Source organism: Bradyrhizobium sp. 139, assembly GCF_023074175.1.
Lineage (GTDB): Bacteria > Pseudomonadota > Alphaproteobacteria > Rhizobiales > Xanthobacteraceae > Bradyrhizobium.
The window spans coordinates 57,672-115,342 of record NZ_JADPKS010000173.1 but is presented as its reverse complement, the minus strand read 5'-3'; the positions used below and the strand labels follow the sequence as shown (position 1 = coordinate 115,342).

The following is a 57,671-nucleotide window of genomic DNA, read 5'->3' as shown; positions in this document are numbered from 1 at the left end:
CCTTCTCCACCAGCACGTTGGCGCCGAGCAGGAACGAGAACACCATGCTCAGCGTGGTGATGACGGGGAGCATCGCGTTGCGGAAGGCATAGGTAACGATGACCGTTGCCGGCGACAGGCCGCTGGCGCGCGCGGTGCGGACGAACTCCGACGACAGCACCGCCAGCATCGCGGCCCGCGTCATGCGCGCGATCGGCGCCAGCGAGAAGATCGCCAGCGTCGTCGCCGGCAGGATGAGCTGGCTCAGCGCCGAGCGAAACGCCTCGAAGTCGCGCGCGAGCAAGGTGTCGATCAGGTAGAAGCCGGTCACGGTCGGCGGGGTGCTGTAGAACACGTCGAGCCGCCCGAGCGGCGCCGGCGACCAGCCGAGCCGGAAATAGAAGACATAGACCAGCACGAGACCGGTGAAGAACACCGGCAGCGAGACGCCGGCCGTCGTCGTCACCCGGCAGAGATGGTCGACCCATGATCCCGGCCGCGTCGCCGCCAGCACGCCGAGCGGAATGGCGATCACGATGGAAACGATGAGGCCGAGCAGCGTCAGCTCGGCGGAAGCCGGCAGGCGATTGCGGATCTCGGCCGCGACCGGCTGTCCCGTTGTCAGCGAGTTGCCGAAATCGCCATGGGCGAGATCGTTGGTGTAACGGAAGAACTGCTCGACCAGCGGCCTGTCGAGGCCGAGCTTCTTGCGGATCTGCTCGACGGCTTCCTTCGTCGCGGCGGGACCTGCGAAGTAAGCGGCGGGGTCACCGGGCAGTGCGCGGGTGAGCAGGAAGGTGACGATGACGACGCCGATCAGCGACGGGATCGCGAACATCAGGCGCTTGCCGATCATGGTCAGCATGAGGCGTTCCTTCTGCGCTGCGCTTGTGAGCACGCTCGCGCCGCTTGCTCGGCTGCGCCCCCTCTCCCCTTGTGGGAGAGGGCTGGGGTGAGGGGTCGCCGCAAGCGAGGTCGGAGTTCGTGGCTACCCCTCACCCTGCCCTCGAGAGCGAGCTTCGCTCGCCTCGGATCCCACAAGGGGAGAGGGAATGAGAGAGCCGTGCTCACCTCACTCGGGAAGATGGCTAGAGACGCGGACACCTCACTCGCGCCGATCATGGTGAGCATGCCCCCTCACCCCTTCGCCATCGCGCGATAATCGAGACGACGGTGGAACCAGTATTGGTAGCCGCTGATGTTCTTCTGCATCGCGACGTTGACGAAGGGCTGGTACAGCGGGATGCGCGGGATGTCGCTGTAGGCGAGATCGACAAAGCCCTTCACGTCGGTGTCGTAGGTCGCCATGTCGCCGGTGGCGGCCGCAACGCGCGCGCCGTCGATCAGCCTGTCCATCTCCGCCGACTTGTAGCTCATGGTGTTGAAGACGGAATTATTGCCGTGATAGCACCAGTAGAAGAAGTATTCGGGGTAATCGAGCCAGCCCGAGAACACGTTGGTGAAGAGCGGCATCTCCTTCTTGTTCAATTCGGTGCGCCAGTTGGCGCCGGGCACCTTGTTGATGGTGGTCTTGATGCCGATCTGGGCGAGGCTCTCCTGCACCAGCACACAGAGCGGCTCGTTGACGCCGGCGAAATTCAGGTCGAACGAAATCGTGGTCTCGAAACCGTTGGCGTAGCCGGCCTCGGCCATCAGCGCCTTCGCCTTCTCCATGTCGGTGTTGTATTTGTGCGGCTGCGGCCAGGCGACTTCGGTCGGCTTGTCCTTTGCCGCACCGAACATCGGGTTCGCCAGCCCGAACATCACCGCGTCCATGATCTTCTGATACGGAATCGCGTAGGCCACTGCCTGACGTACTTTGGGATTGTCGAACGGCGGCTTGGTCACGTTCATGCCGATGTACTGGATGCCGTTGGAGAACGGCAGCGACACCACGTTGAGCTTGCCGTTCGCCTTCATCTCCTGGAAATCCTTGTTCGGCAGCTCGTAGGAGATGTCGGCATCGCCGCGCTCGAGCAGCGCCCGGCGGTTGCCGGCCTGCGGCACCATGCGCCAGATCACGCGCTTGATCTTCGGCAGGGGGCCGCCGACCCAGTCGTCGTTGCGCTCCATGATGACTTCGGTGCCGGCGGTCCACTTCGTCACCTTGTAGGCGCCGGAGCCCGCGGTCTGCTGCTTGGTGAATTCGAGACCCCAGGGATCCTTCTCGCTGGCGTTCTTCTTCACCAGCTCGGAGTTGACGATGCAGGGCACGATCACGGCGAGATCGGGGATCGTCAGCTTGTCCTTCTTCAGGAAGTCGACACGCACCGTGTAGTCGTCGATCACGACGAACTGCTCGGGCTTTGTCAGCGAGCCCGCGCTCATCTGGAAGGTCGGGAAGCCGCCGACGCTGACGGCGCGGTCGAGCGACCATTTGACGTCTCTGGCGGCGACAGGCGCGCCGTCGTGGAATTTGGCGTTCTTCTTCAGCTTGAAGGTGACCGACATGTCGTCGATCTTCATGTCCTCGGCGAGCTCGCCCTTGAACTTGTCGCGGTCGTAATAGGGAACGCCGCCGGGACCGGTCTTCATCTCGTGGCTGATCAGGCGGTCGTAGCAATTCCAGGACACCTCATAGCCGGGCACGTTGGTGCCGACGCCGTGGATGTCGAGATTGTTGGGGCCACCTTCCGAGACGATCAGCAGCGTCTCCGAGCGCGCATCGGCCTGGGCGGACGAGATCACGGACGGCACGGCCGGAAGCGCCGCGCCTGCGGCCAATCCGGAAACGGACTTGAGGAAATCGCGGCGCTTCATGGAATGGCTCCAACACAAAAGCTTCTGGTTGGAACTGGATTCGCAAGGTTCGTGCCAAGGCTTAACGAGGCGTTAGCCGTGGGTTAATCGACTGAAGTGCAAGCGATTTTCTATTTTCCGCCCGATCCGGCAGAGCGTGGTGATCCTTCGATCTGCATACAATTAATAGAAATTGCTCAAGAATTGGGCTTAGAAGAGCGGAGGCCCATCTGGGAGGCAACGGCAGAAGTCCTCGCGCAGATGATTGGGCGCCAGTGCCGTAGCGGCGAGGCGCGGTCGTCATTCCGGGGCGATGCGCAGCATCGAGCCCGGAATCCATCGGGCCGCAGAACGCGCGGGAAGATGGATTCCGGGCTCGCCGCTCCGCAGGCCCCGGAATGACAGAGAGAGAGGTGGGGCGGGAGCGCTCACCCCGGCCAGATCAGATCCTGAAGCGCGACGAGATCGTTTGCCCTCTCCTGCCAGCCCTCGATGCAGATGTGGCTGTTGAGGTCGCTGGCACGATGCAGCAGCATCAGGGCCATCAGCCGCCGCTTCAGCGCGAAGTCGAGCTTCTCGTGGCCAAAGCCTTCGAGCAGGCTGCGCACGCGGTCCGGCCGGCCCGCCGCCATGAAGGCGCTGGGGCCGAGCAGGTCGTAGTCCCGCCATCCCGTCAGCACGTCGCCGAAATCGAACAGGCCGGCGAGCGACCATTGATCGTCATGGCAGGCGAGCAAGAAGTTCTCCGGAATGTATTCGCCGATCAGGATCACCGGCGGCGCATCCATCGGGATCAGCGCAGCTGCGTCGCGCAGCAGATCGTCGAGACCGGCGAGGAATTTTGGCGCAAGGCAAAGGCGCGTGTGCCGCGCCTTGCAGCCCTGCATCTGGGCGCGCATGAAGTCGTCCCAGCGCGGCTGGATCTGCGCGAGCGTTCCGAGCGGCGCGCGCTGCACGGCGGCAATCGTCTCGCCGATCTGGCGCAGCACGCGCTCCTTCTGCGCTTCCGGCAATGACGGCCACACCTCCGAGCCGAGCGTGCCGGCAAGGCGCGTGACGACGAGATAGGGCCAGCCGTTGCGCATCCCTTCCGCGACGATTTCGGGGATCGGCAAATGAACACGGCCGGCAAGCTGGGTCAGCGATCCGCGCTCGGAGACGAATTGCGCGTGCAGCAGCGGCGGGAAGATTTTCAGGATCAGCGTCTCACCGAGGCCTATGACGAGGTTGGTGCCGGTCGCAAACACATGAGGGGAGCTGATATCGAGACCGTGGCTACGGGCGATGTCGAGCGCGATCGGCAGCCATCGCGCGGAAGCGGAGCGCCAGGCGCGAAAGCTTTCCGCGTTCGTGAATTGAGGTAGTTTCATCCACATCGCAACCTTGATTACATTTCAAAGCAGTTCACCCGCGGCCCATCCTTCGAGACGCCCGCTTTGGCGGGCTCCTCAGGATGAGGGCGGAGTGCGTAGCAGCCATTTCAACGGGCACCGTTGCCGCTTAAGCCTCATCCTGAGGAGACCGCAGAGCGGTCGTCTCGAAGGACGAGGCGCACGCTCAGGCCGTTGCTACCGGTCCGGGCTGGCGCGCTCGAACTGGCGCAGCAGCTTGTTGCCACGCTCGACTGCGGAATCGAGCGCAGCCTGCGCGCCCTTCTGGCCATTAAAGGCCTGCTCCAGTTCGTCCTCGATGGCGCCGCGGATCAGGATGAAAGAACCAAGCCGGATGCCCTTTGAGTTCTCCGTCGGCGGATGCAGCGTGATCTCCTCGAACGAGATCGCGGAACCCGGATTGCGGTCGTAAAAACCTTGTGCGCGCGTCAGCTCATAGGCGGCGCGGGTGATCGGCAAATAGCCGGTGCTCTGGTGCCAGGCCGCCTGCACGCCGGGCTGCGACAGATAGGCGAAGAACCGCGCCACGCCCTTGTATTCCTCGCGCGGGCGGTCGCGCAGCACCCACAGCGTGGCGCCGCCGATGATCGAATTCTGCGGCGCCCCCTTCACGTCGGGCCAGTACGGCATCATGCCGTAGCCGATCTCGAATTTCGAATTCGCCTTGATGTCGGCCCGCGTCGCCGAGGAGCCGATGAAGATGCCGCATTCGCCGTTCTGGAAGCGCGGCTCGGCCGACTGCCCGCGGCCGCTGTAGTCGAATACCTTGCCCTTCTGCCATTCGGCGAGCTGGGCGACATGCTTCACGACGACGGGGTTGCTGATGGTCAGCTCCGCATCCAGTCCCGCAAAGCCATTCGCGCGGGTCGCGAGCGGCAGATTGTGGAAAGCGGAGAGATTCTCGATATGGATCCAGGACGGCCAGGACGTGGTGAAGCCGCACACCGCGCCGCGGTCGCGCAGGCGTTTTGCAGCAAGCCCAAGCTCGGGCCAGGTCTTCGGCGGCTTCTCCGGATCGAGGCCCGCGTCGCGGAACATGGTCTTGTTATAGTACAGGATCGGCGTCGACGAATTGAACGGGAACGACAACAGGTTGCCGGCCGCATCGGTGTAAGAGCCGGAGACCGCGGGAAGGTAATTGGTGAGCGAGAACGGCTCGTTCATGTCCCGCATCATGCTGAACACGGGATAGATCGCGCCCTTGGCCGCGGTCATGGTGGCGGTGGCAACCTCGTTGACCTGGACGATCGCCGGCTGGCTGCGCGAGCGGAAGGCGAAGATCGCTGCCGTCACGGTCTCGGTGTAGTTGCCCTTGTAGCTCGGCACGATCCGGTAATCGGATTGCGAGGCGTTGAAGTCGGAGGCGAGCTTCTCCAGCTGCCGCCCGAGCTCGCCGGACATGGCGTGCCACCATGCGATCTCGGTGGCGGCACGCGCCTGAGGGGGCAATGTGAGGATGATGAAGGCGGCGACGATCTGCAAAAGACGCGATGCTGAAATCACGATGGCTCTTCCCGCGTCGCACGGCAAAAAGGCGACCATACCTGCATAAGGCGCGGCTTTTCCGGTTTCAACCAGCAATAAGGATCGCTCGCGCCGCACAATCGCCCCCGGCGAGCCCGGCGGGACAGCCCTCCCCCGACCATCTGCTAGATTGCATTGAACCTTTTCTTCCCGCCATAGACTCCCATACCAAGGGGTTGAGTGTGCCAGTGTTGAACCGTGCCGAACTCTCGCGGACCGGGATGGTGTTCGTTGCGCTTCTGTTCGCCGAATGCGCGATGGCCATCTGCGCGACGGGCGCCGTTGCGCGCGAGTTCCGCGCTGCCGACACCCAGACCGAGGATTACCCGACTGTGCAGGCGCTGCGCTACATGGGCGCCCTGATCGCCGATCGCACCTGCGGCCGGCACGAGATCAAGGTGTTTCACTCCCGCCAGCTCGGCGAGGAGAAGGAAACGCGCCCTGAGGTGCTGGTGATCTCGCTCAAGGCCTGGCAGAGCCTCTCAGTGGACGACCAGCCGATTTTCCGCGAGGCCGCGGCTCGCTCCAGCCGGTTCATGCGCGAGAAATGGCGCGACCTCGAGGAGCAGTCGCAGCTTAAAGCGCGGGCCGCCGGGCGCAATCCCGCCGCGACCGCGTTGATCGAACGCATTCGCAAGGTGGAGTGAGTTTAGTTGGCCGCGCCTGGACACAGCGAGCACGCAGACAGGCCGCCCGGCCCGATCGGGCGGCTGCGCGCGCGCGTCGTCGGCGCGCTCCGCGCCGTGCCGATCCGCTGGCGCATCCTGTCGATCGCAGCGCTGAACTCCGCCGTCGTGGTGGTGCTGGTGGGAATGATCTGGAACGGCTCGCAGGTGCTGGGCTCGGCCTGGGACGACGTGCGCCAGGTGCGCGAGTCCGACAGGATCCTGGCGCTGCTCGAAAGCGAAACCGGGCGCCTGCACAATCTGATCCACCGCTACATCAACCAGCCGAGCCCGGATCTGTTTGCCGAGATCCTGCTGCTGCGCGAGGCCGTGCTGGGCACGCTGACCGACCGCGCCGCCAAGGACCCGATGCTGTCAGGCTCGGTCGAGGAGCTGGAACGCACCACCGACCGCTTCCTCAACGGTTTCGGCGAGCTGCGCGGCGTGCAGGCGACCATTGCCAAGACCTATGAGGAGCAGGTGCAGGGCCCGGCCAGGGATATGGCCGGCCTCTATTCCATCATCGAGGGCGCCACCGGCCATCGCGACGCGCTGATCTGGCCCTCGCTCGGCAAGTCCCGCGAGGCCTTCACCGCGATGCTGGTGGCTGCCAATTCCTACTATCTCTCGCTCTCGCCGGCGGCCGCCGACGACGCGCGGCGCAACACCGAGACGATCGAGTCCACCGTTCCGGTGATGCTGGATCTCGCCGACAACGACCTCCAGCGCATGGCGCTGCAAAAGCTCGCGACCCGCACCGCCGCGCTGCGCGAGGGCTTTGCAAGACTCTCCGAGCAGCTGATGAACCGCACCGAATTGCTGCGCAACGCCATCGACGCCAGCCAGGCCGAGGCGATCGGCGCCATCGACGACCTCTCGACCAAGATGCGCCAGCGCGAGCAGAAGGCGCAGGAGACGTTTGACCGCACGCTGGCGGACATTTCTCGTCGTGTCCTCTCCATTGCGGTGATCTTCCTCGGCACCATCCTCACCGCCGGCGTCCTGATCGCGCTGTCGATCCGGCTGCCGCTCCAGCAGATCATGGCGGCGATGCGCGCGATCACGCTCGGGGAGCTCGACCGCGAGGTGCAGGGCACCAAGGCGCGTGACGAAGTCGGGGCCATGGCGCGCGCGGTGGAAGTGTTCCGCGAAAACGCGATCGCCAAGCGTGAGACCGAGGACGAGCTGCGCGCGTCGAAAGAGAGAGCCGAGAGCGCGCTGCTCGAGCTCAACACCGCGCAGCAGAATTTGATCGACGCCGAGCGGCTCGCGGCGCTCGGCGGCCTCGTCGCCGGCGTCGCCCACGAGGTCAACAATCCCATCGGCATCAGCCTGACCGTCGCCTCCAGCTTCGCCCGGCGCACCGAGATCTTCGAGGCCCAGCTCAAGGGCGACGGCGGTCTGCGCCGCTCGCAGCTGGAAGAATTCGTGCAGTCCTCGCGCGACGCCTCGCAGCAGCTCGTCGCCAACCTCCAGCGCGCCGGCGAGCTGATCCAGTCGTTCAAGCAGGTCGCGGTCGACCGCTCGCATGCCGAGCGGCGGCAGTTCTCGCTCAGCGAAGCCACCGACCAGATCATCGCCAGCCTGCGTCCGGTGCTGAAGCGCTCGCCGATCACGCTCCAGGTCGACGTGCCCGAGGGGCTCTTGCTCGACGGCTATCCGGGCTCCTACGGCCAGATCCTGACCAACCTCTTCCTTAACGCCGCCAACCACGCCTTTGCCGACGGCCGCGCCGGCACGATCTCGATCTCGGCGCGACCGCGCGGGACCGACGACATCGAGATCATCTTCGCCGATGACGGGGCCGGCATGAGCCCCGACGTGCAGCGCCAGGCCTTTGACCCATTCTTTACCACCCGGCGCAATGAAGGTGGTACGGGACTTGGCCTGCATATCGTCTATAACCTTGTCACCCAGCAGCTCGGCGGGCGCATGATGCTGGAATCCAAGCTGGGACAAGGCACTACTTTTCGCATTATCATGCCCCGCCTCGCCAGGGGCGGCACGCAAAGCACAGAGACTGACGGGACTTCTCAATGGCCGAACCGGACGATGTCCTCCACCTGATCGACGACACCGGTACCGCGCCGGAGGACCAGAACGCCCGGAGGTGGAAGATCGCCGTCATCGACGACGATCCGGCCGTGCATGACGGCACGCGTTTTGCGCTCTCGGACTACAATCTCAACGGCCAGGGCCTCGAGATCCTCTGCGCCCATTCCGCGGCGGAAGGTCGCAAGCTGATGGCCGCGCATAGCGACATCGCCGCGGTGCTGCTCGACGTCATCATGGAGACCGATGTGGCCGGCCTCGAGCTGGTTGAGTACATCCGCAGCGAGCTCAAGAACGAGACCGTGCGCATCATCCTGCGCACGGGACAGCCCGGTCAGGCGCCGGAGCGGCGCGTGATCGTGCAGTACGACATCAACGACTACAAGGCCAAGACCGAGCTCACCGCCGACAAGCTGTTCACCTCGCTGACCGCGGCACTGCGCTCCTATCAGCAGCTCGAACGCATGGTGCAGACGCGGCGCGGGCTCGAGATCATCATCGACGCCGCCTCGACGCTGTACGATTTCAAGTCGATGCAGCGGCTGGCCGAGGGCGTGCTGACCCAGCTCGCCTCGCTGCTCAATGTCGATTGCGCCGGTATACTGGTCTTGCGCGACAATGGCGGCGTGGACCCCGAACTCTCCGTGCTCGCCGGCAGCGGCTGCTACAGCCGCTTCATCGGCACGACCTCGTCGAAGGCGCTCGACCCCGATCTGCGTGCGATGGTGGAAGCCGCGTTCCAGGGCCGCAAGAATGAATTTGCCGACCACCGCAGCGTGATTTACTTGCGGACCGGCTCCGGCCGCGAAGTGGTGGTGCTGCTCCAGGCCGAGCGCGAGCTGTCCGAGACCGATCGCTCGCTGGTCGAGATCTTCTCCAGCCGGCTCTCGATCGCATTCGACAACGTGATCCTCTATCAGCAGCTCCAGGACGCCAACGCCCAGCTCGAGGATCGCGTCGCCCAGCGCACCCGCGCACTGATGCAGGCCAACCGCCGGCTCTCGGCGCAGTGGCTGCGGCTGCAGCGCGCCAACGGCTTCAAGAACGAGATTCTGGGCACCGTCGCGCATGATCTCAAGAACCCGCTCGGCGTCATCCTCGGCCGCACCGAGATGCTGAAGGAGCTGATCTCGACCGGCGCGTCGGCGAGCGGCGTGGGTGCCCAGGTCGATCACATTCGCGATGCGACGAAGCGCCTGACCACGATGGTCGATCATCTGATCTCGGACGCGATGGCCGATGCCTTCGACATCACCATCCGCCGCGAGCCGGTCGACGTCGCGGCGCTGGTGAAAGAGGTGGCCGATGCCAACCAGCCGCTCGCCGTCAACAAGCAGCAGGCGATCAGCGTCACCGCGCCGCCCAACGTCGTCACCATGTGCGACACCGACCGCATCCGCGAGGCGATCGACAACCTCATCAGCAACGCCATCAAGTACAGCCCGATCGGCGGCAAGATCATCGTCGCGGTCACCCACGAGGCCACCGACACCATCGTCCGTGTCAGCGACGAGGGCGCCGGCCTGTCGCCGGAGGATCTCGGCCGCCTGTTCGGCCGGTTCCAGCGGCTCTCGGCAAAACCGACCGCGGGCGAGAGCTCGACGGGGCTTGGGCTTTCCATCGTCAAGCGTATTATCGACATGCATGGCGGCGAGGTGACGGCCGAGAGCGACGGTCCCGGCAAGGGATCGACCTTCACCATCACCCTGCCCGCGACCGCGTTGCCGTGATTTGAGTACCGAGACTGAGTGACATGACGCAAAGCCAGCACATCATGATCGTCGACGACGAGGCGCCGGCCCGCGAGATGGTCGGCGATTACCTCAAGATGCACGGCTTCACCGTGACGCTGTGCGACGGCGGCAAGAGCTTGCGCGCCGCGATCGACAGCAGCATGCCTGACCTCGTCGTGCTCGACCTCAACATGCCCGAGGAAGACGGCCTCTCGATCATCCGCGACCTCAAGAGCCGGATCAACGTGCCGGTGATCATGCTGACGGCGACCGCGAGCCCGATCGACCGCGTCGTCGGCCTCGAGCTCGGCGCCGACGATTACGTGGCCAAGCCCTGCGAGCTGCGCGAGCTGATGGCGCGCATCCGCTCGGTGCTGCGCCGGAGCACACCGGTGAAGGCTGCTGCTGCCGGGGCGGCGGCTGCGAAATCGGACAAGGACCAGCTGGTTCGCTTCGGCACCAAATGGCTCGACCTGGAAGCGCAGGCCTTGCGCGACGACGAAGGCAACGAGCATCCGCTCACCGCGTCCGAGTTCGGGCTGCTCAAGGTGTTCGCGGCCAATCCGAAGCGCGTGCTGTCGCGCGAGCGCCTGCTCGAATTGGCCAACGCGCGCGATGCCGAAGCCTTCGACCGCGCCGTGGATCTGCGCATCATGCGCATCCGCCGCAAGATCGAGCCCGACCCAGCCAAGCCCGCCGTGATCCGCACCATCCGCGGCGGCGGCTATCTGTTCTCGCCCGCGGGCGAGAAGGCGTAGGGGCGCGCGGCTAGCCAAGCAAAGGTGTCGTCCCGGACAAGCGAACGACGTGAGCGCTGATCCGGGACGACGGCGGAGTATGCGGCGCGACCGAACGCAAAGGCCGGAAATACGTTCCCGGCTGCTCACGACGTCGCCAAACCGCCCGCCCCGTATTTTCCGTATATTGAAATTCCACGCCTTTCTGCCCCGAATGTTTCATCGCGCCCTGTCCGACGAAACAATTTGGCGGCGCACGAAACCATTTTCCCCTTTTCGTGCAGACGTCCCGAAACGTTGGCTCATTAACACTTTGGTCCAAGGAAACGCCGCTCGGTTGCGGCGCTACGGGGAGCTAAGTCAATGCCGAACGTCATCGCCATCAACGCCCAGGCCAGCCAGAGCATCATTGCCGCTCAGGCGACCTCGGACGACATGCTTCTGGAGAGCATTGCCGACGGCAACCGGACGTCGATGCACATCCTTTATTGCCGGCACAATGTGCGCGTCTACCGCTTCATCCTGCGCATCGTGCGCGATGCGACCACGGCGGAAGACCTCGTCAGCCAGGTGTTTCTGGACGTGTGGCGGACCGCCGGCCAATTCCAGGGCCGCTCGCAGGTCTCGACCTGGCTGCTCTCGATCGCCCGCTTCAAGGCGCTGACCGCGATGCGCCAGCGCCGCTTCGAGGACATCGACCAGGACGACGTGCGCCAGATCCCTGACGATGCCGAGACGCCGGAGAGCTCGCTCGACCGCAACGACACCAGCGCCATCTTGCGCGCCTGCGTGCAAAAACTGTCGCCGGCACATCGCGAGATCATCACCCTGGTCTACTACCATGAGAAGTCGGTGGAGGAGGTCGGTCAGATCATCGGCATCCCGCAGAGCACGGTGAAGACCCGGATGTTCTATGCCCGCAAGCAACTGGCCAGTTTGCTTAAGGGCGCCGGCGTCGACCGCTTCGCTGCCTAAGGCGAAGGATTTCAATGGGATAGGGCCAGGCCTTCGGTCCTTTCCCCGGACACGGAAGTGTTACCGCCGACGAAACAATTGAAACAAAGCACAACATCAGGCGGAAAAACTTCCCCCCTATAACGTCCACATACGGTTTTGCTTAAACCTCCCAAGAACCTCCAACGACCCGGACGATGCCCCCGTCCGGGTCGTTTTGTGCTTGGGGGGTACAAGCGGGAGAGGGAGCGCACCGTCGGTGCGGCCACGGCCCTCCCCGTCACGAAGGCGTGACACTGCGTAACGACCGAGACATCCGGCCCGAAACAACCTCGTGACCCTCCTTCACGAGTGGCCCGATGCTCGAACTTCTCTTCGCCGTCCTTGCCGGAATCCTCACCATCGCCGCGCCCTGCACGCTGCCGATGCTGCCGATCTTGCTCGGCGCCTCGATCGGGCGTGCGGGGCACTTAAGGCCCGCGATGATCGCGCTCGGCTTCGTCGTCTCGTTCTCGGCGACGGCGCTGCTGTTAGGTGCGATCACACGGCTGTTCGATTTCGATCCGAACGTGCTGCGCGAGACGGCGTCAATCCTGTTGCTCGGCTTCGGCCTGTTGATGCTGTGGCCGGCGCCGTTCGAATGGCTGTCGATCCGGCTCAATGGCTGGCTCGATCTCGGCAACTCCAGCGCCGTGCAGCGCGAGGGCGCGTTCGGCGGGCTCGTCCTCGGCACCACGCTCGGCCTGGTCTGGACGCCCTGCGCCGGCCCCGTGCTCGGCTCGATCTTGACGCTGGTCGCGACCCAGAAGAATGCCGCCTGGGCCGGCACGCTGCTGGTCGCCTATGCGATCGGCGCGGCCATCCCGATGCTGGCGATCGCCTATGGCGGCCAGGCCGCGACCACGCGCGTGCGCAGGCTCGCGCGGATCTCGCCGCGGTTGCAGCAGGGCTTTGGCGTCGTCGTGATCGCCTTCGCGGTCGCCGCCTATTTCCAATATGACACGCTGATCGTGGCGTGGCTCACCGGCTTCTATCCCACCGGCCAGATCGGCCTGTGATCATCCCTCAGCTTCACCGGAGGACGTTTCCATGACTTTCAAACTGCTCGCCGTCTCAGCCGCACTGATCGGCTTCACTGTTACCGGCGCCGTCATCCCCGGCATCTGCGACGAAGCCGCGCGCGCCACACCTGTCGTCACCGCTGCCGCAAGCCAGCAGACCGCACCAGACTTCGCCGGCATCAGCAGCTGGTTCAACTCGAAGCCGCTGAATATCGCCGAACTGCGCGGCAAGGTCGTGCTGGTCGACTTCTGGACCTATGGCTGCGTCAACTGCGTCAACACGCTGCCGCACGTCACCGACCTCTACGCCAAGTACAAGGACAAGGGCCTCGTCGTGGTCGGCGTGCACACGCCGGAATTCCCGTTCGAGCGCTCGGCCTCCAACGTGCAGGCCGCCCTAAAGCGCCACGGCATCACCTATCCGGTGGCGCAGGACAATGAGTCCAAAACCTGGAACGCCTACCGCAACCGATATTGGCCGGCGCAGTACATCATCGACCAGAACGGCAAGATCGTGTTCCAGCACGAAGGCGAGGGAAGCTACGACGAGACCGACCGCACCGTTGGCCGGCTGTTGAACGCCAATAGCTGATGCCGCATGCGGTGGCTTACGTTGTCGCTTGACTCCACGGACCCGTCCGTGGAGTTTCGAAAGCAACGCAATCAGCCGCCCGCAATGGACGACGCGACCACCAATAGCGACATTCGCCTCCGTGAAGGCGCCTCGATCGCGCAGCGGCTGGTCATGTCCGGCTTTGCGGCCGCCGTTGCGCTGTGCTTCACGCCGGGCCTGTTCACGCACGACACTTTGGAAATGATCATCTCCGTGGTCGCGCTCCTCATGGGAGCAGCGTTCGTCGGCGTCATCATGCTGGCGCCGGCGGTGGTGTGGATCATCACGCCGACCGAGATTTTGATCGGGCAACAGCGCCCGTTCGGAAAACTCCGGACGCGGATCGTTGCCAAAGACGCCATCAGCGGATTGCAGGTTCCCGGCAGCAAGAGGGCGAGAGCCCGCTTCCAGCTGGCGTTCACGCTGGCCTCCGGAGAACGCCTGACGTCGCCGCCGATCGCCGATGTCACGCATGTGCGCGACACGGTGGCGCGGATCGCCGCGCAGTTCGACGTTCCCGACGTCGAGTCTCCGGTCAATCCGCTCGATGCCAGCAATCCCGAGATGCGTCTCGGCGACCCCCTCGAGCCGTTTTCCACGCGGGACATCCGGATTGTCGCACTGATCGTCGTCGCATTGTGCGCCGTTCCCTACGCCTACAAGCTCTGGCGTGGCCTGTCGCCCGGCCCGGTCGACAACGTGCTGCTGCCGGTTGGCGCGCTCGCCGCGTTCGCCGTGCACAGATATGCCAACGTTGTGACCGGCGCTTTCTGGATCATCCGCCAAGGCGATATCCGCGTTGAACGCCTGTGGGGCGACGGCACGTTGCGCGCCGACCATATCGCGGGGCGCGACGTGAACGCGATCACGGTCGAGCGCCGCGGCCGGTCCGAGGACGAGCACTGCATCGTCGTGATCCGGTTGCAGTCCGGACAACGATTTCGCAGCCCCCGCATCGGCTCTCGGCTCGAGGCCCGGGCCGTGGGGGCCGAAATCGTCCGGCGGCTCGGGATTGCGGCTGAGAGCAACCAGATCTAGCTGGCATCCAGTGCGAATTGGCAAAGTTGATCTCACCGCTAGTTCGGTCTGAGCCTCTCCCGCTTGCGGGAGAGGCCGCCGCGTAGCGGCGGGTGAGGGCTCTCTCCCCATCGGGAGTGTCCCATTGCGGAGACACCCTCTCCCCGACCCTCCCCCGCAAGCGGGGGAGGGAGCGCACCACCACCGCGGCAGCAATCTGAGCTTTTCGCGCCATCCCCCATTTGTGGCATTGCGAGAGGCCTGTCAAAAAACCAAAGCATTCTCGTGACATACCAGCCGGGCGCGCCATCAACTTGCCACGAAGCTGCCCCTGAGTTCAGATGGTTCCGAATGATTTGCGCTGTGGCAGCGGGGAGAGCTTGAAAATGACGGATTTTCGTCGCCTGACGGGGGTGTTTATGGCTGCGGTGGGGCTGATCCTGTCCGCGCCGCATGCCTCCGCCCAGCAGCCCGACCGCGGCGACGAGCCGGGCCTGGTCGCCGACGATGGCTATGAGCTCGATCCGGAATGGCAGAAGCAGGTCGTTTACTTCCGCACGACCGAAGTACCGGGCACCATCATCATCTCCACCGCGGAGCGCCATCTCTATCTGGTGCAGCCGGGCGGACGCGCGATCCGCTACGGCATCGGGGTCGGACGTGACGGCTTTCAGTGGCAGGGCCTACTGAACATCGCCAACAAGAAGGAATGGCCGGACTGGACGCCGCCGCCGGAGATGATCCAGCGCCAACCCTATCTGCCGCGCTTCATGGCCGGCGGCCCCGGCAATCCGCTCGGCGCCCGCGCCATGTATCTCGGCACCACCGTCTATCGGATCCACGGCACCAACCGGCCGGACACGATCGGCACAAAGGTCTCCTCGGGCTGCTTCCGGCTGGTCAACCGCGACGTCGCCGATCTCTACGATCGCGTCCCGGTCGGCACCAAGGTGGTGGTGCGGCAGAAGCCTGAGCTCTGATCTTCCCACCTTCTTCAAAATTCCTTTTCCCGATATTTTCGAGAGAGCAACATGATGCGCACTTTTCGAGGCGGCCTGCTGATCGGGCTCGCGGTCGCCGTGCTGGTCGGCGTCCTGGCGGTGATCTACGAGTTTTACGACACCCGCACGCTGAAGCGCACCGTGCGCCGCGGCGAGGTGCTGTGCGGCGTCAACAAGGGCCTGCCGGGCTTCTCGATCCCGGACGACAAGGGCAACTGGACCGGCTTCGACGTGGATTTCTGCCGCGCGGTGGCCTCGGCGATCTTCAACGATCCGGGCAAGGCGAAGTTCGTCCCGCTCGACGCCAGCGAGCGCTTCAAGGAATTGCAGAGCCGCAAGGTCGACATCCTCTCGCGCAACTCGACCTGGAGCATGGCGCGTGAGCTCGACTATGATCTCTATTTCCCGGCGGTCGCCTATTACGACGGCGCAGGCTTCATGCTGCCGCGTTCGCGCAACAAGGAGACGTCGCTGGACCTGACCGGCAGCAAGATCTGCGTCCAGGCTGGAACCACGACGGCACTCAACGTCGCGGATTACTTCCGTGCCAACAACATGAAGTATGAAGAGGTGAAGTTCGACAAGCTGGACGAGGTCGTGAAAGCCTACGATACCGCCAAGTGCGACACGCTGAGCGCCGACGTCTCCCAGCTCTACGCGCTGCGGCTGAACCTGTCCAAGCCCGGCGACCAGATGATCCTGCCGGACATGATCTCCAAGGAGCCGCTCGCCCCCGTCGTGCGCCAGCGCGACGACGACTGGATGATGATCGTAAAGTGGACGCTCTATGCGATGATCAACGCCGAAGAGCTAGGGGTCACCTCGGAGAACATCGACGAGGCCCTGAAGTCGAAGAAGCCGGAAGTGATGCGCCTGGTCGGCACCGAGGGTAATTACGGCGAGCAGCTCGGCCTCACCAAGGACTGGGTCGTCCGCATCATCCGTCACGTCGGCAATTACGGCGAGATGTACGAGCGCAACATCGGCGAGAAGTCCAAGCTGAAGATCCCGCGCGGGATGAACCAGCTGTGGAATGCCGGCGGTGTGCAGTACGCGCCGCCGGTGCGGTAGGCAGTCTCTCGGCCGACATTGCGAAGCGACCTGTCCGCCGAAGCTCCAAGAGCGAAGGCAGAAGTGAAGCGCCACATCCTCAGTCGTCATGCCCGGGCTTGTCCCGGGCATCCACGTTTTGAGGCACATTAAGAACGTAGATGGCCGGGACAAGCCCGGGCATGACGAGGTGAGAGCTCAATACCCCCGCGCTCGCGCCAGCTGCTCGGTGTGGTAATTCGCATCGCCGAACAGTTCCTCGCACACCCGCGCGCGTTTCATGAAGAAGCCGATGTCGAACTGGTCGGTCATGCCCATCCCGCCATGCATCTGCACGCCTTCCTGCACCGCGCGCGTGGCGGTGGTGCCGGCGCGGGCTTTTGCCACGGCGACGGCTGAGCCGGCCTTGGCGACGTCCACATCCAGCGCCTGGAGCGCCTTCATCGTGGCGGCGCGGGTGATCTCGATATCGACATAGAGCTCGGCGGCACGGTGCTGGAGCGCCTGGAATTCGCCGATCAACTTGCCGAACTGCTTGCGGCTCTTGAGGTACTCGACGGTGCGATTGAACACCTCCTCGCTGAGACCCACCATCTCGGAGGCCACCGCAGCGCGGCCGATGTCGAGCACGCCATCGAGCAGGGAAGCGCCCTGATCGACCTCGCCGAGCACGCCGTCGGCATTGACTTCGACATCGGCAAGCTCGATCCGCGCCGCATTATGCGCATCGACCATGATCGTGCGCTCGATCGCGACGCCCCTGGCCTTGGGGTTGACCAGGAACAGCGTCAAGCCGTCACGCTCGCCGGCGGCACCGGCGGTGCGCGCGGCAACGATGAGAAGATCGGCGACATGGCCGTCAACGACCAGCGCCTTGGCACCGCTGAGCCTGAAACCGTTGCCGGCGCGCACCGCCTGAAGGCTGGTCTGGAGCGGGCGATGTTTTGCGCCTTCGTCGATCGCCAGCGTCGCGAGCAGCGAGCCGCTGGAAATTTTTGGTAGATATTCCGACTTCTGCGCGGCATTGCCGCCGCGGCTCAGCGCCGAGGCCGCGACCACGCTGGTGGCGAGGAACGGCGACGGCATCAAGGTGCGGCCGATCTCTTCCATGACGACGCCGGCCTCGACGAAGCCGAGACCGCTGCCGCCGAACTCCTCCGGCACCAGCAGGCCGGCAAAGCCCATCTCGGCGAAGGAATGCCAAAACTCCCTGGAGAAGCCGGTCGGATCCCTGGAGTCGCGCAAGTGCCGCAGATGCGACACCGGCGCCTTGTCGCTGATCAGCCCGCGCGCGCTGTCACGGAGCATCGATTGTTCTTCGGTGAGGACGAGGGCCATGACGGGCTCCAAAAAAGTGCTGTTCGACTGGATTCAGTGTTGACCCTCATGGTGAGGAGGCGCGTGCGCCGTCTCGAACCATGCAGGCCCGACTCATCCTTCGAGACGCGGCCTGACGGCCGCTCCTCAGGATGAGGCTCTTTCCTAGGCCCCCGGCAGATCGAGGATGCGCTTGGCGACGATGCCGAGCATCACCTCGCTGGTGCCGCCCTCGATCGAGTTGGCCTTGGTGCGCAGCCAGGCGCGCGGACGGGCGCCCAGTTTCGAACGTTCGCTCTCCCATTCCAGCGCGTCGACACCGCCGGCCGACATCAGGATCTCGTAGCGACGCTTGTTGAGCTCGGTGCCGTAATATTTCATCGCGGAGGAGAACGCCGGATGCGCCTGACCCGCCTTGGCGAGATCGACCGCGCGCTCGGCGCAGGCCGCGAGTGCGGCTTCGTCGACGTCGAAGCTGGCGATCCGGCCGCGCAGCATTGAATCATCGAGCCGCCCCAGCGCATCGGTACCGACCGAATCCGCCGCGATCTGGCCGAGCGGACGGCCGACGCCGCGCTCGCCCATGCCGGAGATCATCGCGCGCTCGTGCTGGAGCAGATATTTCGCGACGTCCCAGCCGCGGTTGACGGTGCCGACGACGTGCGATTTCGGCACGCGGACATTGTCGAAGAAGGTCTCGCAGAACGGCGAATAGCCGGAGATCAAGAGGATCGGCTTGGTCGTCACGCCCTTCGAGGTCATGTCGAACAGGATGAAGCTGATGCCGTCGTGCTTCTTCGCAGCGGGGTCGGTGCGGACGAGGCAGAAGATCCAGTCGGCGTAGTTGGCGTAGGATGTCCAGATCTTCTGGCCGGTGATGACGAAATCGTCGCCGTCGCTCTCGGCGCGCGTCTGGAGCGAGGCAAGATCTGAGCCGGCGTTCGGCTCGGAATAGCCCTGGCACCAGCGGATCAGGCCCGCCGCGATTTTCGGCAGGTGCTCCTGCTTCTGCGCTTCGTTGCCGTATTTGAGCAGCGCCGGCCCGAGCATCCAGATGCCGAAGCTCGACAGCGGCGGACGCGCGCCGATTCTTCCCATCTCCGTTCGCAGCACCTTGTGCTCGGCGGCGCTGAGGCCGCCGCCGCCATATTCCCTAGGCCAGTCCGGCACGGTCCAGCCCTTGTCGCGCATGCGCTCGAACCAGATGCGCTGCGGCTCGGACGCGAATTTCGCGTTGCGTCCACCCCAGAACACGTCGACGTCGGATGTCGCGGGCTTGCGCATCTCCGGCGGGCAATTGGCTTCCAGCCAGGCGCGCGTCTCGCTGCGGAATTGTTCGAGATCAGCGGTCTCAGAATCTGTCATGGCTCGTTTCCATCAACTAAAATAGACTTGTTGGACGTGACTCTGGGCCATCGCATCGCGGAATTCAACCACTTCTGCAGCCATCGGCTACTCACCCTCGTCGTCGTCAGGCTATAGTCGCCGCCACGGCGACGCCTAAAAACAAAGAGGAAACAACGATGCGCCTTAAACTCCTTTCGCCTGGCGAAATGAACGAGAGCCAGCGGCAGACCTATGACGAGTCGATTGCCGGCAAGCGCGGCAAGCCGCCGGCGCCGATGATGGCCTGGCTGAACAGCCCCGAGATGGCCCGTCACGCGACGCGGCTCGGCGAGGTCCTGCGCTTCGACACGATATTCCCCGCAAAGCTTTCTGAGATCGCGATCCTGGTGACGGCGCGGCACTGGACCGCGCAGTACGAATGGTACGCGCACAAACGCCTGGCGCTTGCCGGCGGCATGGATCCGAAAATCATCGACGCGATCCGCGACCGCCGCACGCCGGCGTTCGACGATCCCAAGGCCAAGATGATCTACGACGTGGCGAAGTCGTTGCATGAAGGCCATAGTATCGAGAAGGGCCTCTACGATGCGGCCGTTGCGTTGCTCGGCGAGCGCGGCGTGGTCGAGGTGATCGGGCTGTGCGGCTATTACACGCTGGTGTCGATGACGCTGAACACGTTCGAGTTCGAGCTGCCCGAGGGCGAGGTGCCGGAGCTCGCTTGATTGCCCAACCGGGTGCGCAGTCAGTCTCGCATCCGGAAACGCTGGGTTTCCGGACAGTCCCGTAGCACTGTCCCGGGGCCCGGCCTATGTGGAGTACAACAACGGAGCATTCACATGTCGCAAAGCCCCGCCGTCGCCGCCGGCACCAGGATCGGCCACGTCCATCTCAAGGTCGCCGATCTCGATCGCGCCCTCGGCTTCTATTGCGGCGTGCTCGGATTCGAGCTGATGCAGCGCATGGGCTCGGGCGCGGCCTTCATCTCGGCCGGCGGCTATCATCACCACATCGGGCTCAACACCTGGGAGAGCAAGGGCGGCTCGCCGCCGCCGCCGGGGACGACAGGACTCTATCACACCGTCATCCTCTATCCGACGCGCCCCGCGCTGGCGGATGCGCTGCACCGCGTGCTGTCGGCCGGCATTGCGCTGGATGGGGCGAGCGACCATGGCGTGTCCGAAGCGCTGTATTTGCGCGATCCCGACGAGAACGGTGTGGAGCTCTATTGGGACAGGCCGAGGGAGCAATGGCCGTTTGGAGCGGACGGCAAGCTCGCGATGTTCACCAAGCGGCTGGATGTCGAGGAGTTGCTGAGGCAGCGGGAAGCGTGATGCCGTAGGGTGGGCAAAGCGAAGCGTGCCCACCAATTTTTACAGCACGAGCGGAGAGCAGGTGGTGGGCACGGCGCTTTGCGCCTTTGCCCACCCTACGAAGTTCTCGCCCGCGGCGTCCCCCGCACCATGATCAGCGCCGCGGCCGCCACCTCCAGTGCGATGCAGAGGTAGAACGGCAGCGAATAGCCACCGGACCAATCGCGCAGGAAGCCGACGACGCCGGGGCCGAACGCGTAGGTCACTTGGTTGATCGCGGTGTTGAGGCTGATCAGCACGCCGAACGAGGCGGAATCGAATTCCTGCTGCACGATCAGCGACGGCAGCGTGATGAGATTGCCGACCGAGAAACCGAACAATGCGCAGGCCGCGATCAGCACATAATCGTTGTGCAGGTTGATGACGACGAGAAGCGCCGCGGCCTGGCTGAGGAATGACAGCGCGGAGGCAAGGCGCTGGTTGAGGCGGTCGATCACCATCGAGAACAGCACCCGGCCGATCACCGCCATCGCGGTCAGCACCGCGACGGCCACCGCGGCACGCTCGCGCCCGATCACGGGATCGAGGAAGGAGATCAGGTGCACGATGAAGCCGACCTGCGCGAACAGCACCAGCGCGAACGCAATCGTCACCGTGAGAAAGCCGACATCACGCAGCGCATGTTTGCGGATCTCCGTCGACGATTGCGGCTTCGCTTTCGTCGCCGCACGCCAACCGTGGAGATCCGGCGGCCGGCCGACGACGATCAGGATCACCGGCACGAGCAGCGCCAGCATGGCGGCGGCGACGGTGAACATCGCACTGGCGAACCCGATATGACCGATCAAGGTCACCAGCAGCGGCACGCCGACGATGCCGCCAAAACTCGCGCCGTTCAGCGCCAGGCTGATCGCCATGCCGCGTTTCTGGTCGAACCACAGGCTGATCGTGTTGGTGATCATGGCCAGACTCGTGCCGGCCCAGCCGAAGGCGAGCACGGCGTCGGCGAGATAAAGCTGCCAGGGCTCGCGCACCGCGCCAATGGCGACGGCGGCGGCCGACATCGCCAGCGTGCCGGCGATCAAGCCGAGTCGCGGGCCATATTTGTTGACGGCTTCGCCGACGAAGACGACGAGCAGCGCGCCGAACAGATAGAAGAACGTCGTGCCTGAGGAGATCAGCGAAGCCGACCAGCCGTGCGCGCGCTGAAGCTCGGCGACATAGACGCTCTGGCCGTAGAAGCCGAGCCCCCAGCCGAAAGTCGCGAGCAGGAAGCAGACCGCAACGATGCGCCAGCCTTCGTAGCGGAGAGAGGATTCGTCGATCGTGGCGTGTTGAGGATTGTCGAGCATGCCGCCTACTCCGTCATGCCCGGGCTTGTCCCGGGCATCCACGTTCTTCGATCCGCCCTAATTCGATCCGCCCTAAGACGTGGATGGCCGGGACATTTTGCGTCAAGACGCGCTTCACGCTTTAGCCCGGCCATGACGCAACATCTAATAACTCGCCCCCGAAAATCACTTCGATAGCGATCGAACGATCAACGCTGCTGACAACCTCCCGCCAATTCAGATCGCGTCCGGGAACTCTCCCATGGCCGCATCCAGCCGCGCCCTGCGGCGGCGCGCCCAGGACGCCAGCGAGAGCACGGCAAGCCCGAGCAGCACCGGCGGGAACACAACCATGTTCACGGCGGACCAGCCGTAATTAGCAAGCAGTTGCCCGGACGAGAACGAGCCGATCGCCATCATGCCGAACACCAGAAAATCATTGAAGGCCTGCACCTTGTTGCGCTCCTGCGGACGGTGCGTCTCCAGCACCAACGCAGAGGCTCCGATGAACGAGAAATTCCAGCCCACACCGAGCACGATCAGCGTCGCCCAGAAGTGCATCGCGGTGAGGCCGGAGAGACCGATGCCGGCGGCGCCGGCCTCGAGCAGCAGGCCGGCTGCGACGATAACAGGCGCCCCGAAGCGCGCGATCAGCGCGCCGGTAAAGAAGCTCGGCCCGTACATCGCGACGATGTGCCACTGAATGCCGAAATTGGAATCGCTGAGGCTGAGGCCGCACATCCTCATTGCGAGCGGCGCCGAGGTCATCACCAGATTCATCATGGGATAGGAGATGACACCGCACAGAGCGGCCGCGATGAAGCGTGGTTGGCTTACGATCGTGAGCAGCGGCCGCCCGCCATGCAGATCGGCCGGAGCCGGCTTCGGCATGTCGACGCCGGCAACGATGCCCATCGCGACCAGCGCGACCGCGGCCTGCACCAGGAAGCTGAAGGCAAACAGATAGGGCGACCAGACGTCCATCGTCCATTGCACGAGTTGCGGACCGAGCACGCCGGCGAACACGCCGCCGGCCATGACCCATGACACCGCCTTGGGCCGGTAGGCGGCGCTGGCGCCGTCGGCGGCGGCGAAGCGATAGGACTGCGCCACCGCGCCGTAGAGGCCACCGAGGAAGGTCGCAACGCAAAACAGCGCGAACGAGGCGTGCAGGATCGCGAACGAGCCGAGCACGCCGGTAAGCACACCGCAGCCGGTACCGACGACGAAGGCCCAGCGGCGGCCGAAGCGGCGCGAGATCGCACCGGTCGGCAGCGTGCCGGCGGCGAGCCCGACGACGTACATCGACAGCGGCACTGTCGCGAGCGACATGTCTGGCGCGAGCGTGGCGCCGACGATCGAGCCGGTGGCGAAGATCACCGCCGAGTTGGCGCCGGTCAGCGCTTGCGCTGCGGCAAGGCGCACCACATTGGCGCGCACGCGGGCATCGGCGCCGATCTGATCGGCTGCAGTCACATCAAGCATCGGCATTTCCGCCCAAGGGCCTTTAAAGGTGCTTTGTTGATTCCCGGCACTATGGAGGAGCGCGGGAGGGCGGGCAACCGGCGCAACCGGGCGCGGGCCATGCCTCCGACGCAATCGAAAGGATGATAGCGGGCTGCGCTCTTGACGGCTTGCGTTCGATCAAATCCTATCCGCCGCGACTTCCGGAGTTTCATTCATGTCCATCGATGACAGGCCTACGCTCAGCGCTCCCGACGACGATCCCTGGCTTTGGCTGGAGGAGATCGAAGGCGCGCAGGCGCTCGATTTCGTCGCGCGGCAGAATCGGCTGACGCTCGACGCGTTTGGTGGAAAGGACTTCGAGCGCGACCGTGACATCCTCGCCACGATCTACGATCGTCCCGACAACATCCCCTATGTCAGCCGGCGCGGCGCCGATCTGCACAATCACTGGAAGGATGCCACCAACCCGCGCGGCCTGTGGCGGCGAACCACGCTGGCGGAGTTTCGAAAGGTGAGCCCGGCGTGGGAGATCGTGCTGGATATCGACCAGCTTGCGGCGAGCGAAGGCGAGGACTGGCTGCTGAGCTCGATCAGCTCGTTGCCGGGACATTCGCGAGTCATCCTGAGCCTGTCGCGCGGCGGCAGCGACGCTGTCACCTTGCGGGAATTCGATCTGAATACGAAGAGCTTCGTTGCGGACGGCTTTACGCTGCAGGAAGCCAAAGGCGGCGTCGATTGGGTCGATGCCGATACGCTGCTGCTGTCCAGCGCCCATGGCGAGGGCATGGCCACGAGTTCCGGATATGCGAGGACCGTTCGGCTGTGGCGGCGCGGCCAGCGCGTGGATCAGGCGCAAGTGATCATCGAGACCACGGCCGATCATATGGTGATCTATGGCGGCGCCGACGACACCGGAGCGAAGCCGCGCGCGTGGATCACCGACCAGATCGACTTCTTCAATTACGGCATCTGGCTGCGCGACGAAACCGGCACCACGACCAAGCTCGACCTGCCGACCGGCATCTGGATGCAGGCGCATGGCGACTGGTTCGCGATGAAGCTGCGCGAGCCCTGGTCGATCGAAGGACGAACCTACGCCGCTGACGCCATGCTGGGCATTTCGCTCTCGGCGTTTGTGGCCGGCAGCCGCGACTTCACGCTCCTGTTCGAGCCCGGACCGCGGCGAGCACTACAGGGCTTCTTCTGGAGCGCAGGCAGACTGGTGCTGTCGATCCTCGACGAGCTCAAGCCGCAGTTCGAGATCTGCACGCCATCTGCTTCAGGTTGGACCCGCGAGACGCTCGGCGGCCTCCCGCAAATCGGCGTCGTCGACATCTGGCCGCTCGATCGCCATCCGTCCGAAAGCAATGGCGACCTGCTCGCCAATGTGCAGGATCCGCTCACGCCGCCGTCGCTGCTGTTGATTGAGCGCGGCGTTGCAAGCCCGACCGTGCTGAAGCAGGCGCCGAAGACGTTCACCGCCGACGGCCTCGTGGTGACGCAGCACGAGGCGATCTCGGTCGACGGCGAGCGCATTCCCTATGTCCAGACCGGCCCCGCGACCGAGACCGGCGATGCGCCGGTCTATATGAGCGCCTATGGCGGCTTCGCCCATTCGGTGAAGCCGTATTACAACCCGTCGCTCGGCAAGCTGTGGCTGGAGCGCGGCGGCACGATGGTGCAGGCGAATTTGCGCGGCGGCGGCGAGTTCGGCACGCGCTGGCACGATGCCGGCCGGCTCGCCGGCAAGAAGCTGTCGCACGATGATTTTGCAGCCGTTGCCGCCGATCTGGTACGCCGCGGCGTGACGAAAGCAAAGCGGATCGCCGCGCAGGGCGGATCGAACGGCGGCATCCTCATCACCAACATGCTGGTGCGCTACCCCGAGCGTTTCGGCGCGCTGTTCTGCACCATTCCGCTGATCGACATGCGCCGCTATACAAAGCTGCTCGCGGGCGCGAGCTGGATCGCGGAATATGGCGACCCCGACAAGCCCGAAGAGTGGGACTGGCTGAAGACCTACTCGGCCTATCACAACGCGAAACCCGGACAGACTTACCCGCCGATCCTGATCGCGACGACACGGCGCGACGACCGCGTCCATCCCGGCCACGCGCGCAAGATGGCCGCAAAGCTCCAGGCGATGGGCTATGAGGCCTGGTTCTACGAGCCGGAGGCGGGCGGCCACGGCTACGGCAAGGACAACAAGGAGCGCGCCGGCTTCGAGGTGCTCGGCTATCGATTCCTGAAGGACAAGATCGGCTGGCGGGACGGCGAGGTCTGAGGTTGATTCGATCGGTGCAGACCAAGCGCACCGCTTACCTCTCCCGCTTGCGGGAGAGGTCGGCGCGAAGCGCCGGGTGAGGGCTATATCCTCTTCGGGATTCTTGGCTGCGGAAGCACCCTCTCCCCAGCCCTTCCCCGCAAGCGGGGGAGGGAGCGCGCCTTCTTCGTGGCTAACGCGAAAACACCAGCGTGAGATTGTTCGCCGGCATGTCGATCGTATCGACGAGGCGAAGACCTACTCCGCGCGCGAGCGTCTCGACATCGCCGATGTCGCGCACGCCCCAATCGGGATTGCCTTCGCGCAAGGAGGTGTCGAACACGGCATTGCTGAGCGCGGTGTGCTTGCCGCCGCGCTTGAACGGGCCGTAGAGGAACAGCTTGCCGTCGGCCCGCAAATAGCGGCTGCAGCCTGCGAACAGGCCCTCGGCCACACTCCATGGTGCGATGTGGATGACATTGGCGCAGAACACGGCGGCAAGACTCGTCGGCGCCTGCCCGCCCTTCATCTCCGGGCACCAGCCGGGATCCGTGAGATCAATCCGCAGCGGGCTGCGGACGTTTTGCAGGCCCGAATGCACGCGCCAGGCCTCGATGCTCTTCACGTGCCGCTGGTTGAGGTCGCTGGGCCACCAGACCAGGCCGGGCGTGTGGCGAGCGAAATGGACCACGTGCTGCCCGGTTCCGCTGCCGACCTCGACCACGTCGCCGGTGCTCCCGGCGAGATGCTTTTCCAGCGCCGCCAAGAGCGGCTCGTGATTGCGGTGAAAGGCAGGCGCATCGAGGCGGCCGTCGGACTCGACCCGACCACCGTCCCTGCCAAATTCGACGACATATTCAGCCAATTGAAGTCCCCGGAAATGAGAAAGCAGACGAAAACGCGACGAGGGCCAAACACCCTGGAATAATTTGCCAGTCCAAACCGGCCTGACGGGCGATCTATCTCTTCAGTTGCAATGCGGAAGATATTAACGCCATTTTGCAGCCTGCATAGTCTCGATTGTCAGGACATGGCCTTTGTGCTTTTGAACACTATCTTTTGGTATGTTGCATAACGCTCCGGGACGACGCCTTGACCGCCTTTCCTTGCAAGCCCGCCCTGCTTCTCGCGCTGGCCGCCCTCACCGGCTTTGCCGCGGGCACGGCGCTGGCGCAATCCGCCGTGACTGACGGCCAAAAGCTCGCCTTTGACCGCGGCAAGGGCAATTGCCTGACCTGCCACGTCATCAAGGGGGGCGACCTGCCGGGAACGATCGGGCCGGAGCTGAAGGACATCAAGGCGAAATACCCTGATCGCAACGAGCTGGCCGCGATCATCTTCGACGAGACCAAGCGCAATCCGCAGACCATGATGCCGCCGTTCGGCCGGAACCGGATTTTGACCGAACAGGAGATCAGCGCGATCGTTGATTTCCTCCAGACCTTGTGACCGCCGGCACGCCAGGAGACCTCTGATGACGACACGTACCGGCCCTCATCCGACGCGGCGCCTGATCCTTCAGGGCGCCGCCTCGGTCGCGCTGCTCGGCCTCGGCAATTTGCCGTTCGGCGCCGCTCCCGCACGCGCCGCGGCCAACGACAAATATCCGGAAGAAGCCTTCAAGCAGAAGCGCGAGGCGGATGCGATCAAGTCGCTCTATGGCAGGACCGCCGAGCCGTCCGACAAGGTCAAGCTCGACGCGCCCGAGATCGCGGAGAACGGCGGCGTCGTGCCGATCTCGGTGACGACGACGCTCGACAAGGTGACGTCGATCTCGTTCTTCGTGGCCGAGAACCCGAATGCGCTCGCGGCAAGCTACAGGATTCCAGACGGCACGATCCCGAGCGTCGCCAACCGCCTGAAGATGGCCAAGACCACCAACGTGACCGCGATCGTGGAAGCCGACGGCAAGCTCTACAGGGCGACCAAGGAAGTGAAAGTCACCGTCGGCGGCTGCGGCGGCTAACGGCGAAGGAAGAAACAGATGGCATCCAGCATTCGCGTACGCGCCACCGCCAACGGCGACATCACCGAGGTGCAGACGCTAATCCAACACCCCATGGACACCGGCTTCGTCAAGGATGCCAAGGGCGAGCTGATCCCCGCGCATTTCATCCAGGAACTGAAGTTCGAATATAACGGCAAGGACGTCTTCGTTGCCGATTGGGGCACTGCGGTCTCGAAGGACCCCTATGTCAAGTTCAGCTTCAAGGGGGCCAAGAAGGGCGACGACCTCAAGGTCTCCTGGACCGATAACAAGGGTAAGTCGGACACGACCACCGCGAAGATCTCGTGATGAAGTTCCGGTCTGCCCTCCTGCTTGGTTCGGTGTGCGCCGCGCTCGTCGCGTTCGCCCTCACCTCTGCGCGCGTGATCGCGGCCGACAAGGTCGATCCCGTGGCCGACGCCAAAGCGTTCCAGAACTTCTTCTTCCAGAAGTTTCCGACCGTGAAGCACGAGGATTTCGTCAACGGTCCTTATTCCATGAACGAGGACATGAAGCGGCAGTGGCAGGAGAAGGAGGAATTCCCGCCCTACGAGTTCGCGCTCGACGCCGGCAAGGAAATGTTCGCGACCCCGTTCAAGAACGGGAAAACCTATGCCGACTGCTTCCCCAACGGCGGCATCGGCATCCGCCAGAACTATCCTTACTTCGACGAGAAGGAAGGCAAGGTCGTCACGCTGGAGCTCGCGCTCAACCGCTGCCGCGAGGCCAATGGCGAGGCGCCCTATTCCTACGTCAAGGACGAGATGGCCTCGCTGACCGCCTATATGGCCTTCACCTCGCGCGGCAAGCCGATGGACATCAAGGTCCCCGACGATCCCCGCGCACTCGCGGCGTTCGAGAACGGCAAGCGCTATTTCTACACCCGGCGCGGCCAGATGAATTTCTCCTGCGCGAGCTGCCATGTGCAGAGCCCCGGCGAGCGCATCCGCGCCGAGGTCCTGGCGCCGGCGCTCGGTATCCTGAACGCGATGCCAATCTACCGGTCCGAATGGAGCGGCATGGGCACCACCAGCCGCCGCTTCGTCACCTGCAACAGCCAGACCCGCGCGGTTCCGCTGGAGCCGCAGGCGGACGAATATCGCGACGTCGAATATTTCCTCTCCTACGTCGCCAACGGCCTGCCAATATCGGGCCCGGGAGCGCGGCCATGAAGCGGTCACTTCCCCTCGCCATGCTGCTTGCCCTGAGCCTCGCGCCAGCGGCGCGCGCAGCAAATGAGGCGGATTACAAGGCGGCCTATGCCGCCGCCGAAGCCGCCTCCAAGGAGGCGGCCGGCATGCGCAACCAGTGGACCGTGACTGTCTCGGCGCTGGCGGCAGCGAAGAAGGCGGCTGACGGCGGCGATTTCGACCGCGCGGTGACCGCCGCGAAAGAGGCCGAGGCGCTGGCGAAAGCATCGATCTTCCAGGCCACGTCCGAAAAAGAGGCCTGGAAGACGATGGAAATCCGCTAGACTGCTCGCTGGTGCAACAGCCTTGCGACCACTAGAGGGCGCGGAGAATTTCTGGATGGCGATCCGCCGCCGCGATTTCCTGAAGAGTGCCGGCGTTGCCGCCGCATCGCTCAGCCTGCCGCGGCTCGCGCGCGGCGCTGAAGCGGCGGGCATTTACGACCTTGAACGGTTCGGCAATGCGCGGATCCTGCACATCACCGACACGCATGCGCAGCTCAACCCGGTCTATTTCCGCGAGCCCAGCGTCAATATCGGCATCGGCGAGATGGCGGGACGGCCGCCGCACCTGGTCGGCCGCGCGTTTCTCGATCATTTCGGCATCCGGTCCGACAGCGCGGATGCCTACGCCTTCAGCTGCTTCGAGTTCGAGAAGTCCGCCGCCCGCTTCGGCAAGCTCGGCGGCTTTGCCCATCTGAAGACGCTGGTCGACCGTCTGCGCAACGACGTTGGCGAAAAACACTCCATGCTGCTCGACGGCGGCGATCTCTGGCAGGGCACCGGGCTTGCCAATGTTATGCAAGGCCGCGACATGGTGGAGGTCGCCAACCTGCTCGGCATCGAAGCGATGACCGGGCATTGGGAGTTCACTTATGGCGAGCAGGCGCTGCGCGACAATCTCGAGCGCTTCAAGGGCGAGTTTCTGGCGCAGAACGTCTTCCTGACCGAAGAGGCCGCCTTCAACGACGCCAGCGCCTTCGACAGGGCGAGCGGGCGCGTGTTCAAGCCCTCTGTTATCAAGGAGCTCGGCGGCCATCGCGTCGCCATCGTCGGTCAGGCCTTCCCTTACGTGCCGATCGCACATCCCAAACGGTTCACACCGGACTGGACTTTTGGCATCCGCGAGGAAGAGCTGCAGAAACACGTCGATGCCGTGCGCGGCCACGACAAGGTCGATGCCGTCATTCTGCTGTCGCACAACGGCATGGACGTCGACCTCAAGCTCGCAAGCCGCGTCACCGGTATCGACGTCATCCTCGGCGGCCACACCCATGATGCGATCCCGCAGCCCATCGCGGTGAAGAACGCCAACGGTACGACGCTCGTCACCAATGCCGGCTCCAACGGAAAATTTTTGGCGGTGCTCGACCTCGCGCTGGACAAGGGCAAGGTCGGTGACATCAGGTATCATTTGCTGCCGGTCTATTCCGAGCTGCTGAAGCCCGATCCCGCCATGGCTGAGCTGATCGGCCGGCTGCGCGCGCCGCATGTGACCGACTGGTCGGAGAAGATCTCAACGCCAGACCGCCTGCTGTATCGCCGCGACAATTTCGCCGGTCCCGTCGACGAGCTGATCTGCACTGCACTCCGCGCCGAACTCGACGCCGAGATCGCGGTGTCGCCGGGCTTCCGCTGGGGCGTCACGGCGCTGGCCGGCCAAGCCCTGACCATGGAGGATTTGCTCGCGGAAACCGCGATCACCTATCCCGAGACCTATGTGCAGGAGATGACCGGCGCAGAGATCAAGGACGTGCTGGAAGACATCTGCGACAACCTCTTCAACGCCGATCCCTATTATCAGCAGGGCGGCGACATGGTGCGCGCCGGCGGGCTCAGCTACACCTGCACGCCGATGGCCACGGTCGGCAGCCGCATCTCCGAGCTGAAGCTCAATAGCGGCAAGGCGCTCAGTGCGAGCCACCGCTACAAGATCGCGGGCTGGGCCTCGGTCAATGGCCAGCAGGGCGCACCGGTGTGGGACGTCGTCGCCAAATATCTGCGCTCGGGCCGCATGATGCCGGAGCGTCTCGGCTCCGGCGTCACGCTGAAAGGCGTCGATGGCAATCCAGGCATTGCAGGGCAGGGATGATACGGTCGCAAATCTTATCCGCGATGCTGCTGGCGATGTTCGCCTTCGCCGCCATGCCCCTGACTTTGAGCCAGAAGGTTTGGGCGCAGCAAGTGCCGCTCCAGGACAAGCCGTTCGCGGAGCACAAGGTCGTGCTCCAGCTCTCCGACGGCGATGTGAAGAAGCAGGCGCTGGTGCTGAGCGTCGCCAACAATCTCCTGAAGGCCTATGATCCCGACAAGGTCGCGATCGAGGTGGTGGCGTTCGGCCCCGGCATCGACCTGCTGCTTGCCGGCAGCGAGCGCCGCAAGCAGGTCGAAAGCCTGATCGCGCAGGGCGTGCGCTTCGATATCTGCCTCAACACCGTCGACACGATCGAGCGGGAGACGGGCAAGCGGCCGGAGTTCATCCCCGCCGCCACGCCGGTGCAGGTTGGGGTCGGACAGATCCTGTTCCTGGCGGAGAATGGGTACACGGTGGTGAGGCCGTAGGCGCCGGCCTGCGCATGCGGGCCTTCATGGTTCGAGATGCGCCGTAAGGCGGCGCTCCTCACCACGAGGATTTAAGACTTCCCACGAAGACGCCCTCATCCTGAGGGCCCGCCAAAGGCGGGCGTCTCGAAGGATTGCCCCAGCGAGGCGGTCACGACAGTTACGTAAAATAATATTCCCTAGTTCGCTCCCTATACAGTGACTTGCTTCTCTTTTCAGCCCGTGGCGTAGTAGGAAGTGGAATCAGTCCACGCCGGGTTCCTGCCATGATCTTCCGCCAGCTCTTCGACAGCGTTTCGGGCACCTACAGCTATGTCCTGGCGAGCCGCCCCGGCGGCGAGGCGCTGATCCTTGATCCTGTGCTGGAGAAGGTCGACCGCTATTGCCAGCTGCTGCGCGAGCTCGACCTCAAGCTGGTCAAGGCGGTGGACACTCATCTGCATGCCGACCATGTCACCGGGCTCGGCGAGCTGCGCGACCGCACTCATTGCATGACGGTGATGGGCGACCAGACCAAGGCCGACGTGGTGGCGATGCGGGTCGCCGACGGCGACAAGGTGACGATCGAGGGCCTGTCGCTCGACGTGATGTACACGCCCGGCCATACCGACGATTCCTATTCCTATTTGATGGGCGACCGCGTCTTCACCGGAGATACGCTTCTGATTCGCGGCACCGGGCGCACCGATTTTCAGAACGGCTCCTCGCGCGCGCAGTACGAGTCGATCTTCAACCGCCTGCTCAAGCTGCCGGACGAGACGATGGTCTTCCCGGCGCATGACTACAAAGGCGACACCGTCTCCACCATCGGCGAGGAGAAGCGCTACAATCCGCGGCTCCAGGTGCGCTCGGTCGACGAATATATCGAGCTGATGGCGAACCTGAAGCTGCCCAATCCGAAGATGATGGACGTCGCCGTGCCCGCCAACATGCATGTGGGCCTGCATCAGGAGGAGCTGGAGAAAGAGGGCCGCGCAGTCAGCGCCGGCGAGGCGATCCGCTCGCTCGGCCGTCCCGATATCCTGCTGGTCGATCTGCGCGAGACCAATGAGCGGATGAAGCACGGCATGCTCGAAGGCGCGCTGCACACACCCTATCCGTCCGTTGAACACAGCCTCAAGCCCGGCGGCATGCTGCGCGAGGTCGCGGCCTCGACCGGCCGCCGCATCGTGTTTTTCTGCGCCTTCGGCGAACGCTCGGCAATGGCCGTGGCTGCCGCCAAGGAGGCCGGGCTCACCAACACCGCCCACATCGCCGGCGGCATCGACGCCTGGAAGAAGGCGGGCGGGCCGGTGGTCCGCGGCTGACGTCATCGTCGCGGGCTTGGGATAGGTCAGGAACCGCCCATATTTTCGGGCTAGAAGCGGATGACGCATCACCATCCGGGAACAGCCATGGCCAAGATCGCCAAGCCGAGCGAGCCGCCCAAGAAGCCGGACGACAAGGCGAAGAAGCCCTCGCCTCCGCGCGACACCGAGGACGATCACGAAGACGGCGATATCGCCACGCCGAAGCGTGACCGCTACGGCCCGGATGATGAGCCGTTGTGAGGAGTTACCCCACCCTCCCATGTCGTCCCTGGAACGCCGGGACGACGGATAGATCCCACCCGCGCTACCTGCCATGCGCCCGCGTTCATGGACAAATAACTGCTCTGCCCGATAGTTTGCGCGTCCCCTCAAGGACGTGAAACGGAACTGCAATGGTCGACGTTCTCGCCGCACCGCAGCAAGGCAAGGCGGACAGTGCGGTGCGCACGCTGACCGGGATTTCGATCGCGCATTGGGTCAGCCATTTCCATCTGCTGGTCCTGCCGATGCTGTTTCCGTTCCTGAAGAGCGAGCTCGGCGTCGGCTATATCGAGCTCGGCTTCGCACTCACCGTGTCCGCGGTCGTGTCCGGCCTGACGCAGGCGCCGACCGGCTATCTCGTCGACCATTTTGGCGCGCGCAAAATCCTGCTGGCCGGGCTCGCGCTCGGCGGTTTCGCGCTGATCCTGCTCGGCCTGCACCTCAGCTATGCCTCGCTGATTGGCTGCGCGGTGCTGCTGGGTCTCGCCAACAGCGTCTATCACCCCGCCGACTACGCTATCCTGGCCGAGCATATGGATGAGGCTCGGATGGGCCGCGCCTTCTCGATCCACACCTTTGCCGGCTATCTCGGTGGCGCCGTAGCGCCGGCGGTGGTCGCGGCTCTCGTCACCGTCTCCGGCGGCACGGGTGCGCTGATCGCCTCGGGCGCGATCGGCGTTCTGGTGGCCCTGCTGCTGGTCGTCATGAACATTCCCGATGCCGGCGCGCACAAGACAAAGCCGGGCAGTGAGAACGCGCCGAAGCAGGCCGTGATCACGCCGGCACTGATCACGCTGACCGTGCTGTTCATGCTGCTCAGCCTGTCGGTCGCCGGCATCAACAATTTCGGCGTGGTGGCGCTGATGAACGGCTACGGCGCATCCTACTCCGCCGCCAACGTCGCGCTCACCGCGTTCCTCGCCGCCAGCGCCGCAGGCGTGCTCGCCGGTGGTTTCCTCGCCGACCATACCGAGCGCCACGGCTATGTCGCAGCGGCCTGCTTTGCCGCGAATGCAGGCATCGTGCTGCTGATCGCGCTGGTCACGCTGCCGGGCTGGACCCTGACGGCCGCGATGATGATGGCGGGCTTCCTCTCCGGCGTGATCGCGCCCTCGCGCGACATGCTGGTGCGCAATGCCGCGCCTCCCGGCGCCGCAGGCCGCGCCTTCGGCATCGTCTCCACCGGCTTCAATCTCGGCGGTATCGCCAGCCCGCTGTTGTTCGGCTGGATCATGGACCAGAGCGCGCCGCATTGGGTGTTCGGCGCCTCGGTGATCTTCATGGTCGCGACCGTGGTGCTATCGCCGTTCACGGAGCGGAAGCCGCAAGCCACGGCTGCGACGCAACCCTGAGTGCACTTCCCCGCGGTTGACACCAAGCTTGTGCACCCGAGAATGCGCTCAAGCAAAACAACCCAAGCAAAATAGCCAACGGGAAGAAACACCATGAGCACCCCTGATCTCGTGATCCGCGGCGGCACTGTCGCGGACGGAAGCGGCGGCGAGCTGTTTGAGGCAGACGTCGCCATCACCGGTGGGAGGATCAGCGAGGTCGGGAAGGTTTCGGCCAAGGGCAACGAAGAGATCGACGCGCGCGGAAAGCTGGTGACGCCGGGCTTCGTCGACGTGCACACCCATTACGACGGGCAGGTGACCTGGAGCCAGGACATCACGCCATCCTCGCAGAACGGCGTCACCACCGCGATCATGGGTAATTGTGGCGTCGGCTTTGCGCCGTGCAAGCCGGCCGACCACGTCCGCCTGATCCAGTTGATGGAGGGCGTCGAGGACATTCCCGAGCCGGTGCTGAGCGCCGGCATTCCCTGGGCGTGGGAGAGCTTTCCGGATTATATGGACTGGCTTTCCAAGCGGGATTTCGACATCGACGTCGGCGCGCAGCTGCCGCACGCCGCGCTGCGCGTTTATGTCATGGGCGAGCGCGGTGCGCGCCGCGATCCCTCGACGGCGGAAGACAATGCGGCGATGGCCAAGCTCGCGGGTGAGGCGGTGCGCTCCGGCGCACTCGGCTTCTCGACCTCGCGCACGCTCAACCATCGCACCTCGACCGGCGATTTCACGCCGACACTGAAGGCGGGCGAGGACGAGCTCACCGCGATTGCCGGCGCGATGCACAGCCAGGGCCGCAGCGTGCTGCAATTCGTGCTCGACCTCTCCACCCTTCACGAAGACCTGCCGATGATGCTGCGGGTCGCGGATGCCACGAAGTGCCCGATCTCGTTCTCGATCACGCAAAACGACAAGGCGCCGCAGCGCTGGCGCCAGACGCTGGACGAGATCAATGCGGCCGCCAGGCGCGGCCTCTCCGTCACCGCGCAGATCGCGGCACGCCCGGTCGGCCTGCTGCTCGGGCTCGAGCTGTCGCGAAACCCGTTCCAGACCCATCCGAGCTACAAGGCGATCGCGCATCTGCCGCTCAGCGAGCGGCTGGCGCGGCTGCATCAGAGCGATGTGCGCAAGGCGATTTTGAGCGAGACGGCCACCGCCACCGACGATCCGCTGTTCTTCCGTCCGAACTATGACAAGATGTTCCTGCTCGGCGATCCCCCGGATTACGAACAGCCGCCGGAGAACGCGCTGGGACCGCAGGCGCGCAAGCAGGGCCGCCGGCCGGAAGAGCTCGCTTACGACGCGATGCTGTCCGACGAAGGCAAGGGCATGCTCTACGTGCCGTTCCTCAATTATGCCGACGGCAATCTGGATGCGACGCGCGAGATGCTGATCGATCCGCAATCGGTGCCCGGTCTCTCCGACGGCGGCGCGCATTGCGGCATCATCTGCGACGCGAGCTTCCCGACCTATCTGCTGACGCACTGGACCCGCGACCGCAAGCGCGGCGAGAAGCTCACGATCCCGTTCGTGGTCGCGGCGCAGTCGCGCAAGACCGCGCTGTCGGTCGGCCTCACCGATCGCGGACTTATTGCTTCCGGATATAAGGCTGACGTCAATTTGATCGACTATGACCGCCTGCATCTGCATCCGCCGAAGGTGCACTACGATCTGCCGGTCGGCGGCCGGCGGCTGTTACAGGATGTCGACGGCTATGAAGCGACCATCGTGTCGGGCGTGGTGACGCGGCGGCAGGGCGAGGCGACGGGTCAACGGCCGGGGAAGTTGATTCGGGGTGCGCAGGGAGTGGCGCAGTAAGCGCAACTGCGCGTGAGGCGCAGAGGCGTCTCACAAATCTCAGTGTCGTCCCCGCGCAGCAGGCGGGGACCCATACCCCCAGGGAGAAGTTGTCGCGCAAGACTGGTAACCCCCAGTCCTCGCCAAACTACTCCCTGGGGCCATGGGTCCCGGATCGGCGCTCCGCTTGTCCGAGACGACAGCGTTCGTTGGGGCGAACAGCGCCCCTTACGTCGGCGAGATCGCACCTTTCAGCGCCGCTGCCTGCGGAGCGGCACCGCGCGTCAGCCTGGCCTTTTCCGTGTTCGGCCAGAGCAGGAGCAGACCAAGGGCACCGGAGCCAACCATGACCACCGCGTTGATGGTGAAGCCGGTCATATAGCCGTCGAGCATGCTGCCGGCGCGCTGGATCACGGTTCCCATCACGCTCGGCGCGATGATGCCAGAGAGCGTATAGAGCGCGCCGTAGATCGCGAGGACGGCGCCGCGCTGCGACGCCGGCGTGAACTCGCCGAGCATCGGCGGGCAGACGACATAGATCGCGCCGCACAGGCCCGATCCGACGACGAGCAGCGCGATCTGAAGACCCGCACCCTGCACATGCGCCATCATCGCCAGGATCAGGCCGCCGATGATCAGCGGTACCGAGCCGAGCACGCCGCGCGAGATGCGCGTGGTGTAGCCGCGCGCCATCATCACCTGCGAGATCCATCCCGTGAGGATGACGACGGTGGCGCCGAACACCCAGGGCAGGATCGAGACGAAGCCGGCCTGACTCTGCGAGAAGCCAAGGCCCTTGACGATGAACGGCGTGAACCAGGTGAGGCCGAGCGACAATGCCCAATAGGCGCCGAAGGTCGCGATCACGCAGCCGAGGAAAGTGCGCGAGGTCAGAAGCTGCACATAAGGGATTTTCGGCTCGGTGGCGGCGAGGACCTGCGCATCCTCGAGCGGGCCCTCCCTGCCGAACGTGAGCCAGGCACAGACCCAGATCAGGCCGGCGACGCCAAGCGCGCCGAAGGCGTAGTGCCAGGAGTGATTGACGATGACCCAGTTCAACGCCGGCACGGCCAGGATGACGCCGAACGCCGAGCCTTGCGACAGGATCGCGGTCGGCAGCGTGCGCTTCTCGTCGGGGAACCATTTGTAGATCGCGTGCGCGGCGACCGAGAAGGCCGGGCCTTCGCCCGCGCCCAGCACGATGCGGCAGATCAGGAGCGTGGTGAACGAGACGGTGCCGACCATCGGGAACTGCGCCAGCGCCCAGATCACCGCCAGCGTCAGCAGCACCCAGCGCGTCGGCACCTTGTTGACGATGAAGCCGACCACGATGGCCGAGATCGAGAACAGGAAGAAGAACGAGGAGCCGAGCAGGCCGAATTGCTCGGCGTCGAGCTTCATGTCGGTCATGATCGGCACGCCGGCGAGACCGACGACGATCTTGTCCGCGAAGTTCACGACCATGAAGAGAAACAGGAGAAAGGTGACGGTCCAGGCGCCCTTCGGCGTTTGCCTTATTGTGTCGGACACCCCTGCCGTCCTGCCCGCCGCGGACGGCGTTCCCTGAGCGCTCATCATTCTCCCCGTATGTCTTTTTTGGCACTTTTATGATTTGGCCGTTGTTGAAGCTAACAACGGCTTGAACGGCAACGCAACCCCGGCATTTCCGCATCAGGTGTGCTACGCAGCATTTCCGTTAATTCCGTCCGGCGCCATTGATCGTGCTGAGCATCCGAAATCTCTCCAAGACGTTCTCCTCGGCCGGCGAACCGGTCCATGTGCTGCGCGGCGTCGATCTCGACCTCAAGGCCGGCGAACGCGTCGCGCTGACCGGCGAGTCCGGCAGCGGCAAGAGCACACTGCTGCACCTGATTGCGGGCCTCGATGCCGCCGATGGCGGCTCGATCCGGTTGGAGCACACCGAGGTCACCAAGCTGTCGGACGCAGGCCGCGCAGAGCTGCGGCGCGACCGGATCGGTCTGGTTTTCCAGCAGTTCAACCTGATCCCGAGTCTGTCGGTCGCGGATAATCTGGCCTTCCAGGCGCGCATCGCCGACCGGCATGATGCGGCCTGGAGCAAGGAGCTGGTCGAGCGGCTCGGGCTCGGCGGCCTGCTCAAACGGTACCCAGAGCAATTATCAGGCGGCCAGCAGCAGCGGGTCGCGATCGGCCGGGCGCTGGCGACAAAGCCGTCGCTGCTGCTCGCGGACGAGCCGACCGGCAATCTGGATGAAGCGACCGCCGACGGCGTGCTGGCGCTGGCGCGGGATCTCGTCGCGCGCACTGGCTGCGGCTTCCTGATGGTGACGCACAGCCTGCATCTGGCCGGCACGCTCGACCGCCACCTCACCCTGCATGCGGGACGGATCGCATGAGGCGCGCGCTGTGGGTCCTTGCGGTGCTCCTGAGCCATTGGCGCCGGCACAAGATGCAGTTCGCGACGCTGCTGATCGGCCTGATCGCGGCAACTGCATTGTGGAGCGGCGTGCAGGCGATCAACCAGCAGGCCCGCAATGCCTATGACCGCGCGGCGGCGACTTTTGGCGGCGTGCGTACGGCGATGCTGGTCGCGCCTGACGCGGCGACCTTTTCGCAGGAGCTGTTCGTCAAGCTCCGCCGCGCGGGCTGGCCGGTCTCGCCGGTGCTGGAAGGCCGCGTCCAGGTCAACGGACGTTCGGTGCGGCTGCTCGGCATCGAGCCGGTGACGCTGCCGCTCGACGTCGGCAACGCGCCGCGTCTCGGCGCCTCCGATTTGAGCAGCTTCGTCGCGCCGCCGGGCCAGACGCTGGTGGCGCGGGAGACGCTGGGCGATCTGCAGGAAGCGGAAGGCGCGGCACCGCCGATCAGCAGCGGCGCAAAGCTGCCGCCGCTGCGCATGCAGCCGCAGCTCGTGCCCGACGTGCTCGTCGTCGACATCGGCGTGGCGCAGCGGCTGCTGAACAAGCCGGATCAACTATCGCGGCTGCTGATCGGCAAGCCGAAGGGCAAGCCGGCGCCGCTTCAAAGCGTCGTCGGCGACCAGCTCCAGCGGGTCGAGCCGAATGCGGAAACGGAGCTGGAGCGCCTCACCGACAGTTTCCATCTCAACCTCACGGCCTTCGGCCTGCTGTCGTTCTTCGTCGGCCTCTTCATCGTCAACTCGGCCGTCGGCCTCGCCTTCGAGCAGCGGCTGCCGATGCTGCGCACGTTGCGGGCCTGCGGTGCCTCGGCGCGGCTGGTCAACACGGTGCTGGTGGTCGAACTGGTAGCGCTGGCGCTGGTCGCCGGGCTGATCGGGCTTGTCTGCGGCTATTTCATCGCAGCTGCGCTGCTGCCCGACGTCGCGGCATCGCTGCGCGGGCTCTATGGCGCGCAGATCCCGGGGCAGCTCACGCTGCGCTCGGAGTGGTGGCTCGCCGGCATCGGCATCAGCATCGCCGGCGCGCTGGTGGCCGCGGCCACCAGCCTGATCAAGGCCGTGAGAATGCCTGTGCTGGCGACCGCGCAGCCGCGCGCCTGGCAACAGCGGCAGCGCCGCTGGCTGATCCTGCAAAGCGGTGCGGCCTGCGTCGTGTTCGCGGTCGCGCTGTTGCTGCTCTACTATGGACAATCGCTGATCGCGGGCTTCGGCGTGCTCGCGGCACTGATGTTCGGCGCGGCACTGATCCTGCCGGCGTTCCTCGAAGTGATCCTGCTGGCCGGGCAGCGTTTCGCGCGAAAGCCGCTCGCGCTTTGGTTCTGGGCGGATAGCCGGCAGCAGCTCTCGGGTTTGTCGCTCGCGCTGATGGCGCTGCTGCTCGCGCTCGCCGTCAATGTCGGCGTCTCCACCATGGTGGAAACCTTTAGTCGCACCTTCATCGGCTGGCTCAACGGGCGGCTTGCCGCCGACGTCTACATCAGTACGTCCGACAACGCGCAAGGCGTTGCGATCCGGAGCTGGCTGAAGGAGCGCAGCGATGTCCGGGCGATCCTCTCCGGCGGGCGCGCCGAGGCGCAAGTACAGGGGCAGCCGGTGGAACTGCTCGGCCTGCCCGATCACGCGCTGTATCGCGAGCGCTGGCCGCTGCTGGAAACCGCGCCGCGCGCCTGGACCCGGCTCGTGCCGGGCAATGCCGCCTTCATCAGCGAGCAGTTGAGCCGCCGCCTCAACGTCCGGGTCGGCGACGTTGTCGAGGTGCCGGCACCCGGCGGCACCTGGGAGCTCGATATCGTCGGCATCTATGCCGACTACGGCAACCCCAAGGGGCAGCTTGCCGTCAACGTCGCGGCGCTGATCCGGCAATTTCCGCAGACGCCGCAGACACGCATCGGCCTGATCGTCGCGAAAGAGAATATCCCCGGCTTGATCACGGCCTTGCAGACGCAGTTTGCGCTCGACGACCGCAGCGTCGCCGACCAGGCGACGGTGAAGGCGGAATCGATCCGCATCTTCAAGCGCACCTTTGCGGTGACATCGGCGCTGAATGCCTTCACGCTCGGCGTCGCCGGGATCGCGCTTTTGACCAGCCTCTTGACGCTGGCGAATTCCCGCCTGCCGCAGCTTGCGCCACTTTGGGCGATCGGCATCACGCGGCCGCGCCTTGCCGCGATCGAACTGACCAAGACACTGTCGGTTGCGCTGTTCACGTCTCTCCTTGCCGTGCCGCTCGGGCTGCTGGTGGCGTGGTGCCTGATTGCGATCGTCAACGTGAAGGCATTCGGCTGGCGGCTGCCGTTCCACGTCTTTCCGCTGCAACTGATCGAGCTGGTCGCGGTCGCGCTGTTCGCGTCGCTGCTTGCCGCACTTCTGCCGGTGGCGCGGCTGGCGCGGATGCAGCCGGCAAGCCTCGTCAAGGTGTTTGCCAATGAGCGCTGATCGAATTTCGCGGCGCGCGTTCGCCGGCGGCATCGCCGCGCTCGCGACTGCCCGCCGCGCGGACGCGCAAGGCTATGCCGGGCTCGGCGAGACGGCCGACGGCTTTGCGAGGGTGACACCGGGAAAGCTGTTCAGCTTCCCGGCCGATCACGGGCCGCATCCGGAGTTTCGCATCGAGTGGTGGTATCTGACGGCGAATCTCGTCGACAGCCGCGGCGCGGCTTGCGGTCTGCAATGGACGCTGTTCCGCCAGGCGACGCAGCCGGGGCCGCAAGGCGAGGGCTGGGCCGATCCACAGGTCTGGATGGGACACGCCGCGGTGACGCGCGCCGACACCCACCGCTTCAACGAGCTGTTTTCGCGCGGCGGGATCGGACAGGCCGGCGTCACGGCAACGCCGTTCGCGGCGTGGATCGACGATTGGGAAATCAAGGCGTCCGAGCGCACCGACGATCGCACCCTGGCGCCGCTGACACTGAAGGCTTCAGGACCCGACTTCAGTTACGCGCTGACGCTCGAAGCCGACCCTCCGGTGGTGTTGCAGGGCGACGGCGGCTACAGCCGCAAGTCCGAGCGCGGCCAGGCGTCCTACTATTACAGCCAGCCGTTCTACCGAGCCCGCGGCAGCCTCACGATAGACGACAAGTCCGTCGATGTCTCGGGCCAGGCCTGGATGGATCGCGAATGGAGCAGCCAGCCGCTCGACAGCGACCAGACCGGCTGGGACTGGCTGTCGCTGCATCTCGCATCCGGCGACAAGCTGATGCTGTACCGGCTGCGCCAGAAGGACGGCAAGGATTATCCGTTCGGCAACTGGATCAGCGCCGCCGGCAACACGCAACTGATCGCGGGAAGCGATATCCAGATGATTCCGAAAGCGACCGCCGAGATCGCGGAACACAAGCTCCCGGTGGAATGGCAGATCGCGATCCCTTCACGATCGTTCTCGATTGCCTGCAAGCCGCTCAATCCGAAGGCCTGGATGGGGACCGGCTTCTCCTATTGGGAGGGGCCGATCAGCTTTGCCGGAACCCATGACGGCGTTGGCTATCTCGAGCTGACCGGCTATTGAAGCCAGGTCTCTTCAAGGAATCGAGCGATGTATCACCTCACCGCCCTCGTCACGTTGCTGGCGATCCTGTTCTATTTTTTCACCAGCATCAACGTGTCGCGCTCGCGCACCAAAACCGGCATCAAGGTGCCTGCGGTGTCGGGACATCCGGATTTCGAGCGCGCCTTTCGCATCCAGATGAACACCCTGGAATGGATGCCGATCTTCCTGCCGTCGCTCTGGCTGTTTGCGATTTACATCAGCGACGCCGGCGCAGCGGCGATCGGCGCGGTCTGGATCGTCGGTCGCATCGTCTATTTTATCGGCTATTCGAAAGCGGCCGCAAAGCGCGGCCCGGGTTTTGCGATTCAAGGCATCGCCAGCATCGTGCTCTGGGCCGGTGCGGTGGGAGCGATGGTGTTGCAGCTGGTGTGAGGGCCGAGCTGCGACCAAGAATTCATCCGTCGTCCCGGATCTGCGCGCGCTTGAGGCGCGCTGGTCCGGGACGACAGCGAGAATGTGGCGCCGGCGTTGACTCTTCCCGCTACTTCGTCAGCGGGCAGCCGCTGTCCTTGGCGGCGAAGAACGCCTTGTCGCCGGGGACGGTGGCAAGCAGCTTGTAATAGTCCCACGGCTTCTTCGACTCCGACGGCCTCTTGACCTCGAACAGATACATGTCGTGGACCATGCGGCCGTTCTCGAGCACTTTGCCGCCTTGCGCAAAGTCGTCGTCGACCGGGAGCTCCTTCAGCTTCTTGGCGACCGCATCGGGGTCTTTGGTACCGGCGGCCTTGACCGCCTTGAGATAGCTGATCGTCGCCGAATAGGTGCCGGCCTGGATCATGTTCGGCATCCGGCCGGTACGCTTGAGAAAGCGCTCGCCGAGATTGCGCGTGCGGTCGTTGATATCCCAGTAATAGCCTTCGGTCAGCACCAGACCTTGGGCCGCCTGCAAGCCGAGGCCGTTCACTTCGGCGAGCGTCATCAGGAGCCCGGCGAGCTTCTGGCCGCCGGAGACGATGCCGAATTCGGACGCCTGCTTGATCGAGTTGGTGGTGTCGAGGCCGGCATTGGCGAGGCCCACGATCTTCGCCTTGGAGCTCTGCGCCTGAAGCAGGAAGGAGGAGAAGTCCGAGGAGTTGAGCGGCACGCGCACCGAGCCGACCACCTTGCCGCCGTTGGCGGTGACGATCTCGCTGGTGTCCTTCTCCAGCGCGTAACCGAAGGCGTAGTCCGCGGTGAGGAAGAACCAAGTGTTGCCGCCGGCCTTGGTCAGCGCACCGCCGGTGCCGACGCCGAGCGCGCGGGTGTCATAGGCCCAGTGGAAGCCGTAGGGCTGGCAGGCATCGCCGGTGAGGCGCGATGTCGCGGCGCCGACGACGATGTCGATCTTCTTCTTTTCCTTGGAGAGCTCGTGGATCGCCAGCGCGACCGAAGAGGTCGTCAGCTCCGTGATCATGTCCACGTTTTCGACGTCGTACCAGCGCCGCGCGATCGAGTTCGCAAGATCCGGCTTGTTCTGGTGGTCGGCGGTGACGAGCTCGACTTTCTGGCCAAGCACCTCGCCGCCGAAATCCTCGATCGCCATCCTGGCGGCCTCGACCGACCATTTGCCGCCGTAGTCTGCATAGACGCCCGACTGATCGTTGAGAATGCCGATCTTGACGCCTTGCGCGGAGACCGGCGCAGCGAGCAGGAGGGCCGACGCCGCGACAGCGGCCAAAAGTGCTGATTTCATATTTGAGCTCCCAGCAGTTTTCTGTTTTGAAATCGCGCGGATACTAGTGAAGAACCCCGCGCCTGCCCATCCATTTCATGTTGGTCGTTAGTATGGAGGGTGCGCGGCGCAATCTCTCCTCGTCGTCCCGGACAAGCGCAGCTCCCGACAACGCGCAACGTTGTCTGGAGCGGTGCGCAGACCCGGGACCCATAACCACAGCATTACGTTTGGCGAGGACTCGTGGTTGCCTGCTTCGCGCCAAACCACTCCCTGGGGATATGGGTCCCGGATCTGCGCTTGCGCTTGTCCGGGACGACAGCTGAGGTGTGGTGCGCCGGAGGCGATTACGCCGCCGCCTCCGGCTTCTTGTCGCGCCGCCCTTCCGCCAGGTTTCTCACCACCACATAGAAGATCGGCGTGAACAGCAGTCCGAACAAGGTGACGCCGATCATGCCGAAGAACACGGCAACGCCGACGGCCTGGCGCATCTCCGAGCCGGAGCCGGACGATATCACCAACGGCAGCACGCCGAGGATGAAGGCGAAGGAGGTCATCAGGATCGGCCGCAGCCGCAGGCGGCAGGCGTCGATCACGGCTTCCAGACGCGGCTTGCCTTCGTTCTCGATGTCGCGCGCGAACTCAACGATCAGGATCGCGTTCTTTGCTGCCAATCCCACCAGCACGACAAAGCCGATCTGGGTGAGGATGTTGACGTCCTGGCCCATGATGCGCACGCCGATGGTGGCGGCGAGCAGGCACATCGGCACGATCAGGATCACCGCGAACGGCAAGGTCCAGCTGCCATATTGCGCGGCGAGCACGAGATAGACGAACAGCACGCAGATCGGGAATACGTAAAGACCGGCATTGCCGCCGGTGATCTGTTGATAGGACAGATCCGTCCATTCGAAGGTGAAGCCGCTCGGGAGCGTATCGTCCGCAAGCTTCTTGATGGTGTTGAGCGAGGTCGTCGAACTCGTTCCCGGCGCAGGCTCGCCCTGCAGTTCGGAGGCCGCATAGAGATTGTAGCGCGCGACGCGGTCAGGGCCAGAGACATCCCTAAACTCGACCACGCTGCCGAGCATCACCATGTCGCCGGAGCCGTTGCGCGTGCGCAGTCGCGCGAGGTCGCTGGGCTCCTTGCGGAACGGGAAATCGGCCTGCGCCGTGACATGATAGGTGCGGCCGAACAGGTTGAAGTCGTTGACATAGGTCGATCCGAAGTAGGTCTGGATCGTGTCGTTGATATTGGCGATGGGCACGCCGAGTTTCTGCGCCTTGGTGCGGTCGATGTCGACGAAGAGCTGCGGCGTATTGGCTGAGAACGGCGAGAACACCGAGGTCAGGGTCGGCGCCTTGCGCGCTGCGCCGACAAGCTCGTCGGTCGCGGCCGCGAGCAATTCCGGCCCGCGGCCCTGCCGGTCCTGGATGCGGATGGTGAAGCCGCCACCGGTGCCGATGCCGGGCACGGCGGGCGGCGGGATGACGATGATGAACGCACCCTGGATCGCGAGCAGGCGCTTGCGCAGCTCGGCTGTGATGGCGTTCGCGGACAGCCCTTTCTTCATCCGCGCCTCAGGCTCGTCGAACACCGGGAAGAGCGCGGCCGCGTTGCCAGCCTGGGTACGCGTCGCGCCGGAGAAGCCGGCGAAGGCGGCAACGCGGACAATGCCCGGCGTATCCAGCGAAATCCGCTCGATCTCGCGCACGACCTCGGTGGTGCGCGCGAGCGACGCCGCGCCCGGCAATTGCACGGAGATGATGACATAGCCGCGATCCTGCGCCGGGATGAAGCCCTGCGGCGTGGTCGCGATCAGCCAGCCGGCACTTCCGATCAGCACGACATAGACCAGGATCATCACCGCCGAATGCCGGATCACGAAATTGGCGAGGCCGGCATAACCATGCGCCAGCCGGTCGAACACGCGGTTGAAGACGCCAGTGAAGGCGCCCCATCCGCGCGCGATGAAATTCCAGCGCGCCGGCGGCCGCTTCTCCTCGTGCGGAACCAGGAGAAGCGAGGCCAGCGCCGGCGATAGCGTCAATGAGCAGAAGCATGAGATTGCTGTCGCAACCGCAATGGTGACGGCGAATTGCTGGAAGAACTGTCCGGAAATGCCGCCCAGAAAGGCGGTCGGGACGAACACCGCACACAGCACCAGCGCGATCGAGACCAGCGCGCCGCCGACCTCCTCCATGGTCTTGAGCGCAGCATCGCGCCGGCTCATGCCGTGCTCGAGATGCCGCTCGACATTCTCGACCACCACGATGGCGTCGTCGACCACGATGCCGACTGCGAGCACGAGGCCGAACAGCGTAAGATTGTTGATGGAGAAGCCCAGCGCCGCCATCACCGCGAAGGTACCGACCAGCGAAACCGGTATCGCGATGATCGGAATGATCGCCGGCCGCCATCCTTGCAGGAACACCAGCACCACGATGACCACGAGCAGCATGGCCTCGTAGATGGTCTTGATCAGCTCGTGGACGGACTGCGCGATGAACTCGGTCGGATTGTAGCCGATATTGTAGTCGAGACCTCTTGGAAAACTCTCCTTGAGCTTCGTCATCGTGTCGGAGATGTTTTTTGCGGTCGCGAGTGCGTTCGATCCCGGCCGCTGAGTGACCAGCATCGCCACCGCCGATTTGCGCAACAGGAAACTGTTGGTGGAGTACGCCAGCGCACCGAGCTCGATGCGGGCGACGTCGCGCAGGCGCACGGTGCGGCCGTCGGAGCCGGCCTTGATCAGGATGTCCTCGAACTGCTTCTGGTCCTTCAGGCGGCCCGTAAAGGTGAGGTTCGGCTGGAAGCCGCGGTCCGCGATCGGCGGCTCGGCGATCTGGCCGCCCGCGATCTGCACGTTCTGCGCACGAATCGCGGCCAGAACTTCGGTCGAGGTCAGGCCGAGATTGGCGATTCTGTCAGGGTCGAGCCAGAGCCGCATCGAATAGTCGCGTGCGCCAAAGATCTGGATGTCGCCGACGCCGTCGATCCGCAGCAGCTGATCGCGAACCTGGAGCAGCGCGTAGTTGGAGATGTAGAGCTGGTCGAACGTGTCGTCGGGCGACAGCATGAACACGACCATCAGGATGTCGGGCGAGTTCTTGCGCGTCGTGACGCCGTTGCGCTGGACTTCTTCAGGCAAACGCGGCTGCGCGATCGCGACGCGATTCTGCACCAGCACCTGGGCCTTGTCGAGATCGGTGCCGAGCTTGAAGGTGACGGTGATGGTGAGCTGGCCGTTCGAGGTCGCCTGGCTGTAGAGATATAGCATGTCCTCGACGCCGTTGATCTCCTGCTCGATGGGAGCAGCGACCGTGTCGGATACGGTCTGCGCGGAGGCGCCGGGATATTGCGTGGTGACGACGACGGTCGGCGGCACCACTTGCGGATATTCGGAGACCGGCAGCGTCGTATAGGCGAGCGCGCCGACGATCAGCAGCACGATCGACAGCACCATCGCCAGGATGGGCTGGTTGATGGAGAGGCGGCCAAGGTTCATGACTTGTCACCGGGCTTGCCACCGGCCGGCGCTGGCGCGGGAGACGGAGCGACCTTGGCGCCGACGCGGGCGCGCTGGATGCCGTTGACGATGACGCGGTCCTCCGCCTTCAATCCCTCGCGGATCACGCGCAGGCCGTCATCGAGCGGACCGAGCACCACGGGGCGCGCCTCGACCGTGTCGTCGGGCTTCACGACGAACACGATCTTGCGGGACTGGTCGGTCGCGACCGCGACGTCGGGAATCAGCAGCGCCTCATAGGGTGCGCTGCCGATCAGCCGGACACGGCCGAACTGACCGGGCAGAATGGAGAGATCGGTGTTCTTGATCACGGCACGGCTGCGCAGCGTACCGGTCGAGACATCGAGGCGGTTGTCGAGGAAGTTGATGGTGCCCTCATGCGACGCCTTGGTCTCGCCGGCGAGCGTCACCTGCACCGGGTTCGCGGTGTCGCGCGAGCTCGGGCGCCGGCCTGCGAACCACAGCTTGCTGTATTTGATGAAGGTCGCCTCATCCATGTCGAAATAGACGTAGATCGGATCGAGCGTGACGATCGAGGTGAGCAGCGTCGAAGTGCCGGTATCGCTGCCCTGCACGAGATTGCCGGGGCTGACGAGATGGCGGCTGACACGGCCGGTGAGCGGCGCGGTCACATGGGTGAACTCGATATTGAGTCGCGCAGCCTTCAGCGCGCCTTCGGCCTTCGCCTCCGCGGCATGCGCCGCCTGCAAGGCCTGGCGGCGCTGGTCGACCACCTGCTCGGAGACGGCACTGGTCTGAACCAGGTTCAGGCCGCGGTCGAGCTCGCGCTTGGCAAGCTCCACCTTCGCGCGCGCGTCCGAAAGCTGGCCGTCCGCCTGCTCCGCCACCGCCTCGAACGGGCGAGGGTCGATGACGTAGAGCAGGTCGCCCTTACGCACGATCGCGCCGTCCTGGAATTCGACGGAGTTGACGAAGCCGCCAACGCGGGGACGCACCTGCACCTCCTCGACCGCTTCGAAGCGACCGGTGAACTCATCCCAATCGGTGACGGTGCGCTTGACCGGCTCGGCGACGGTCACCGGCGCAGGCGGTGGTGCAGCCGCTTGCGAGGCAGGCTGTCCGCAGCCGGCGAGCGCGAACGCTGCGGCGAGAAGCCCGGCGAGCGCGCCGTGCAAGGGCTGAACGAAATCGTGCTTTTTGACAAATTGCTCGCTTCCGTCCGGTCCAGCCATCCCAGGTCCTCGCATAAACGCCGCGGAAAAAGCAGGGTACTCATCTGCCCGCGGGCCGCACAAGATGGGCGGCAATGATGAACTCTTCAAGACCAAGGCACGCGCAATGCTCGGACGGATGCCCCGGCCGGACGGCGGGTTGACAGGAGCATAGCCGCCCCCACGCGGGGCGATTAGCCGGCGAGATGCGAATGGACTTATTCGCCGGGCTCATGAACGGCAGGCGGCGGTGCGTCGAAGGGGTCACCCTCCCCTGGAGGGCCCCTCCAGGGGAGGGTAAGAATTGCGGCCAGCGTCTTCGCGCATGACGGATGCCGGCGGCTCGGCTAGATTACCCTCACAAAAACAAAGACGAGTTGTCCGGGGAGGGCAGGCGTGCACCAGGGACGTGTCGTTTACGGCGCGATCGAGGAGGTCGTGTTCGGCCATCCCGCAGCCGAGGCCATCGTCGCGCAGATGGACCGGCTGGGGACGCGCCGCGCCTTCCTGATGGTCTCCGGCACGCTGAACCGGCAGACCGACGAAATCGCGAAGATCAAACAGGCGCTGGGCGCGCGATGCGCCGGCCTGTTCGACGCCATGCCGGCGCATACGCCGCGCGAGGCGGTGATCGCCGCCACCCATGCGGCGCGCGAAGCCGGCGCCGACCTGATCGTGACCGTGGGCGGCGGCTCGATCACCGACGGCGCCAAGGCGGTGCAGCTCTGCTTTGCCAATGGCATCGACGACGTCGACGGCATCGAGCGCATCCGCGTCCACAAGGGCGTCGCGCCCGAGATGACGGGCCCGACGGTTCGCCAGATCAGCGTGCCGACCACGATCGCCGGCGGCGAGTTCAGCGCGATCGCCGGCGTCACCGACCGCGGCACGCATGTGAAGCAGATGCTGCGGCATCCGCTCACCGTGCCACGTGCCACCATCCTCGATCCCGCCATCACCGTGCACACGCCGGAATGGCTGTTCCTCTCGACCGGCATCCGCGCCGTCGATCATTGCGTCGAGGCGATCTGCTCGCGCGAGACGCATCCTTACGCCGACGCTCAGTCGGTGAAGGGACTCGCCATGCTCGCCGACGCGCTGCCGCGGGTGAAGGCCGACCCTGCCGACCTCGACGCCCGGATGGATGCGCAGATCGGCACCTGGCTGTCGATGGGCGCGCTCGCCGCCGGCGTGCCGATGGGGGCGAGCCACGGCATCGGCTACGTCCTGGGCGCAGCCTTCGACGTGCCGCACGGCTACACCTCCTGCATCATGCTGCCGGCGGTGATGCGCTGGAATGCGCGCGACAACACCGAGCGCCAGATGATCGTCGCCGCCGCGATGGGTTTTCCCGGCCGCGATGCCGCCGACGTGCTCGATGCCTTCATCCGCTCGCTCGGCATGCCGCGCAGCCTCGCTGACGTCCGCGTCTCGCCGGAGCATTTCGACGCCATCGCCGAGCAGGCGATGCGCACGAACTGGATCCCGCGCAACCCGCGCAAGATCGACGGCCCCGCGCAGGTGCGCGAAATCCTGCTTCTCGCCGCATAATTTACAGCCGGAGGACTGATGTACCCAGGTCAGCATGCCCGTCTACGTCCGCTGCAGCCCGCCTTCATCATGGCTGCGACCGGCGAGGCCGTCACCTATCGCGAGCTCGATGCGCGCAGCAACCGCCTGGCGCATCTGTTCCGCAGGCATGGCCTGAAGCGGCTCGACCACTACTCGATCTTCATGGAGAACAATTCCCGCTATCTTGAGGCCTGCGGTGCGGGCGAGCGTTCCGGCCTCTACTACACCTGCATCAACTCCTACCTCACCGCGGGCGAGCTTGCCTATCTGCTCGTCAACAGCCAGTCCAAAATCCTGATCACGTCCGTAGCGAAGCTCGACATCGCACGCGAGGCGATCAGCGCCTGTCCCGACGTCAAGCTCTGCATCGTTGCCGACGGCGCCGGCGAGAGCGAGCGCATCGTCGGCCTTGCGGAGGTGACCGCCGAACTGCCGACAACACCGATCGCAGACGAGTGGCTGGGCACAGCGATGCTGTATTCGTCCGGCACGACCGGACGGCCGAAAGGCATCCTGCGGCCGCTGCCGGTGGAGCCGCCAAAGCACAATCTGCCGCTGTTCGATTTTCTGACCAAGCTTTGGCACTACCGCGAGGGCATGGTCTATCTGTCTCCGGCCCCGCTCTATCATTCCGCGCCGCAAGCGGCCGTGAACCTCACGATCCGAATGGGCGGGACCGTCATCATCATGGAGAATTTCGATCCCGAGCGTTACCTCCAGCTCGTCGAGCAATGGGGCATCACTCACACGCAATTGGTGCCGACGATGTTCTCGCGCATGCTCAAGTTGCCGGAGGAGGTGCGCAGCCGCTACGACCTCTCGTCGCTCGAGATCGCGATCCACGCCGCGGCGCCCTGCCCGGCGCTGGTCAAGGACGACATCATCAAATGGTGGGGACCGATCATCCACGAATATTACGGCGCGACCGAAGGACTCGGCTTCACCGCCTGCAACAGCGAGGAATGGCTTGCCCACCGCGGCACCGTCGGCAAGGTGCTGCTCGGCGATCTCCACATTCTCGACGAGAACATGAGGGAATGCCCGATCGGCACGCCGGGCCAGGTCTGGTTCAAGACGGCCTCGCCGTTCGAATATTTCAACGACCCCGAGAAGACCGGGGAGGCGCGCTCGGCCGACGGCGGCATGAGCACGGTCGGCGATGTCGGCTATGTCGACGAAGATCGCTTCCTCTATTTGACCGACCGCGCGACCTTCATGATCATCTCCGGCGGGGTGAACATCTATCCGCAGGAATGCGAAAACCTGCTGATCACCCATCCGAAGGTCGCGGATGCCGCGGTGTTCGGCGTGCCCAATCCCGATCTCGGCGAGGAGGTGAAGGCGGTGGTGCAGCCGATGCCCGGCATCGTGCCGGGGCCGGCGCTCGCCGAAGAACTGATCGCCTTCTGCGGGGGGTCGCTGTCGCGGCAAAAGGTGCCGCGCTCGGTCGATTTCGAGAAGGAGCTGCCGCGGCTGCCCACGGGCAAGCTGTACAAGCGGCTGCTGCGGGACCGCTACTGGGGGAACAAGGCGTCGCGAATTGTGTGAGGGCGCAGCCACAAGCTCTGCTGTCGTCCCGGGGCGCGACGAGTCGCGAACCCGGGATCCATAACCACAGGGAGTAGTCGTCGCGCGAGCAGGTAACTCCGAATTGTCGCCAAACTGCTCCCTGTGGCTATGGGTCCCGGATCAGCGCTGCGCTTGTCCGGGACGACAGCGGGGTTTGTTGGTGCGGTTGCGCGCAACAGCGGCACAGGAACCGTCCGTTCGCACCTGCACTCTCACACGATGAGAGCATGAAAACCCTTGCGGCCTCCCGTCATCCGAATTGTCGAGAGCGTGGACAGCCTTGCCGGTTGCCTCGCTGCACGCGCGTCGCTATCGTCTGGCAAACAGGCCGCAAAGGCCGTTGTCCAGGGAGGATGAGCATGCGGAGCGTGTGGGCGCTCGCCGCAGTGGCGGCGCTATCTGTGCTGACGGCCCCAACCACCACGCTCGCCGGCGAGCCCAAGCAGGGCGGGATCCTGCGGATGTACCACCGCGACAGCCCAGGCAACGCCTCGATCCATGAAGGCGCGACCTATTCGCTCAATGTTCCCTTCATGCCGGTGTTCAACAACCTCGTCATCTACAAGCAGGACGTGGCGCAGAACAGCATGGACACCATCGTGCCCGAGCTCGCCGAGAGCTGGGCCTGGGCGGGCGACGGCAAGACGCTGACTTTCAAGCTGCGCCAAGGCGTGAAATGGCATGACGGCAAGCCGTTCACTTCCGCCGACGTCAAATGCACCTTCGACATGCTGATGGGCAAGTCGCAGCAGAAGTTCCGGCAGAACCCGCGCAAGACCTGGTACGAACAGGTTAACGACGTCTCCACCAACGGCGATCTCGAGGTGTCGTTCAACCTGAAGCGGCCGCAGCCTTCGCTGCTGGCGCTGCTCGCCTCGGGCTACACGCCGGTCTATCCCTGCCACGTCTCGCCCGGCGACATGCGCACGCATCCGATCGGCACCGGCCCGTTCAAATTCGTCGAGTTCAAGGCCAACGAGTCGATCAAGCTGGTCCGCAATGCCGACTACTGGCGGAAGGGGCGCCCCTATCTCGACGGCATCGAGTTCACCATCATCCCGAATCGCTCGACCGCGATTCTCGCCTTCGTCGCCGGCAAGTTCGACATGACCTTTCCGACGCATATCACGATCCCGCTGCTGAAGGACGTGAAATCCCAGTCACCGAATGCGGTCTGTACGGTCGAGCCCACCAACGTCTCGACCAACATCATCGTCAATTCATCATCGTCGCCCTTCGACAACATCGACATCCGCCGTGCCATGGCGATGTCGCTCGACCGCAAGGCGTTCGTTTCCATCCTGTTCGAGGGGCAAGCGGATATCGGCGGCACCATGCTGCCGCCGCCGCAGGGTCTCTGGGGCATGCCAAAGGACATGCTGGAGAGCATTCCCGGCTATGGACCGGATGTGAACGCCAATCGCGAGGAGGCGCGCAAGCTGATGCAGAAGGCGGGCTACGGCCCGGACAAGCACCTTGCGGTCAAGGTCTCCACCCGTAACCTCGCGGAATACCGCGATCCCGCGGTGATCCTGATCGACCAGCTCAAGAGCATCTATATCGACGGCGAGCTCGACGTCGTCGAGACCGCCAACTGGTTCCCGAAGATCGCACGCAAGGACTACATGCTGGGCCTCAACCTGACCGGCAGTGCCGTCGACGATCCCGACCAGTCGTTCTACGAGAACTATTCCTGCGGCTCGGAGCGCAACTACACCAATTACTGCAACAAGGAGATCGAAAAACTCTTCGACGCGCAGTCGCAAGAGACCGATCTCAACAAGCGCAAGAAGTTGGTGTGGGACATCGACAGGAAGCTCCAGGAAGACGTCGCCCGCCCGATCATCTTCCATGCACGCGCCGGCACCTGCTGGCAGCCCTACGTCAGGGGCGTGACCGTGATGTCGAACAGCTCCTACAATGGGTACCGCTATGAGGACGTCTGGATGGACAAGTAGCGCGCGCGGCTGACGGTTTCGACAGGAGGCGATGCATGTTTGCCTATCTGGTGCGGCGCCTGTTCCTGATGCTCGTGACCCTGTTCGGGATCTCGGTCGTCATCTTCTTCCTGCTGCGTGTCGTGCCCGGCAACATCGTCGACATCCTGTTTGCCGCGGCCGGCTATGTCGATCCCGCCGACAAGGCCAATCTGGAGAAAGAGCTCGGCATCGACCAGCCGCTGGTCGTGCAATATTGGCACTGGATCAGCGGCTTCTTGCGCGGTGATTTCGGCTACTCCTACGTCTCCGAGAAGCCCGCCCTTCAGGAGATATTGCCGCGAATCCCGATCACGGCGCGGCTCGCCGGCCTGGCGCTGCTGTTCTCGGCGTCGATCGGCATTCCACTCGGCGTCATCAGCGCGGTGAAGCAGGGCACGCGGCTTGATTATGCGCTGCGCGTGGTCAGCCTCAGCGGCTTGTCGCTGCCTTCGTTCTGGCTCGGCTTGCTCATCCTCACCGCATCGGTCGCGATGTTCGGCCAGATGCCGATCTTCAATCCCAATCCGCAGACCTGGCTGGAGGCGTTTGCGACCTATGCCGTGCCCGCCGCAGCCGTCGGCTTCCGCAGCGCCGCGCTGACCATGCGCATCACCCGTTCCTCGATGCTGGAGGTGCTGCGGCAGGACTATATCCGCACCGCCCGCGCCAAGGGCGCCTCGGATGCCGCCGTGAACTATCAGCATGCACTGAAGAACGCGATCCTGCCCGTCATCACCGTGATCGGCATCGAGGCGGCATTCCTGATCGGCGGCCTGATCGTGACCGAGACCGTGTTCAACATCCCCGGCGTCGCGCGCTTCCTGGTCGAAGCGATCCGCTGGCGCGACTATCCGATCGTGCAGAACCTCGTGATGCTGATTGCGGTCGTGGTGGTGAGCGCGAATTTCATCGTCGACATGCTCTACGCCGTGTTCGACCCGCGGATCAGGTATACGGATTAGGAGAGCTTATTGGCCGCGATCGACTATGACGTTGAATTGAGGCGCGCCGGGGCGCATGCGACCGGCGGCTGGCGGCGCGTGCTGTTCCTCGCGCAGCGGCACGTGCTGGGCGCGGCCGGGCTCATCATCATGACGCTGTTCGTGTTCACGGCGATCTTTGCCGACTTCATCGCGCGCTATGATCCTCTGACGATCGACGCCGCCCGTGCGCTGGCGCGCCCGAGCATGGCGCACTGGATGGGCACGGATTCCTTCGGCCGCGACGTGTTCAGCCGCATCATTCACGGCGCGCGGATCTCGCTTGCCGTCGGGATCGGCTCGACCGCGCTCGGCGGCACGATCGGCGTGATCGTGGGACTGACATCAGGCTATCTCTCCGGCTGGGTCGATCTCGTATTCCAGCGCGTCTCCGACATCCTCCAGGCGCTGCCGCTGCTGGTGCTGGCGCTGATCATGACGGCCGCACTCGGTCCGTCCTTGCCGAACGTCATCATCGCGATCGCGATTCCGCTGATCCCGACGGTGTCGCGCGTCATCCGCGCCAATACGCTGGCGCTGCGCGAACTGCCCTTTGTCGAAGCCGCCAAGTCGATCGGCATGAGCGAGACGCGGATCGCGCTCCGCCACGTATTGCCGAACACGATGGCGCCGCTGATCGTGCTCGCGACGGCGCAGCTCGGCTCGACCATCCTGACCGAAGCCTCCCTCTCCTTTCTCGGCCTCGGCATTCCCGAGCCTTATCCGTCCTGGGGCCGCATGCTCTCGGAATCCGCCGCCGAGTATGTCCGCACGGCACCATGGCTGGTGATCTTCCCGGGCATCGCGATCAGCCTCGCCGTGTTCGGCGCCAATCTGTTCGGTGACGCCTTGCGCGACATCCTCGATCCCCGGCAGCGCGGCTGATGGCGAAACAATCCGATCTCGTGCTCGACGTGAAAAACCTGAAGACGGTGTTTTTCACCAATTCTGGTCTCTTCAAGGCCGTCGACGATATCTCGTTCACTGTGAAGCGCGGCGAGACGCTGGCGATCGTCGGCGAATCCGGCTGCGGCAAGAGCGTGACTGCGCTGTCCCTGATGCGGCTGGTGCCCGATCCGCCGGGCCGTATCGTCGGCGGGTCGGTCTTGCTCGAAGGCACTGACCTGCTCGCGCTGAGCGAAGCCGACATGCGCGCAATCCGGGGCAACCGGATCTCGATGATCTTCCAGGAGCCGATGACGTCGCTCAATCCGGTGATGCGGATCGGCGACCAGATCGTCGAGGCCGTGCGGCTGCATCGGGCGATGTCCACCAGAGAAGCCCGCGACGTCGCAGTCGAGATGCTGCGCCTGGTGCGCATCCCCGAACCAGCGCGGCGCGCGCGGGAATATCCGCACCAGCTCTCCGGTGGCATGCGCCAGCGCGCGATGATCGCGATGGCGCTGGCCTGCCGGCCGGCGCTGCTGATCGCGGACGAGCCGACCACCGCACTCGACGTCACCATCCAGGCGCAGATTCTGGCACTGATCCTCGACCTCCAGAAGGAGCTCGGTACCGGCCTCGTGCTGATCACGCACGATCTCGGCGTCGTGGCGCAGACCGCGCAGCGCGTGATCGTAATGTATGCGGGCCGGAAGGTCGAGGAAGCAACCGTTGAAGCTCTGTTCGCCGCGCCAAAACATCCCTACACGCGCGGGCTGATGGCCTCGATTCCGGCCGTGCCGGCATCCGGCGTCGCCGCGCAAGAGCGCCTCAACGAAATTCCGGGCACCGTGCCGTCGCTGGTGCAGCTGCCGAAGGGTTGCGCTTTCGCACCACGCTGCAAGCTTGCGATCAAGCGATGCGAGGCCGAATATCCGCCGCTTACGGATTGGGGCGGCGGCCATCTCGCCGCCTGCTGGCGTGCGGCGGAAGTGGCGGAGGTGGCATGACCGAGGCGCTGCTCAAAATCACCGACCTCAAAAAGCATTATCCGGTGCGCGCCGGCGTAATGCGCCGGCAGGTCGGCACCGTGCACGCGGTCGACGGCGTCTCCTTTTCGGTTGGCATCGGCGAGACGCTGGGTCTCGTCGGCGAATCCGGCTGCGGCAAATCGACGGTAGCGCGCAGCGTGCTGCGGCTGGTCGAGCCGACCTCGGGGCAGATCTGTCTCGAGGGCGAGGACATCACACACCTCTCCAAGTCGGCGCTGCGCCCGCACCGCCGCTCCATGCAGATCGTGTTCCAGGACCCGTTTGCTTCGCTCAATCCGCGCATGGTCGCGGGCGACATCGTCGGCGAGCCGCTCGCCGTTCATGGTCTCGCGTCCGGTAAGGCGCTCGAGGCGCGCGTCGCAAAGCTGTTCGAGCAGGTGGGCTTGCGGCCCGACCAGATGCGCAATTTCCCGCATCAATTCTCCGGCGGACAGCGCCAGCGCATCTGCATCGCGCGAGCGCTTGCGCTTGGGCCCCGTCTGATCGTGTGTGATGAGCCGGTGTCGGCGCTGGACGTCTCGATCCAGGCGCAGGTGATTAACCTGCTGATCGACCTGCAACGCCAGCACGGTTTCTCCTATCTCTTCATCGCGCATGATCTCGCGGTGGTCGCCCATATCAGCCACCGCGTCGCCGTGATGTATCTCGGCCGCATCGTCGAGATCGCCGACAAGGACGAACTGTTCCGCAATCCGCGCCATCCCTACACGCAGGCCCTGCTCGCTTCGGTGCCGGTTGCGAATCCGTTGGCCAGGAAGCTGGCGCCGCTCGTCGACGGCGACGTGCCGAGCCCGGTCAATCCACCGCCGGGCTGCGCGTTTCACACCCGGTGCCGGTTTGCGATGGAGCGGTGCAGAATGGAGCGGCCGGCGCTCGTGGAAGCGGATGACGGACATCAGGTGGCGTGCTTGCTCAATGAGGGGACGGGCCGGCCGCAATCGTAGCGCCATAGGGTGGGCAAAGCGAAGCGTGCCCACCATTCCAATTGCAAGCACGGCACGATGGTGGGCACGGCGCTACGCGCCTTTGCCCACTCTACGGCAGCGCTGTTGCCGTGTTATCATGCCCCGATCTCGGCGACGATCCGGCCCGTCGTCACCTGCTCACCCTCGGCAACGTCGATCGCGGCGACCACGCCATCGATGCCGGCCTTGTGGACGTGCTCCATCTTCATGGCTTCCAGCGTCAGCACCGGCTGGCCGGCGCTGACCCGATCGCCTGGCTTGACCAGGACGGCGACGACGCGACCATTCATGGCAGCGCGAACCTTGCCATCGCCGCCGTTGCTTGCGGCGGCCTTCGGCGCGGCGAGAGTGAGATCGACGACCGCTAG

49 protein-coding genes (2 of these 49 cut by a window edge) are annotated in these 57,671 nt (G+C 64.8%); 35 read left to right on the top strand and 14 right to left on the bottom strand.

The genetic code is table 11. The features are described 5' to 3' along the window. The 4 genes from IVA80_RS36625 to ugpB all read right to left on the bottom strand — a co-directional run. Positions 1-844, bottom strand: partial view of an ABC transporter permease gene (locus IVA80_RS36625; protein WP_247439974.1) — the 5' portion only. It extends 170 nt beyond the left edge of the window; 844 of the gene's 1,014 nt are visible here — the first part of the coding sequence; the start codon lies at positions 842-844; its stop codon lies off the left edge, out of view. A 272-nt stretch (positions 845-1,116) separates the two neighbouring features. Further along, positions 1,117-2,739 (bottom strand): ABC transporter substrate-binding protein, encoded by a 1,623-nt coding sequence (locus tag IVA80_RS36620; protein ID WP_247439973.1) that lies wholly within the window; start codon positions 2,737-2,739, stop codon positions 1,117-1,119. A 407-nt stretch (positions 2,740-3,146) separates the two neighbouring features. Continuing rightward, positions 3,147-4,088: a phosphotransferase gene (locus IVA80_RS36615; protein WP_247439972.1), complete on the bottom strand. Its 942-nt coding sequence runs from the start codon at positions 4,086-4,088 to the stop codon at positions 3,147-3,149. A 198-nt stretch (positions 4,089-4,286) separates the two neighbouring features. Continuing rightward, on the bottom strand, positions 4,287-5,651 hold the full coding sequence (gene ugpB, locus IVA80_RS36610; protein ID WP_247440018.1) for a sn-glycerol-3-phosphate ABC transporter substrate-binding protein UgpB: 1,365 nt from the start codon (positions 5,649-5,651) through the stop codon (positions 4,287-4,289). Between the two features lie 164 nt (positions 5,652-5,815). Here ugpB and IVA80_RS36605 point away from each other — a divergent pair, with 164 nt between their 5' ends. The 10 genes from IVA80_RS36605 (at position 5,816) to IVA80_RS36560 (ending at position 16,537) form a co-directional block, all read left to right on the top strand. Beyond that, entirely contained in the window at positions 5,816-6,280 is a 465-nt protein-coding gene (locus IVA80_RS36605) for a hypothetical protein (RefSeq protein WP_346348060.1), read from the top strand. Between the two features lie 6 nt (positions 6,281-6,286). After that, positions 6,287-8,365: an ATP-binding protein gene (locus IVA80_RS36600; RefSeq protein WP_247439970.1), complete on the top strand. Its 2,079-nt coding sequence runs from the start codon at positions 6,287-6,289 to the stop codon at positions 8,363-8,365. Next, positions 8,335-10,080: a DUF3369 domain-containing protein gene (locus tag IVA80_RS36595; RefSeq protein WP_247439969.1), complete on the top strand. Its 1,746-nt coding sequence runs from the start codon at positions 8,335-8,337 to the stop codon at positions 10,078-10,080. The genes IVA80_RS36600 and IVA80_RS36595 overlap by 31 nt, the downstream gene beginning before the upstream one ends. A gap of 23 nt (positions 10,081-10,103) precedes the next feature. After that, the gene (locus IVA80_RS36590; protein WP_247439968.1) at positions 10,104-10,841 is read left to right on the top strand and encodes a response regulator; all 738 of its coding nucleotides are present in this window, start codon (positions 10,104-10,106) and stop codon (positions 10,839-10,841) included. Positions 10,842-11,183: 342 nt separating this feature from the next. Beyond that, positions 11,184-11,795: a sigma-70 family RNA polymerase sigma factor gene (locus IVA80_RS36585; RefSeq protein WP_247439967.1), complete on the top strand. Its 612-nt coding sequence runs from the start codon at positions 11,184-11,186 to the stop codon at positions 11,793-11,795. Positions 11,796-12,133: 338 nt separating this feature from the next. Continuing rightward, complete coding sequence (locus IVA80_RS36580; RefSeq protein ID WP_247439966.1) at positions 12,134-12,832, top strand: cytochrome c biogenesis CcdA family protein; 699 nt, start codon at positions 12,134-12,136, stop codon at positions 12,830-12,832. Positions 12,833-12,863: 31 nt separating this feature from the next. After that, the gene (locus IVA80_RS36575; RefSeq protein ID WP_247439965.1) at positions 12,864-13,427 is read left to right on the top strand and encodes a thioredoxin family protein; all 564 of its coding nucleotides are present in this window, start codon (positions 12,864-12,866) and stop codon (positions 13,425-13,427) included. A gap of 84 nt (positions 13,428-13,511) precedes the next feature. Beyond that, on the top strand, positions 13,512-14,486 hold the full coding sequence (locus IVA80_RS36570; protein ID WP_247439964.1) for a hypothetical protein: 975 nt from the start codon (positions 13,512-13,514) through the stop codon (positions 14,484-14,486). Positions 14,487-14,851: 365 nt separating this feature from the next. Beyond that, positions 14,852-15,445, top strand: a complete 594-nt coding sequence (locus IVA80_RS36565; protein ID WP_247439963.1) for a L,D-transpeptidase — start codon at positions 14,852-14,854, stop codon at positions 15,443-15,445. A 54-nt stretch (positions 15,446-15,499) separates the two neighbouring features. Beyond that, positions 15,500-16,537 (top strand): amino acid ABC transporter substrate-binding protein, encoded by a 1,038-nt coding sequence (locus IVA80_RS36560; RefSeq protein WP_247440017.1) that lies wholly within the window; start codon positions 15,500-15,502, stop codon positions 16,535-16,537. Between the two features lie 177 nt (positions 16,538-16,714). On the opposite strand, the gene IVA80_RS36555 is transcribed toward IVA80_RS36560, so the two are convergent. Together IVA80_RS36555 and IVA80_RS36550 are read right to left on the bottom strand one after the other, a co-directional pair. Then, positions 16,715-17,854 carry an acyl-CoA dehydrogenase family protein gene (locus IVA80_RS36555; protein ID WP_247439962.1) on the bottom strand — a complete coding sequence of 380 codons (1,140 nt, stop codon included), beginning with the start codon at positions 17,852-17,854 and terminating at the stop codon, positions 16,715-16,717. 144 nt (positions 17,855-17,998) lie between these two features. Beyond that, positions 17,999-19,198, bottom strand: a complete 1,200-nt coding sequence (locus IVA80_RS36550) for an acyl-CoA dehydrogenase family protein (RefSeq protein ID WP_247439961.1) — start codon at positions 19,196-19,198, stop codon at positions 17,999-18,001. Between the two features lie 158 nt (positions 19,199-19,356). On the opposite strand from IVA80_RS36550, the gene IVA80_RS36545 reads away from it, so the two are divergent. Further along, positions 19,357-19,902: a carboxymuconolactone decarboxylase family protein gene (locus IVA80_RS36545; protein WP_247439960.1), complete on the top strand. Its 546-nt coding sequence runs from the start codon at positions 19,357-19,359 to the stop codon at positions 19,900-19,902. Between the two features lie 114 nt (positions 19,903-20,016). Further along, positions 20,017-20,511: a VOC family protein gene (locus IVA80_RS36540; RefSeq protein ID WP_247439959.1), complete on the top strand. Its 495-nt coding sequence runs from the start codon at positions 20,017-20,019 to the stop codon at positions 20,509-20,511. Positions 20,512-20,606: 95 nt separating this feature from the next. On the opposite strand, the gene IVA80_RS36535 is transcribed toward IVA80_RS36540, so the two are convergent. Continuing rightward, complete coding sequence (locus tag IVA80_RS36535; protein ID WP_247439958.1) at positions 20,607-21,842, bottom strand: MFS transporter; 1,236 nt, start codon at positions 21,840-21,842, stop codon at positions 20,607-20,609. Between the two features lie 216 nt (positions 21,843-22,058). Continuing rightward, the gene (locus tag IVA80_RS36530) at positions 22,059-23,306 is read right to left on the bottom strand and encodes an MFS transporter (RefSeq protein WP_247439957.1); all 1,248 of its coding nucleotides are present in this window, start codon (positions 23,304-23,306) and stop codon (positions 22,059-22,061) included. A gap of 196 nt (positions 23,307-23,502) precedes the next feature. Here IVA80_RS36530 and IVA80_RS36525 point away from each other — a divergent pair, with 196 nt between their 5' ends. Then, on the top strand, positions 23,503-25,572 hold the full coding sequence (locus IVA80_RS36525) for a prolyl oligopeptidase family serine peptidase (protein ID WP_247439956.1): 2,070 nt from the start codon (positions 23,503-23,505) through the stop codon (positions 25,570-25,572). Between the two features lie 172 nt (positions 25,573-25,744). On the opposite strand, the gene IVA80_RS36520 is transcribed toward IVA80_RS36525, so the two are convergent. Continuing rightward, positions 25,745-26,416 carry a DUF938 domain-containing protein gene (locus IVA80_RS36520; protein WP_247439955.1) on the bottom strand — a complete coding sequence of 224 codons (672 nt, stop codon included), beginning with the start codon at positions 26,414-26,416 and terminating at the stop codon, positions 25,745-25,747. A 266-nt stretch (positions 26,417-26,682) separates the two neighbouring features. Here IVA80_RS36520 and soxX point away from each other — a divergent pair, with 266 nt between their 5' ends. The 11 genes from soxX to IVA80_RS36465 all read left to right on the top strand — a co-directional run bounded on the left by soxX (position 26,683) and on the right by IVA80_RS36465 (position 36,024). Next, positions 26,683-27,000, top strand: a complete 318-nt coding sequence (gene soxX, locus IVA80_RS36515) for a sulfur oxidation c-type cytochrome SoxX (RefSeq protein ID WP_247440016.1) — start codon at positions 26,683-26,685, stop codon at positions 26,998-27,000. Positions 27,001-27,025: 25 nt separating this feature from the next. Next, positions 27,026-27,517, top strand: coding sequence for a thiosulfate oxidation carrier protein SoxY (gene soxY, locus IVA80_RS36510; protein ID WP_247439954.1), 492 nt, complete (start codon positions 27,026-27,028; stop codon positions 27,515-27,517). A gap of 18 nt (positions 27,518-27,535) precedes the next feature. Further along, the gene (gene soxZ / locus IVA80_RS36505; protein WP_247439953.1) at positions 27,536-27,847 is read left to right on the top strand and encodes a thiosulfate oxidation carrier complex protein SoxZ; all 312 of its coding nucleotides are present in this window, start codon (positions 27,536-27,538) and stop codon (positions 27,845-27,847) included. Then, entirely contained in the window at positions 27,847-28,710 is an 864-nt protein-coding gene (soxA, locus tag IVA80_RS36500; RefSeq protein WP_247439952.1) for a sulfur oxidation c-type cytochrome SoxA, read from the top strand. Before soxZ ends, soxA begins: the two co-directional genes overlap by 1 nt. Continuing rightward, positions 28,707-29,012 (top strand): hypothetical protein, encoded by a 306-nt coding sequence (locus IVA80_RS36495; protein WP_247439951.1) that lies wholly within the window; start codon positions 28,707-28,709, stop codon positions 29,010-29,012. The genes soxA and IVA80_RS36495 overlap by 4 nt, the downstream gene beginning before the upstream one ends. 55 nt (positions 29,013-29,067) lie before the next feature. Further along, positions 29,068-30,819 (top strand): thiosulfohydrolase SoxB, encoded by a 1,752-nt coding sequence (gene soxB, locus IVA80_RS36490; RefSeq protein WP_247439950.1) that lies wholly within the window; start codon positions 29,068-29,070, stop codon positions 30,817-30,819. After that, positions 30,816-31,289 (top strand): hypothetical protein, encoded by a 474-nt coding sequence (locus IVA80_RS36485; RefSeq protein ID WP_247439949.1) that lies wholly within the window; start codon positions 30,816-30,818, stop codon positions 31,287-31,289. Before soxB ends, IVA80_RS36485 begins: the two co-directional genes overlap by 4 nt. Positions 31,290-31,555: 266 nt before the next feature. Beyond that, the gene (locus tag IVA80_RS36480) at positions 31,556-32,596 is read left to right on the top strand and encodes an MBL fold metallo-hydrolase (RefSeq protein ID WP_247439948.1); all 1,041 of its coding nucleotides are present in this window, start codon (positions 31,556-31,558) and stop codon (positions 32,594-32,596) included. A gap of 87 nt (positions 32,597-32,683) precedes the next feature. Further along, positions 32,684-32,839 (top strand): hypothetical protein, encoded by a 156-nt coding sequence (locus tag IVA80_RS36475; protein ID WP_247439947.1) that lies wholly within the window; start codon positions 32,684-32,686, stop codon positions 32,837-32,839. Between the two features lie 152 nt (positions 32,840-32,991). Continuing rightward, positions 32,992-34,212: an MFS transporter gene (locus tag IVA80_RS36470; protein ID WP_247439946.1), complete on the top strand. Its 1,221-nt coding sequence runs from the start codon at positions 32,992-32,994 to the stop codon at positions 34,210-34,212. Between the two features lie 93 nt (positions 34,213-34,305). Next, the gene (locus IVA80_RS36465) at positions 34,306-36,024 is read left to right on the top strand and encodes an amidohydrolase family protein (protein WP_247439945.1); all 1,719 of its coding nucleotides are present in this window, start codon (positions 34,306-34,308) and stop codon (positions 36,022-36,024) included. Positions 36,025-36,231: 207 nt separating this feature from the next. Here the strand turns inward: IVA80_RS36465 and IVA80_RS36460 are convergent, their stop codons facing one another. Beyond that, positions 36,232-37,578 carry an MFS transporter gene (locus IVA80_RS36460; RefSeq protein WP_247439944.1) on the bottom strand — a complete coding sequence of 449 codons (1,347 nt, stop codon included), beginning with the start codon at positions 37,576-37,578 and terminating at the stop codon, positions 36,232-36,234. A 146-nt stretch (positions 37,579-37,724) separates the two neighbouring features. On the opposite strand from IVA80_RS36460, the gene IVA80_RS36455 reads away from it, so the two are divergent. Genes IVA80_RS36455 through IVA80_RS36440 form a run of 4 tightly spaced genes read left to right on the top strand, consistent with a single transcriptional unit; the run spans position 37,725 to position 42,323 of the window. Then, the gene (locus IVA80_RS36455) at positions 37,725-38,378 is read left to right on the top strand and encodes an ABC transporter ATP-binding protein (RefSeq protein ID WP_247439943.1); all 654 of its coding nucleotides are present in this window, start codon (positions 37,725-37,727) and stop codon (positions 38,376-38,378) included. Next, a complete protein-coding gene (locus IVA80_RS36450) occupies positions 38,375-40,837 on the top strand; it encodes an FtsX-like permease family protein (protein WP_247439942.1) in 2,463 nt (820 codons plus the stop codon). Before IVA80_RS36455 ends, IVA80_RS36450 begins: the two co-directional genes overlap by 4 nt. Continuing rightward, the gene (locus IVA80_RS36445) at positions 40,827-41,909 is read left to right on the top strand and encodes a lipocalin-like domain-containing protein (RefSeq protein ID WP_247439941.1); all 1,083 of its coding nucleotides are present in this window, start codon (positions 40,827-40,829) and stop codon (positions 41,907-41,909) included. The genes IVA80_RS36450 and IVA80_RS36445 overlap by 11 nt, the downstream gene beginning before the upstream one ends. Positions 41,910-41,936: 27 nt before the next feature. Beyond that, positions 41,937-42,323 carry an MAPEG family protein gene (locus IVA80_RS36440; RefSeq protein WP_247439940.1) on the top strand — a complete coding sequence of 129 codons (387 nt, stop codon included), beginning with the start codon at positions 41,937-41,939 and terminating at the stop codon, positions 42,321-42,323. 109 nt (positions 42,324-42,432) lie between these two features. On the opposite strand, the gene IVA80_RS36435 is transcribed toward IVA80_RS36440, so the two are convergent. The 3 genes from IVA80_RS36435 to IVA80_RS36425 form a co-directional block, all read right to left on the bottom strand. Then, positions 42,433-43,626: an ABC transporter substrate-binding protein gene (locus IVA80_RS36435; protein ID WP_247439939.1), complete on the bottom strand. Its 1,194-nt coding sequence runs from the start codon at positions 43,624-43,626 to the stop codon at positions 42,433-42,435. A gap of 326 nt (positions 43,627-43,952) precedes the next feature. Further along, positions 43,953-47,111 carry a multidrug efflux RND transporter permease subunit gene (locus IVA80_RS36430; protein ID WP_247439938.1) on the bottom strand — a complete coding sequence of 1,053 codons (3,159 nt, stop codon included), beginning with the start codon at positions 47,109-47,111 and terminating at the stop codon, positions 43,953-43,955. After that, positions 47,108-48,325 carry an efflux RND transporter periplasmic adaptor subunit gene (locus IVA80_RS36425; protein WP_247439937.1) on the bottom strand — a complete coding sequence of 406 codons (1,218 nt, stop codon included), beginning with the start codon at positions 48,323-48,325 and terminating at the stop codon, positions 47,108-47,110. Before IVA80_RS36425 ends, IVA80_RS36430 begins: the two co-directional genes overlap by 4 nt. Positions 48,326-48,700: 375 nt before the next feature. Here IVA80_RS36425 and IVA80_RS36420 point away from each other — a divergent pair, with 375 nt between their 5' ends. The 7 genes from IVA80_RS36420 (at position 48,701) to IVA80_RS36390 (ending at position 57,282) form a co-directional block, all read left to right on the top strand. Further along, a complete protein-coding gene (locus IVA80_RS36420) occupies positions 48,701-49,855 on the top strand; it encodes an iron-containing alcohol dehydrogenase (RefSeq protein WP_247439936.1) in 1,155 nt (384 codons plus the stop codon). An 18-nt stretch (positions 49,856-49,873) separates the two neighbouring features. Then, positions 49,874-51,424 (top strand): AMP-binding protein, encoded by a 1,551-nt coding sequence (locus tag IVA80_RS36415; RefSeq protein WP_247439935.1) that lies wholly within the window; start codon positions 49,874-49,876, stop codon positions 51,422-51,424. A gap of 380 nt (positions 51,425-51,804) precedes the next feature. Next, a complete protein-coding gene (locus IVA80_RS36410; protein ID WP_247439934.1) occupies positions 51,805-53,403 on the top strand; it encodes an ABC transporter substrate-binding protein in 1,599 nt (532 codons plus the stop codon). Positions 53,404-53,438: 35 nt separating this feature from the next. Next, positions 53,439-54,386 (top strand): ABC transporter permease, encoded by a 948-nt coding sequence (locus IVA80_RS36405; protein WP_247439933.1) that lies wholly within the window; start codon positions 53,439-53,441, stop codon positions 54,384-54,386. Between the two features lie 9 nt (positions 54,387-54,395). Then, positions 54,396-55,289, top strand: a complete 894-nt coding sequence (locus IVA80_RS36400) for an ABC transporter permease (RefSeq protein ID WP_247439932.1) — start codon at positions 54,396-54,398, stop codon at positions 55,287-55,289. Then, positions 55,289-56,296 carry an ABC transporter ATP-binding protein gene (locus IVA80_RS36395; RefSeq protein WP_247439931.1) on the top strand — a complete coding sequence of 336 codons (1,008 nt, stop codon included), beginning with the start codon at positions 55,289-55,291 and terminating at the stop codon, positions 56,294-56,296. Before IVA80_RS36400 ends, IVA80_RS36395 begins: the two co-directional genes overlap by 1 nt. Then, positions 56,293-57,282 (top strand): dipeptide ABC transporter ATP-binding protein, encoded by a 990-nt coding sequence (locus IVA80_RS36390; protein ID WP_247439930.1) that lies wholly within the window; start codon positions 56,293-56,295, stop codon positions 57,280-57,282. Before IVA80_RS36395 ends, IVA80_RS36390 begins: the two co-directional genes overlap by 4 nt. Positions 57,283-57,398: 116 nt before the next feature. Here the strand turns inward: IVA80_RS36390 and IVA80_RS36385 are convergent, their stop codons facing one another. Continuing rightward, positions 57,399-57,671, bottom strand: partial view of an acetyl-CoA carboxylase biotin carboxylase subunit gene (locus IVA80_RS36385; RefSeq protein ID WP_247439929.1) — the 3' portion only. 1,701 nt of this gene lie beyond the right edge of the window; the window shows 273 of its 1,974 coding nt (coding positions 1,702-1,974); its start codon lies beyond the right edge, outside the window — the gene reads right to left on this strand; it ends in the stop codon at positions 57,399-57,401.

What these genes read in the sequence shown, in the direction of transcription:
- IVA80_RS36620 (WP_247439973.1), bottom strand. Translation starts at nt 2,739, where the DNA reads ATGAAGCGCCGCGATTTCCTCAAGTCCGTTTCCGGATTGGCCGCAGGC.
- IVA80_RS36615 (WP_247439972.1), bottom strand. Translation starts at nt 4,088, where the DNA reads ATGAAACTACCTCAATTCACGAACGCGGAAAGCTTTCGCGCCTGGCGC.
- ugpB (WP_247440018.1), bottom strand. Translation starts at nt 5,651, where the DNA reads ATGGTCGCCTTTTTGCCGTGCGACGCGGGAAGAGCCATCGTGATTTCA.
- IVA80_RS36595 (WP_247439969.1), top strand. Translation starts at nt 8,335, where the DNA reads ATGGCCGAACCGGACGATGTCCTCCACCTGATCGACGACACCGGTACC.
- IVA80_RS36590 (WP_247439968.1), top strand. Translation starts at nt 10,104, where the DNA reads ATGACGCAAAGCCAGCACATCATGATCGTCGACGACGAGGCGCCGGCC.
- IVA80_RS36585 (WP_247439967.1), top strand. Translation starts at nt 11,184, where the DNA reads ATGCCGAACGTCATCGCCATCAACGCCCAGGCCAGCCAGAGCATCATT.
- IVA80_RS36580 (WP_247439966.1), top strand. Translation starts at nt 12,134, where the DNA reads ATGCTCGAACTTCTCTTCGCCGTCCTTGCCGGAATCCTCACCATCGCC.
- IVA80_RS36575 (WP_247439965.1), top strand. Translation starts at nt 12,864, where the DNA reads ATGACTTTCAAACTGCTCGCCGTCTCAGCCGCACTGATCGGCTTCACT.
- IVA80_RS36570 (WP_247439964.1), top strand. Translation starts at nt 13,512, where the DNA reads ATGGACGACGCGACCACCAATAGCGACATTCGCCTCCGTGAAGGCGCC.
- IVA80_RS36565 (WP_247439963.1), top strand. Translation starts at nt 14,852, where the DNA reads ATGACGGATTTTCGTCGCCTGACGGGGGTGTTTATGGCTGCGGTGGGG.
- IVA80_RS36560 (WP_247440017.1), top strand. Translation starts at nt 15,500, where the DNA reads ATGCGCACTTTTCGAGGCGGCCTGCTGATCGGGCTCGCGGTCGCCGTG.
- IVA80_RS36555 (WP_247439962.1), bottom strand. Translation starts at nt 17,854, where the DNA reads ATGGCCCTCGTCCTCACCGAAGAACAATCGATGCTCCGTGACAGCGCG.
- IVA80_RS36550 (WP_247439961.1), bottom strand. Translation starts at nt 19,198, where the DNA reads ATGACAGATTCTGAGACCGCTGATCTCGAACAATTCCGCAGCGAGACG.
- IVA80_RS36545 (WP_247439960.1), top strand. Translation starts at nt 19,357, where the DNA reads ATGCGCCTTAAACTCCTTTCGCCTGGCGAAATGAACGAGAGCCAGCGG.
- IVA80_RS36540 (WP_247439959.1), top strand. Translation starts at nt 20,017, where the DNA reads ATGTCGCAAAGCCCCGCCGTCGCCGCCGGCACCAGGATCGGCCACGTC.
- IVA80_RS36535 (WP_247439958.1), bottom strand. Translation starts at nt 21,842, where the DNA reads ATGCTCGACAATCCTCAACACGCCACGATCGACGAATCCTCTCTCCGC.
- IVA80_RS36530 (WP_247439957.1), bottom strand. Translation starts at nt 23,306, where the DNA reads ATGCTTGATGTGACTGCAGCCGATCAGATCGGCGCCGATGCCCGCGTG.
- IVA80_RS36525 (WP_247439956.1), top strand. Translation starts at nt 23,503, where the DNA reads ATGTCCATCGATGACAGGCCTACGCTCAGCGCTCCCGACGACGATCCC.
- soxY (WP_247439954.1), top strand. Translation starts at nt 27,026, where the DNA reads ATGACGACACGTACCGGCCCTCATCCGACGCGGCGCCTGATCCTTCAG.
- soxZ (WP_247439953.1), top strand. Translation starts at nt 27,536, where the DNA reads ATGGCATCCAGCATTCGCGTACGCGCCACCGCCAACGGCGACATCACC.
- soxA (WP_247439952.1), top strand. Translation starts at nt 27,847, where the DNA reads ATGAAGTTCCGGTCTGCCCTCCTGCTTGGTTCGGTGTGCGCCGCGCTC.
- IVA80_RS36495 (WP_247439951.1), top strand. Translation starts at nt 28,707, where the DNA reads ATGAAGCGGTCACTTCCCCTCGCCATGCTGCTTGCCCTGAGCCTCGCG.
- soxB (WP_247439950.1), top strand. Translation starts at nt 29,068, where the DNA reads ATGGCGATCCGCCGCCGCGATTTCCTGAAGAGTGCCGGCGTTGCCGCC.
- IVA80_RS36485 (WP_247439949.1), top strand. Translation starts at nt 30,816, where the DNA reads ATGATACGGTCGCAAATCTTATCCGCGATGCTGCTGGCGATGTTCGCC.
- IVA80_RS36480 (WP_247439948.1), top strand. Translation starts at nt 31,556, where the DNA reads ATGATCTTCCGCCAGCTCTTCGACAGCGTTTCGGGCACCTACAGCTAT.
- IVA80_RS36475 (WP_247439947.1), top strand. Translation starts at nt 32,684, where the DNA reads ATGGCCAAGATCGCCAAGCCGAGCGAGCCGCCCAAGAAGCCGGACGAC.
- IVA80_RS36470 (WP_247439946.1), top strand. Translation starts at nt 32,992, where the DNA reads ATGGTCGACGTTCTCGCCGCACCGCAGCAAGGCAAGGCGGACAGTGCG.
- IVA80_RS36465 (WP_247439945.1), top strand. Translation starts at nt 34,306, where the DNA reads ATGAGCACCCCTGATCTCGTGATCCGCGGCGGCACTGTCGCGGACGGA.
- IVA80_RS36460 (WP_247439944.1), bottom strand. Translation starts at nt 37,578, where the DNA reads ATGAGCGCTCAGGGAACGCCGTCCGCGGCGGGCAGGACGGCAGGGGTG.
- IVA80_RS36450 (WP_247439942.1), top strand. Translation starts at nt 38,375, where the DNA reads ATGAGGCGCGCGCTGTGGGTCCTTGCGGTGCTCCTGAGCCATTGGCGC.
- IVA80_RS36445 (WP_247439941.1), top strand. Translation starts at nt 40,827, where the DNA reads ATGAGCGCTGATCGAATTTCGCGGCGCGCGTTCGCCGGCGGCATCGCC.
- IVA80_RS36440 (WP_247439940.1), top strand. Translation starts at nt 41,937, where the DNA reads ATGTATCACCTCACCGCCCTCGTCACGTTGCTGGCGATCCTGTTCTAT.
- IVA80_RS36435 (WP_247439939.1), bottom strand. Translation starts at nt 43,626, where the DNA reads ATGAAATCAGCACTTTTGGCCGCTGTCGCGGCGTCGGCCCTCCTGCTC.
- IVA80_RS36430 (WP_247439938.1), bottom strand. Translation starts at nt 47,111, where the DNA reads ATGAACCTTGGCCGCCTCTCCATCAACCAGCCCATCCTGGCGATGGTG.
- IVA80_RS36425 (WP_247439937.1), bottom strand. Translation starts at nt 48,325, where the DNA reads ATGGCTGGACCGGACGGAAGCGAGCAATTTGTCAAAAAGCACGATTTC.
- IVA80_RS36415 (WP_247439935.1), top strand. Translation starts at nt 49,874, where the DNA reads ATGTACCCAGGTCAGCATGCCCGTCTACGTCCGCTGCAGCCCGCCTTC.
- IVA80_RS36410 (WP_247439934.1), top strand. Translation starts at nt 51,805, where the DNA reads ATGCGGAGCGTGTGGGCGCTCGCCGCAGTGGCGGCGCTATCTGTGCTG.
- IVA80_RS36405 (WP_247439933.1), top strand. Translation starts at nt 53,439, where the DNA reads ATGTTTGCCTATCTGGTGCGGCGCCTGTTCCTGATGCTCGTGACCCTG.
- IVA80_RS36395 (WP_247439931.1), top strand. Translation starts at nt 55,289, where the DNA reads ATGGCGAAACAATCCGATCTCGTGCTCGACGTGAAAAACCTGAAGACG.
- IVA80_RS36390 (WP_247439930.1), top strand. Translation starts at nt 56,293, where the DNA reads ATGACCGAGGCGCTGCTCAAAATCACCGACCTCAAAAAGCATTATCCG.